A 56,331-nucleotide genomic window follows, 5' to 3' on the forward strand; every position below is an offset into this window, starting at 1 on the left:
CGAGGACCAGGTGCAGCCCAAGGCACCTTCCGGCGCTCCGGCAGTGCTCCCGCCGGAGGAAGCCGCAGCGAAGATCGCCGCAGCTGTTGCCGCCCGGCAGGAAATGCTGGTCATTGCCCGCACCGACGCGTACGCCGCCGAAGGCTTCCCCGGCGTCCTGCAGCGCGCCCGTGCCTATGCCGCAGCCGGCGCAGACCTGATCTTCCCCGAGGGACAGCTTTCCCTTCCGGAACTGGCCGCCCTGCACCGGGCCACCGGCAAGCGGCTGGTCCTGAACCGCTCCGAAGCCCGGGAACCTGCCCCCGGTGCCCTCGAAGACCTGTCCGCAGCCGGCGTCGGACTCATCATTTACCCGGTGACGGGACTCCTCGCCGCGGGAAGCGCCCTGCACGCGGCCTACGAGTCGCTGGCAGAACAGGCCTGGCCGGTTTCCACGGAACAGCTCGGCTGGACCTCCCTGAACACGCTGCTTGCCTCCGGTGCCGCCGCCGGAGCCCGGAAGAACTAGACCACCAAAGGAATACGATGCCCTCCTACCTCTCCGAACGCGCCGTCCTGGGCGTGATTGTGCCTTCCACCAACACCGTCGTGGAAGCCGAATACAACCTCATGCGCCCGCCGGGAGTCAGCTTCGCAGCGAGCCGCATCTTCATCAGCCAGCCTGAACTGAGCGACGACGCGTCCTTCGTTGAATTCCTCGAGGACCTTCGCACCCAGACCGGGTACGCCGTCCGCGACGTCCTGACCGCCGAGCCGGACCGCATCGTGATGGGCATGTCCGCGGAAACCTTCTGGGGCGGTGCCGAAGGCGCAGCAGCCTTCGAAGCCGGCATCCGTGAGCAGGCCGGCGGCCTGGAACTCTCCACCGGCGCGGCTGCCTGCGATGCGGCCCTGAAGAAGTTCGGCGCCCGCCGGATCAGCTTCATCACGCCCTACCAGCCCATCGGCGATGAGCAGGTCCGCGCCTACTTCACCGATATGGGCTACGAAGTCCAGAAGGTGCACGGCTTCGCCTGCACTTCCGCCACCAACATCTCCGAAGTCACCCGCGAGCAGATCCGGGAGGCGTTCCTCGCCGTGGACGGCCCGGAGGTGGACGCCCTGGTGCAGGCAGGAACCAACCTGTGCGCCGTGGAAGTAGCCGCAGAACTTGAGCAGGAACTGGGCAAACCGGTAATCGCCATCAACGCAGCCACGATCTGGCACGCCCTGCGTGCCCAGGGAATCGAAGACAAACTGACCGGATTCGGGCGCCTGCTCGAAGAGTTCTAGAAGGAGTTCCACATGGCTTTTCGCCACATTGGCCTGCTGACCCTGCGGCCGGACGCAGATCCGGCCGCAGCCGAAGCAATCCTGGCCGGGCTGGCAGCGCTGCAGGACCTGGTGCCCGGCGTCGAATCCGTCCAGGCCGCACGCGATGCCGGTCTCAAGGACGGCAACGCGGACATCCACTTTGAAGTCGCGTTCGCAGATGAAGCCGCCTGGCGGGCATACCAGTCCCACCCCGCCCACGTGGCACTGGTGCAGGAGCACATTGCCCCGGCCATCACGGCCAAGGCCTTCGTCCAGGTCCGCGGATGACTCCGGCGGCGGTGCCGCGCAGTGGAACGGATTTTGCGTCCGACTTCAGCGCCGCCGGGCTGGACGGCAGCCTGGGACCCGGAGAGCACCCGGCCCTGCTGCTGGTGGATCCGGCCACCGCCTACACGGATAAGGCTTCCCCGCTCTACGCCGGCGTGGAAACCGCCGTCGAGGGCATGCACCGCCTGAAGGCCGCGGCCCGGAAGCACCGGATTCCCGTCTACGTCACCCGGGTTCGGTATTCCGGGCCCGGCGACGGCGGCCTGTTCGCCCGCAAGGTTCCCGCCACCCGCGTCTGGCATGAATCGAGCCCCTGGGGACAGTTCATCCCCGGGCTGGCCCCGGAAACGGGGGAAACCCTGATCACCAAGCAGTACCCCAGTGCGTTCTTCGGCACCCCGCTGGCCTCCCTGCTGTCCGCAGCACGGATTGACACGGTCCTGATCGCCGGCCTCACCACCAGCGGGTGCATCCGGGCGACTGCCCTGGATGCCCTCCAGCACGGGTTCATTCCCATCGTGGCCGAAGACGCAGTGGGAGACCGGCACCCGGATATCCATCGCGCGAACCTGGTGGATATCCAGGCCAAGATCGCCGACGTCCAGACGGTGGCCGGCATCGAAGACTACCTGGCAGCCCGGCCGGCCCCCGGCCCGCACTAGACCCCACAGAACAGGACACCTCCATGAACACCCCAAGCCCCGACTGGAACCTGGAAATGGCAAAGATCCGGCAGCTGCGCGCCGAACGCCCGCGGGTTGGACCCGGGCAGCAGCCGGCCGTCGTCGTCGTCGACTTCCAGAAGGCATTTGTGGAACACGAGGGCTGCGGCCCCTCGGCCGCCGCTGCGCTTGAGGCAACGGCTGAACTGCTAACTGCAGCCCGAGCCGCCGGCGTGCCCGTCATCTACATCAAGATGATCCTCGATGACCTCGAGGACCGGATGCTCGCCCAGCGGGTACGCTCCTCGCTCACCGAACGCTGCCTGCGCGGAAACCCCTGGACCGAAATCTCCGCAGTTGTTGCGCCGGAGCCGGGGGACCACATCGTGGAAAAAACAGTGGCCACCGCGTTCTACAAAACCCGGCTGGATGACCTGCTGGCGCAGCTGGGCACTGACGAACTGATTGTCGCCGGAACCTCCACCAGCGGCTGCGTTCGGGCCACCGTCATGGACGCCGCCTACCGTTCCTACCGGGTGTCGGTCGTCGAAGAGTGCGTGGATGATTTCCGCACCCTCTCCGGTGAAGTCAGCCTCTGGGACATGCAGGACCGCTTCGGCGACGTGGTGGGACTGGCAGAGACCCTGGACCGGCTGGGGTCCCTCGCCGCCGAACGCACCGGAGCGGGAGAACACCAGGCATGAACGAACCCGCGGTTCGCCACGATGAACGCCTGGTCTACGCGCCGCTGCCCGGCCGCCCCCGGGTGACCTGGCCCGGCGGAAAGACGGTAGCCGTTTGGCATGCCCCCAACGTGGAGCACTATGACTACGTGCCGCCGGGCGGGGGAGGAGTGCAGGGGCGGGTGTCCACCCCGGACCTGCAGCACTACACACACCGGGACTACGGCAACCGGGTGGGATTCTGGCGGCTGCTGCGTGCGGTGGACGAATTCCAGATTCCGTCCACCGTGTCCCTGAGCCTGCAGGTCCTCGAGGAGCTTCCCGAAGTGCGCGACGCCATGCTGGAGCGGAACTGGGAAGTGATGAGCCACGGCATCAACAACCTGCGCCCGCTCTACGGGATGGCCCCGGCACAGGAGAACGAGTTCTATGAACTGAACCAGGCACTGGCCCTGGCGTACACGGGCAGGACCATCAAGGGGATGCTCGGGCCCAAGGTCTCCGGCACGGAGAACACCTGCGAGCTGATGGCCGCACACGGGATGACCTACCACGCCGACTGGATCCACGATGAACAGCCCCGGCCGCTCCGAACTGCAAACGGGGACCGCCTGGTCTCCATCCCGTACTCCTTTATGCTCAACGACGTTCCGCTGCTGCACGCCAAGCACTTTTCCGGCGGCTATTTCGCCCGCCTGGCCAAAGCACAGGTCCGCCGCCTGCTCCGCGACGCTGCCGTTGACGGCCAGGGGCGGGTTGCCTGCGTAGCAACCCATCCCTTTGTTGCCGGCCAGCCGCACCTCTACCGGCATGTCCGGGACATCTTCGGGTTCCTGCGCAGCCAGGACGACGTCTGGCTGGCCACAGCCGGCGAAATCACCGACTACTACCTCGAACACCATTACGACGCCCAGCTCGCATACGCCCAGGAACTGGCTGCTGCGGCCGGGCAGCCCACTCTGGCTAGGAGCTGAAACAGTGTCCATCATCGATCATCCGGCCGACGCCGTGCCGTACGCCCCGGACATTCCCCGCACCTACGAGCCCTTCCGCCCGGCCTGGAGCAGCCGGGCGTCACTGACCGTCTCCCTGCTGCTGCACGCCCCGCGCTACGCCGATCCGGTGCCGGCCGGAAGCCACAAGCCGCTCGCAATGCAGGGCGGCGTCGGGCGGGAGACCGGCGAGCCACGTCCGGGCCAGGTGGCCCGCCTGTCCCAGTGGGACTTTGGGCTCACCACCGGAATCTTCCGGCTGCTGGATATCGCTGACCGGTACGGCGTTCCGGCAGCCGTGGCGCTGGACTCCCATGCCGCAGCGCTGCCCGGCCTGGGGCGGGCGCTGGGTGAACGGGCCGGGGAAATCGCGGCCCGGGGAGCTGCCGCCAACATTGTGCTGGACCCCGCCATGGACGCAGCTGCCGAACACGCCTACATCACAGCGTCAGTCGACGCCGTCCAGGCAGCCACCGGACGGCGCATAACCGGCTGGTTCTCACCCGAGCGCACCTCCACCCCGCGCACCACAGCGCTGCTGGCGGCCGAGGGGATTCCCTGGTTCGCGGACTGGACCCTGGATGAGGTGCCCGTTGCCCTATCCGGGGATGCCGCGGGACTGACAGCCCTGCCCTTCAGCCTCGAAACGGAGGACATGTTCGCCCTCTACAGCCGGGGGCTGCCCTTCGAGGACTACGAGCAGCTGCTCGATGACACCGTAAACCAGCTTCTCGAGGACGCCCGCAGCAGCGGACAACGGTTCCTGGGGCTGAGCTGGTTCGGCTGGGTCCTGGGACAGGCCTGCTTCGCCGACGTCGCCGAGTCGTTCCTGGGCCGGCTCGCCGCCCGCCCTGACGTAGTGTTCGCGCTGCCCTCCGACGTGCTCGTCCAGCCAGCCGCCGCAGCCGGCGCCGTCCGGCCGTGACAAGGGCGCCGGCGGCCGAAGTACGCCCCGAGCTCCCGGGCAGGCTCGGCTGGGCACTGGGCTCCGGCACCATCCTGCAGGGCTTCAATTCCTCAATCATCGCCGTGGCGATGGTCTCCATTGGGGTCTTCTACGGCAATGAGTCAGCTCTTCCCTGGCTGGTCTCGGGCATGTACATCGCCTGTGCGGTCGCTTCCCCCACCGCCGGACGGCTGGTTGACCTGTTCGGAGCCAGGCGGCTGTACCTGGCCGGGCTGGGAATCGTGCTGGCCGGCTCGGTGCTTGGTCCGTTCGCGCCCGGCATCGGGGAGCTCATTGCCGTCCGGGTGCTGATGGGAATAGGCGCGTCCATCCACTTCCCGGCCGCCATGGCGATTATCCGGCGCAGTGCCGAAGACAGGGACGCCTCGAACCGCCGCGCCATCGGCACGATCGCCCTGTGCGGGCAGACCATGGCCGCAGTTGGTCCCTCGATTGGAGGTTTCCTGGTAGTCGCCGGCGGCTGGCAGGCCATCTTCTGGGCCAACATTCCGCTGGTTGCCGCTTCTGCACTGATGGTTTTCCGGACCGTGGACCCGGATCCCCGGCCTGCGCCGCGCAGCGCGCGGACGGTGTTGAAACTCCTGGACGTTCCGGGCCTGCTCCTGTTCGTCCTCGCCCTGGTAGCCCTGATGGCGGGACTGCTGGAACTGGACGGTGCACTGTTCACGGCCGCCGCCCTGCTGGCAGCGTCCGCCGCACTCGGGGCGCTGTTTGCCTGGCGTGAGCTGAACACGAAACAGCCGTTCGTGGACGTGCGGCTGCTTGTGAGGGAGCGGGCGGTGCTGCGAACCTGCGGGCGCGCCGTCCTCACCTTCACGGCGTTCTACTGTGTCTTCTACGGCCTGCCGCTCTGGTTCGAAGGAACCCGCGGACTCAGCCCCGCCGAATCCGGGGCGCTTATGATCCCGGTTTTCGGCGTCGGCGTGCTCTCCACCATGGCAGCCACCGCGGCCGGCAAAAAGCTCCGGCCCCGATGGCTGCTGCTGATCGGCGGGGCAGGGTTCCTGCTGGCCGGCACGGTGCTGGCACTGACCTGGACTGCCGGTGCGCCGCTGTGGCTGCTGGCCGCAGTTGGTGCCCTGCTGGGCATCCCGAACGGCTTCAACAACGTGGGAAACCAGTCACTGCTCCACGCCGTGGCTCCGGCGGGGGAAATCGGCGTGGCCAGCGGGCTCTACCGCACAGCCCAGTACGTAGGGGCAGCACTGTCCGTCGTGGTGGTGGAAGCCGTGCTGGCAGTGCCCGGCGGCGGTGCCCCGGCACTGGGGGCTTCGATTGCCGCCGCGGGCCTGGTGCTGGCCGCAGCGAACGCCGTCGGGGCTGTGCGGCGGACCTGAGGTCCGTATCCCGTCCGCGCCGCACCTGCGCTACCGGGCAGGTGCAGCTCACGGGTAGGTTGAATGGAACCCGCACTAATGCCAAGGAGCCAAGCCAATGACCACTTTCCCCATGGGGCCTGCACTGCTGTTCTGCCCGGCGGACCGGCCGGAGCGATTCGAGAAGGCTGCCCAGCGGGCGGATGCCGTCATCCTTGACCTCGAAGACGCCGTCGCCTTTGAAGACAAGGAACAGGCCCGCGAGAACCTGGCGGCGTCGGCACTGGACCCGGACAGGACAATCGTGCGGGTAAACCCCGTCCACAGCACTTCCTTCCGCGCCGACATGGAGGCGCTCGCAGCCACCAATTACCGGTATGTGATGGCAGCCAAGGCCGAGGAGCCGGGCGAGATCGGGCACGCCCTGCGGCATGTCAGCGTCATTGCCCTCGTAGAAACCGCGCTTGGGGTGCTGCGCGCCGCGGACCTAGCCCGCGAAAAGAACGTCACCGCCCTGATGTGGGGAGCCGAGGACCTGCTGGCATCCCTCGGCGGTGAGTCCAGCCGCCGCTCCGACGGCAGTTACCGTCCCGTTGCAGTCCAGGCCCGTTCCACGGTACTGCTGGCAGCGGGTGCCTACGGCAAGGGTGCCATCGACTCCATTTACGGGAACATCGAAGATAGTGCCGGGCTAGAGGAAGAAGCGCGCGACGGCGCCGCGTCTGGATTCGCGGCCAAGGCCTGCATCCATCCGGGGCAGGTGGCAGCGGTTCGGGCCGCCTACGCCCCCTCCGAGGAGGACAAAGCCTATGCCCGTGAACTGCTTGCAGCAGCCCAGGGCCAGGGCGGCGTCTTCAGCTTCCGCGGCGCAATGATCGACGGCCCGCTGCTCCGCCAGGCTGAGCAGACCCTGCGCCGGGCGGGGATTCCGGGCTGACACGGAGCTAATTGCCCGCCCTGCGGGCCAGAGTTTGTGCGGGCAGGGGACGGCGCGGGGCGCAGCCGCTGATACTGGGGCTATGCGCATAGTCATAGCTGGAGCCCACGGGCAGATTGCACGCGAAACCGGCAGGCTGCTGGTGGCCGCGGACCATGACGTCGCCGGCCTGATCCGCAACCCGGACCAGGCCGCCGACCTTGAGGCAGACCGCGTGGCGCCGGTGGTCCTGGACCTGGAAAACAGCACGCTGGAAGACCTCACCCAGGTACTCACCGGAGCGGACCTCGCCGTGTTTGCGGCAGGAGCCGGACCGGGCAGCAGCATTGAGCGGAAGGACAGCGTGGACCGCGCCGGTGCCGTCCTGCTCGCGGAGGCTGCGGAGGCCGCCGGAGTCGGACGCCTGATCCAGGTGTCCTCTGCGGGTACCGATTCAGTAATCGGCGGAGCACGGCCCGAAGGCCTCCAGGACGGGATGTATGCCTACTTGGTGGCCAAACGCGCAGCGGAGGAAGACCTGATGGCGCGGACAGACCTGGACTGGACCATCCTCCGGCCGGGCACGCTGACCAACGGCGATCCCGTGGGGCTGGTGGAGCTGGCACCGGAAGTAGCGCCCAGCACCGTTCCGCGCCGGGACGTTGCAGCGGTACTGGCGGAGCTGGCAAAAACCGGCCGCGGCAGCGGGCAGGTCCTGGGGCTGGTCACGGGAACGGATCCGATACCGGACGCCGTGGCAGCCCTGCCGGTTGCGTTGTGACCGCCCCGGACGCTGCGTGAGGAAAGCGGCTGGGCTGTTGCCGCGGCTGACGCCGTGAGCAGGCATGGTGCGGGATACTGGTAGGCATGCAGCTACCTGAGCCCACCGAACCTGTAACAGCGGCAGCCAGTTCACGGCCGGATGCGTCCGGCAGCGGACGGATTCCCCGCCGGGTGGTCCTGCTGGGCTCCACCGGGTCCATTGGTACCCAGGCCATCGACGTCGCCGACGCTGCTCCGGACCGCTTCCGCATCGTTGCCCTGGCCGCCGGCGGCAACAACCTGGACCTGCTGGCGCGGCAGGCCGTCCACACCCGCGCCGCCGCCGTCGGCTGCGCCGCAGTGGACCTGGCCACACTGGAGGATGCCCTGCGCCGGGCCTGCGACGAGGCGTCCGTCACCGGTTATGACCCTGAACTGTTTGTAGGCCTTGGCGCGGCGACCGCCGTCGCAGCCTGGCCCGAGGCCGAAGTCGTGCTCAACGGGATGACCGGATCCATCGGCCTGGAGCCAACCCTGGCAGCCCTGGCGGCAGGGCACATGCTGGCCCTGGCGAACAAGGAATCGCTGATCGTCGGCGGCGCCCTGGTAAAGCGGGCGGCACGCCCCGGCCAGCTGGTGCCGGTCGATTCGGAGCACTCGGCGCTTGCCCAGGCCCTTCGAGCGGGTACATCCGATGAAGTGGACCGGCTGGTGGTCACCGCCTCCGGGGGGCCGTTCCGCGGCCGCCGGCGAGCGGACCTGGCAAACGTCACCCCCGAGCAGGCGCTGGCGCATCCCACCTGGAAGATGGGCCGCATGGTCACCACCAACTCCGCCACCATGGTGAACAAGGCACTGGAAGTCATTGAAGCCCACCTGCTCTTCGACGTTCCGCTGGAGAAGATCGACGTCGTGGTGCATCCGCAGTCGGTGGTGCACTCAATGGTCCAGTTCACGGACGGTTCCACCATTGCGCAGGCCTCGCCGCCGGACATGAAGCTGCCCATCGCCCTGGGCATGGGCTGGCCGGAGCGGGTCCCCGGCGCGGCCGCCCCCTGCGACTGGACCAAGGCCACCGAATGGACCTTCGAACCGCTGGACGAGGAGGCCTTCCCTGCCGTGCGCCTGGCCAAGGAGGCAGCGGCTTCCGGCGGAACAGGCATGGCCGTCTACAACGCGGCCAATGAGGAAGCCGTGGATGCCTTCCACGACGGTCTCATCGGATTCACAGACATAGTTGATACGATCGCCGCGGTCCTGGCCCAGCACGCCGAGTCCGGCGAACTGACACTGCAGTCAGTGCTGGCGGCTGAAAAGTGGGCCCGTTCCGCAGCCCGGGCCCGAATCGGCAGGGGCTAAGCAAGTGCATTCGAAGGAAGTCCGTTGAGCGTTCTACTTTTTATCCTGGGCGTGCTGTTCGTGGCCGCCGGCATCGCGGTTTCGATCGCGCTGCATGAGGTTGGCCACCTGCTGCCGGCCAAGGCGTTCAAGGTCCGGGTCACGCAGTACATGATCGGCTTTGGCCCCACTGTGTTCTCCCGCCGGCGCGGCGAAACCGAGTACGGCGTCAAGGCCCTTCCGCTGGGCGGCTACGTGTCGATGATCGGGATGTTCCCGCCCAACAAGGAAACGCACGACGGCGACGTGCGCCGCTCCAGCACCGGCATGTTCCAGCAGCTCGCGGTGGACGCACGCCAGGCCGAGACCGACCGGCTGGAACCCGGGGACGAGAACCGGGTGTTCTACAAACTTCCGGTGTGGAAGCGGATCATCATCATGCTCGGCGGGCCGTTCATGAACCTGCTAATCGGCATCGTGCTGTTCGCCGTGCTGCTGATGGGCTTCGGCAGTGCCCAGGCCACCACCACCCTCGCCTCCGTGAACGAATGCGTGATCAGCGGCAGCCAGGCAGCAGCCGGACAGACCGAGTGCGCGGATACCGACCCGGCAGCACCGGCCCACGAAGCGGGACTCCTGCCCGGAGACACCATCACCCGGTTCGACGGCCAGCCGGTCCGGGAATGGACCGAGCTCTCCGAGTTGATCCGCGAAGCCGCCGGGCGCAGCGTGACCGTGACGTACGAACGTGACGGCGCCGAGGGCGAAGCCAGCATCACGCCGCTGCTCACCGAACGTCCCGTCACTGCGCAGGACGGTACGCCGGTCCTCGACGATGACGGCAGCCCGCTGACCGAGGAAGTCGGCTTCATCGGTGTCGGTTCGCAGACTGCCCTCGTGCGCCAGCCGGCCACCGAGGTGCTGCCCATGGTGGGGGAGAATCTGCAGGGGATTGCCGGCGTCGTTATCAACCTTCCGCAGCGCATCGCGGATGTGGCACAGGCGGCCTTCTCCTCCGAGGAGCGTGACCCCAACGGACCCATGTCCGTAGTGGGCGTTGGCCGCATTGCCGGCGAAATCTCCTCCATGGAGGAATCCCCGGTGCAGAACCGGGTGGCCGTGCTGATCGGCCTCGTGGGCAGCGTGAACCTGGCGCTGTTCGTGTTCAACCTCATTCCGCTGCTGCCGCTGGACGGCGGACACGTGGCCGGTGCCCTGTGGGAGTCGCTGCGCCGGGGTATTGCCAAGCTGTTCCGCCGCCCCGATCCGGGGCCGTTCGACATGGCCAAGCTGCTGCCCGTCACCTACGCCGTTGCCGTGCTGCTGATGGGTATGGGTGCCCTTCTGATCTACGCGGACATCGTCAAGCCGGTCAGCCTGTTCTAGTTTCAAAAGAATCTGAAACCCATTTTGCTTGTAAATACATTTGCAATCGAATACGGTTTCAAGCATGTTCGTACTGACGATCGACCAGAAGGACAGCCGCAACACCTCTGACCGGGTGCCCGGACTGATTGAGCTGCTTGGCTCCGAGGAACTCGAGCTTCCGTTCGAGCGGACCGTGGGCGATGAGGTGCAGGGCGTTGCCTCTTCCCCGTCCGTTGCGGTCAACGCGGCCCTGCTGGCCATCCGCCAGGGCGGCTGGTCCGTTGGAATAGGGGTGGGCACTGTCGGCCTGCCCCTGCCGGCATCCTCCAGGGAAGCCGGGGGAGAGGCCTTCATTGCTGCCCGCGCCGCCGTCGAGCGTGCCAAGAAAACCGGTGACCGCCCGCCCCTCGCCGTCGCAGCTGCCCCGGAAGCAGGCGCCGGGGCCGCGGAAGCCGCCGCGCACGCCGAGGCCGTGCTGGTCCTTATTGCCGGCCTGGTCTGCAGCCGCAGCGAAGCGGAGTGGCGGATCCTCGAACACGTCGACCCGCATAAATGGGGAGCCCAAAGCGCCGCAGCACGTATGCTCGGGGTCAGTTCCCAGGCAGTGAGCAACGCCGTCCAGCGGGCCATGTGGCAGGAAGAATGGGCCGCACGTCCCGCAGCAGCGGTGCTTCTTGAACGGGCGGACCGGGCAGCCGGTTCCCCGCCGAGATAGCAGAAACTGCCCGTTACAGCGCCGAGACGTGCAGTTTCTGCCATCTCGAAGAAGACAAGGAGTTCCATGGACCTGCTCTGGATCGTGCTTGGCCTCGCGGCGGCCGCCGTCGGGGGCTGGCCGGTCACCAGCGGAGTGCTGAAACTGGCACGTGCGGTGGAGGCTTCCCGTCCCGCAGGGGACCCAGCCCGTGACCCGGCGGCGGACCAGGTCCACGACCTGGCCGCGGTGCCCGCGCTTCCCCCGCTGCCCAAGCGCCGGCCGCAGCCGGCAGGGCCCGTGATCCTGCGCGGTGGACTGGTTATCGGTTTCCTTGAACGACTGGCCGTGGCAGCCGCCGTCCTGGCTGATGAACCTGTTGCCATCGCGTACGTCGTCGCCATCAAGGGCCTCGGGCGGTACGCGGAACTGAAAGAGACCCCGGCCGCCGCCGAGCGCTTCATCATCGGCACCCTGGCCTCCATGCTGTGGGCAGTGGGCATTGCGGTTGCCGTACGGGTGGCGCTGCTGCACGGCTGACATCCCTTAGGGTGGGAATCATGAGTATTTTCGCAGTTGAGTACGTGTACGACGCCGAATCGGCAGCGGTGCGCGATGAGCACCGTCCCGCCCACCGCGAGTGGCTTGCTGCCCTGGTCGAAGAGGGCAAGGTCCTGGCCAGCGGCCCGTTCACTGACGGCGCCGGCGCGCTGCTTATTTTCACCGCCGCGGACGAAGACGAGCTGAACGGCCTGCTCAAGCAGGATCCGCTCGCCGTCGGCGGCGGCATCTCCGGGCTGAAGACCACCGAGTGGAAGCCGGTTACGGGTGCCTTCGCGCACCTTGCCGGCTAAGCCCTGAGTGATATTCCACCTGCCTGCGGCACGCGGTGCGGCGGGCAGGTGGATAATAGGACAGGCGCGCTTATCCCCGCCGCCAGAGACTAATAGCTGCCCGCAGGGCACATGGAGGATGTTTTGACCTCGGTCAACCTAGGAATGCCAGCAGCACCGCCGCCCGTCCTTGCCCCGAGGCGCAAAACCCGCCAGATCAAGGTGGGTTCAGTAGGCGTCGGGTCGGACTTCCCGATCAGTGTGCAGTCGATGACCACCACCCCCACCACGGACATCAACGCCACCCTCCAGCAGATCGCCGAGCTTACGGCGTCGGGCTGTGACATTGTGCGGGTGGCCTGCCCCAGCGCCGATGACGCAGCGGCACTGCCCATCATCGCCAAGAAGTCGCAGATCCCGGTGATTGCGGATATCCACTTCCAGCCGAAGTATGTCTACGCCGCGATCGAAGCAGGCTGCGCCGCTGTCCGCGTGAACCCGGGCAACATCCGCAAGTTTGACGACCAGGTCAAGCAGATCGCCAAGGAAGCCAAGGACGCCGGCGTGTCCATCCGGATCGGCGTCAATGCCGGCTCGCTGGACCCCCGCCTGCTGGCAAAGTACGGCAAGGCAACTCCCGAGGCCCTGGTGGAATCCGCTGTCTGGGAAGCCAGCCTCTTCGAGGAACACGACTTCCACGACTTCAAGATCTCCGTGAAGCACAATGACCCCGTTGTCATGGTCCGTGCGTACGAACTGCTCGCCGAGCGCGGCGACTGGCCCCTGCACCTGGGCGTCACGGAAGCCGGTCCTGCGTTCCAGGGCACCATCAAGTCCGCCACCGCTTTCGGTGCGCTGCTCTCCAAGGGCATCGGTGACACCATCCGCGTCTCCCTCTCCGCTCCGCCGGTCGAGGAGATCAAGGTGGGCAACCAGATCCTGCAGTCGCTGAACCTGCGGCCGCGGAAGCTGGAAATTGTTTCCTGCCCCTCCTGCGGCCGCGCCCAGGTGGACGTCTACACCCTGGCGGAGCAGGTCACCGCCGGACTCGAAGGCATGGAAGTGCCCCTTCGCGTAGCGGTCATGGGCTGCGTCGTAAACGGCCCGGGAGAAGCGCGCGAAGCCGATCTGGGTGTAGCCTCCGGTAACGGAAAGGGACAGATCTTCGTCAAGGGCGAAGTCATCAAGACTGTTCCGGAAGACCAGATTGTAGAGACCCTGATCGAAGAAGCGATGAGGATCGCCGAAGACATGGGGGAGGCCGATGGCGAGGATGCTGGCACGGGTGGCCCCATGGTTACCGTCGGCTAGGACGGAGAAGATGCGCAGCGGAAACATGACGGGAACGCTGCGCATCCTCGGTGCGGCCGATACCGCGGCACTCACTGAACTTGCAGCCGCAGACCCGGTGGCGAACACGTTCCTGCTTTCACACCTGGAAACCACCGGAACCGCTGCTCCGACGGCGGCCGGCGGCCAGGTGCTGGGGGTGTTCGACGGCGGAAAGCTCACCGCTGCCTGCTGGGTGGGGGTCAACGTTGTGCCCACCGGCGTCACGGCCGAAAACGGGCCTGAGATCGGTGCCTACCTGGCCAGTACCGGGCGCCGCTTCTCCTCGCTGTTCGGGCCGGCAGAGGCCGTACTGTCCCTCTGGTCCCAGCTGCAGCACACCTCCCCGCGGCCCTTCGACGTACGCAGCGACCAGCCGCTGCTTGAAATCGCGGGCCCCTCGCAGGTATCGCCGGCTCCGGGACTACGCCGTGCACGCCCTGCTGACCTTGACCGGCTGCTGCCTGCCTGCACGGCCATGTTCGAGGAGGAAGTCGGATACTCGCCCGTCGCCGGTGGAAGCAGGCATTATCGGCAGCGGGTTCTGTCGCTCATCCAGAACGGGCACTCTCTCGTGGAGTTCGATGCCTCCGGCCAGGTGATCTTCAAGGCAGAGCTTGGAACTGTCTCCAGCCGGGCTGTCCAGGTCCAAGGGGTCTGGATGAACCCGGCCTACCGCGGACGCGGCCTGAGTGCCGCCTACATGTCCGCCGTAGTCCAGTTCGCCCAGGAACTGGCTCCGCTGACCAGCCTCTATGTGAACCACTACAACGCCCCTGCCAGGGCAACCTACGAATCCGTGGGTTTCCGCCAGGTAGGCACCTTCGCGACCATCCTCTTCTAGGCACTGGCAGCCCGGGCAGCCAGGCACCCGGGCTGCCAGTGCCTTACTTTCCCCGCCGGCGCACCCTAGGCTGGGACGACCATGACCCGGACCCGACGCGCCGCCTGCCTGCTGGCCGCAGCCCTGCTGCTCACGGCCTGCTCCGGTGTGTCCGGGGAGGGCCCTGCCGCACCCTCGATTACTGTGCCGGCGGACGCGGGGGAACGGCTCCGGCCGGACCAGCCCCACGTTCCGGGCCGGAAGCCGGAAGCACCGGCGGTCCCGGACCGGAAACCGCCGGGACGGCGCCGGCTGAGAGCACGCCGCCAGGCCCAAGCCCGGAGACCGGATCAGCGGATGACGGCAGCCTCCCCGCCTTCAGTTCGGCCCGGCTCGAAGCCGCCGTCACGGCGGCCAACCGTTCCCTGGCACTGGGAGGCGAAGTCCTCAGCGAGGAAACACTCCGGTCTATGCTCCCCGGCACTGAATCCGCGCCAGGGGCCGAGGTGACCTTCGAGCCGGCCGCCTGCTCGGAAATCGCAGCCACCGCTGCGGTATCCGCCGTGCAGGACGCGTCGCTCGCCGGACTGGCATACGGCCGGGAGGCTGAAGCAGCCAGCGTCCTCAACGTTGCTGCCTACGCAGACGAGTCCGTCCTCGACACTCTGGATTACATTGACGAGGCAGTCCTGTCCGGCTGTGCGGAAGTCCGCATGACCAGGGACGGAACAACCGTCACGGTAACCAATACGCGCCTGGACATCACAACCGCTGCCGATCAGACGCTGGCACTGGACACCGTGGTCAGCGCGCCTGCGGGAGCCACACGGCTTGTGGTGGTCAGCGCCAGGTCCGGAAGCGTACGCCTTGTCGCGTCGCTGCCTGCTCCCCGGGACCCGCAGCGGGACGCAGCCGAAGCAGGCCTGCTCATCGACGCAGTCCTGGCGGAACTGGGGCTGGCATCCCCCTAGCCCGTACCGCTTCCGCCACGCGGCGGCCGTGTCCGGTGCATCCGGCGCCAGGGGCTAGATTAGTAGGGAGAAACTTCTTACTTAGGTGCAGCCAACGCTGCAGAAACGGATTCGACGCGTGGTCCTTCGACTTTCCACCCTTTTCCTGCGCACCCTGCGTGAAGACCCGGCAGACGCCGACGTCGCCAGCCACCGGCTGCTGGTCCGTGCCGGCTACATCCGCCGCGCCGCACCCGGCATCTACTCGTGGCTGCCCCTGGGCCTGCGCGTGCTGGGCAAGGTGGAGACCATCATCCGTGAGGAAATGGCCGCCATCGGTGCCCAGGAAGTCCATTTCCCGGCACTGCTGCCCCGTGAACCCTACGAAGCATCCAACCGCTGGACCGAGTACGGGGACAACCTCTTCCGCCTCCAGGACCGCAAGGGCGCAGACTACCTGCTGGCACCGACCCATGAGGAAATGTTCACCCTCCTGGTGAAGGACCTCTACAGCTCCTACAAGGACCTTCCGGTCTCGCTGTTCCAGATCCAGAACAAGTACCGCGACGAAGCGCGGCCGCGTGCCGGCCTGCTCCGCGGCCGCGAGTTCATCATGAAGGACTCCTACTCCTTCGATATTGACGACGAAGGCCTGGAAGCCAGCTACCAGGCCCACCGCGGCGCCTACCTGCGCATCTTCGAGCGCCTGGGCCTCGACGTCGTTGTTGTCTCCGCCGTTTCCGGCGCTATGGGCGGCTCCAAGAGCGAGGAGTTCCTGCACCCGACCCCGGTCGGTGAGGACACCTACGTCCGTTCGGCCGGCGGCTACGCGGCGAACGTCGAAGCCGTCACCACCGTGGCACCGGAACCGGTCGACTACAGCGGCGCCCCCGCAGCGCAGGTTGTGGACACCCCGGATACCCCCACCATCGACACCCTGGTAGCGGACGTCAACGCCCGCTTCCCGAAGGACGACGGCGAGTGGACGGCCGCAGACACGCTCAAGAACGTTGTCCTGGCCGTGACCCTGCCCACCGGTGAGCGGCAGATCGTCGTCGTTGGCGTTCCGGGCGACCGCGCCGTGGACCTCAAGCGCATCGAAGCCAACATCGGCTCGCACCTTGAAATGTCCGGGGAGCTCGGTGTTGAGGCCGCTACGGACGAGGACCTCAAGAAGCACCCGGGCCTGGTCAAGGGCTACATCGGCCCGGGACTGACCCTGGACGAAGCCGTGCTGGGAACGGAGTCGGCAACCGGCCTGCTCTACCTCGTGGATCCCCGCGTTGTTGCAGGCACGGCCTGGATCACCGGAGCCAACACACCCGGCAAGCACGTTATTGGCCTGGTCGCTGAACGCGACTTCGGCTGGGACGGCGTGATCGAAGCCGTTGAGGTCCGCGAAGGCGACGAGGCGCCGGACGGATCCGGCCCCCTGGAAGCGGCCCGCGGCATCGAGATGGGCCACATCTTCCAGCTTGGCCGCAAGTACGCCGAAGCGCTGGGACTGAAGGTCCTGGACAGGAACGGCAAGCTGGCCACCGTGACCATGGGATCCTATGGCGTGGGTGTCACCCGGGCCGTCGCAGCCCTGGCCGAGTCCAACCGGGACGAGAAGGGCATCATCTGGCCGCGCGCCGTTGCGCCCGCGGACGTGCACGTGGTGGCCACCGGCCGCGGAGACGAGATCTTCGAAGCCGCGGCAAAGCTCTCCGAGGATCTCGAAGCAGCCGGACTGGAAGTTATCTACGATGACCGCCCCAAGGTTTCCCCGGGTGTGAAGTTCGGTGATGCTGAACTGATCGGTGTTCCCACGATCCTGGTGGTTGGCCGCGGCCTGGCGGACGGCGTCGTCGAAATCAAGGACCGCGCCACCGGTGAAGCTGAAAACGTTCCGGTCGCCGAGGCCGTGGAGTACGTGCTCCGCGCTGCCCGCGGCTGAGCCGTAGGTGGTCTCGGGGCTTGAGGACATAACGCTCGCCACCATCGCCCTGGTGGTGGTGGCGGGCCTCGCCGCAGGCTGGATTGACGCCGTCGTGGGCGGCGGCGGGCTGCTCCAGCTGCCGGCGCTTCTCCTCGTGCCCGGAATCTCTCCCGTGCAGGCCCTGGCGACCAACAAAATGGGTTCCGTCTTCGGGACCACCACCAGCGCCATCACCTATTACCGGCGTGCCCACCCGGACCTGAAAACGGCGCTGCCCATGGCCGGGGTGGCGTTGGCGGGAAGCTTTGGGGGAGCGGTGCTGGCGGCTTCGCTTCCGTCCTCGGTCTTCAAACCGATCATCGTGGTGGCGCTGATCGTCGTCGCCGTCTTCACTGCCACGAAGCCCACCGTGGGGGAACTGACCAACCTCCGGCACTCCGGGAACCGGCACTACGTCACGGCCGGGGCAATCGGTGCCGTGATTGGCTTTTATGACGGGCTGATCGGTCCGGGAACCGGTTCCTTCCTCATCATCGCCATGGTGACCCTGCTCGGCTACAACTTCCTGGCAGCCAGCGCCAAGGCGAAGATCGTGAACATGGCAACCAATATCGGCGCGCTGGCGTTTTTCCTGCCGCACGGCTCCCTGTTGTGGGGCCTTGGCCTGATTCTTGGGCTGGCCAACATGACCGGCGGCTACATCGGTGCACGCATGGCGGTGAAGAAGGGCAGCAAATTCATCCGCATCGTGTTCCTGGTGGTGGTGGGTGCGCTGATCATCAAACTCGGCACCGATGTCTGGATGGAAAACTTCCAGGGCCAGCAGCCGGGGACCTAGGCGGCCGGCAGTTCACTCACCGGCGGCAGCCCGGGATGGGTCTTGCCGGCCAGCGCCGAGGCGACCCACACCGAGCGCTGCGCATCGGCGGCCATTCCGTCACGAAGATAGTCCAGCGCGTTGGCCACTTCGCGCAGGATGCTCCACTCAGCCGCGGCGCCGGGATCCAGTCCGCCGGCTTCGCAGAGACCGTGCAGCCGCTGCACCAGGGAACGCTCCGGGGCCACTGCTGCCAGGTCCCCAAGCCGGTTCCACAGCATAGGTGCCACGGCGTACTCGGCCTCCCCGCAGACGGCCTGCGGATCGATGGCTGCCCACCCGCCGTCAGGCCGGGCAAGGACGTTGCCGAAGTGCAGGTCAGCGTGCGCCAGCACGTCCCGGCTGCTGCGCCGGCCCACCGCCCCGCGGGTCTGGCAGACGGCCAGTGCTTCCTCCAGCAGCCAGCGTTCGAATGGCTGCCCCAGCGCCTCCCACTCGGCCGGAAGCTCATCGGAAAGCTGCTCGGCCCTTTCAGCGGCGGAAGGTATGGCGGCCCATTCCGGTTCCTCCGATTCGGGGATGCCGAGCTCGCGGACCAGCCTGCCCCAGACGTGGATAGCCTGCGCAATGGGCACCTGCAGCAGGGTTTTTTCCGGGTCCAGCCGTTCGAGCAGCAGCGCGCCACCTGCTGTGTCCCGATCCAGGAGGCGGACGGCGCCGCGTCCGGCCCAGAGCTGGAGCGCCGGCGCTTCGGATTCCGCCTCCGGGTGGGGGAACGGCAGTTTCAGGACGGCTGGGGTTCTGTCTGCGGTAAGGACCGGCACCACCAGTGCGCCATGGCCGTGCCAGCTGTGCGCTGCTGCTGAGTCATCCGGGATGAGTCCGAAGGATGCCAGGGCATCGTCCACCAGGCCCGGCAGGCTTTCGACCCAGTTCCGGCCTTCGCGTGAGCGCAGGTAACGCCTGCGCAGGGCTTCGGGTACTACGACGGCGGATGCCATAAAGATGCCTCCTGCGGGCTGGGGGTCCGTGGCGGGCGCTGCCGGCGTGCGGCAACCTGCTGCGGCCACCAACCCAGCCTAGGGTGCCGGTGCCTGCCGTGCCAGTGCGCAGCACCCCTGCCGCGGCTGTGCCAACCTCCAGCGAAGGAAACCTGCGCCGCTGTGCCCCGGCATGGACTTTCACCCCTCGGCGGGCGGAACCGGCCTAGCCTGCAGCCCAGGGGAGGTGCGCCGGCACGGCGTCGAGCCCGGGGGCGGGCGGGATCTCACTGGTGGAGTACAGCAGCAGGGAAGTTGCCACCAGGCGGTCAATTGCCCAGGAGCGCACGGCCCCGTCGCTGCTTCCGGCCAGGTCAGCGTAGAGGTGCGGCATTGTCTCTTCCAGTTCCCGGAGGGAAGAGACTGGATCGGCCAGGAACCCCGGGTCCAGGGACCACGCGGGCAGGGGAGTGACTTCGGGCAGGCACAGGTCCGGCAGCAGCCGGACTGCTTCCCGTCCGGCTTCCAGATGGGCTTTTCGACGCTCAGTTGGTGGTTGTCCCAGAACCGTGAAGCCGCTGCCGGCCTGGGCCTGGGCCACTTCGTAGCCGTAGGCTGCACCGTATTCGGCATTTACCGCGGCCTGCAGCGATTCGGCGGCACCCGGCCGGTCCCGAAGGACGGCGCGGTCACCGCTGGAGCACTTGGGCAGGTCGGAGTCCTCAAGCACGGGTGTCCAGCCGGAGTCCTGCAGCTGCCCCAGGGGTTCGCCAAGGGCACGCGCAGCACGATCGGCCAGCAGTAGCTGCCCCGTACCGGTGGATGCAAGCAGGCGCGCTGTCCCGTAGTCTGCCCGGCCGGCTGCGGCCAGGTTCTTCCGGGCAGATTCCAGCAGCGCCCGGGGATAGGACTGCGTCTGGGGAGCGGCTGATTTCTGCGCTGCCGCGGTCCCGCCCGGGCTGGTCAGCAGCAGCGCCTGCTGATTCAGGATGTTGGCCGCGGACTGCAGTTCGGCAGCCGAGCCGGGGTCAAGGGAGGCCGCCAGCGAGTCAGCTTGGGCGGCAAGGACGCGGGACGTGGCGAACGCCTCATTCAGCGCCTGTTCGGAAAAGGACCGGGGGCGTTCCGGTTCGGCCCCGGAACCTGCTGTCAGGCCCAGCGAGGCGATCACGCAGGCCAGGAGCCCCAAAGCGAGGGTACGCCGCAGGAAGCCGGCAACAGCAGCAGCCCTGGAGGGGCGTGTGCCGGGCCGCTGCGGGACGTTCGGGGGCTTCTCCACAACACTCGATCATGCCACGAACGGGCCCCCACCTGCGGCGGTGACCCGGGTGCCCGGGAAAAGTCGGTAGTCTAGGAGCTACAACAACATCTAGTGGGAGGCAGTAATGGCGGGTCGCCCCAGCCCTAAAAAAGACACGTCGTCTAACTACCGCAAGGACGCACAGCGCGCCGAGGTTGCTGCGGAGACGCAGCGGCTCAAGGACTATCTGGCTCCCACAGTTGCCGGTGAGAACCTCTTCCTGGAGGACATCGAGATCAAGATTGCCGGCGCCCACCGGACCGTCCACGTCATCGTGGACCTTCCGGAGACCGAAAGCGGCGGCGTGAGCCTGGACCGGATCGCGGATGTATCCCGCGTCCTCTCCGATGCCATGGATGCGGATCCGCAGGACGACGGCCGTCCCTACAGCCTTGAAGTGTCTTCCCCGGGTGTCTCCCGCCCGCTGACCGAACGGCGGCATTGGCGCCGCAACAAGGGCCGGATGGTGTGCGTCACCCCGGTGCGCGGCGACGCCGTAACCGGCCGCCTCCTGGAGGTTGATGATTCGGGCATCACGCTGGTCCCCGAACTCGCGGTCAAAAAGGGAATGAAGCCCAAACAGGGTGAAAAGCTGCATCTGGCGTTTGACCAGATAGCCAAGGGACGGGTCGAGGTCGAATTCGCCCACCTTGAGGACGAACCGGCTGGCGAGGACGCCGACGGAATTAACAGCACAGCCGAGGAGGCCTAAATGGATATTGATATGAGTGCGCTGAGGCTGCTGGAAGCGGAACGCGAGATTCCGCTGGACAAGCTGATCCCCACGATTGAGCAGGCACTGCTGGTTGCCTACCACAAGACGACGGGCTCGCAGGAAAAGGCCCGGGCCGAACTGGACCGCAAGAGCGGCCACGTGACCATCTGGGCAACAGAGCTCGACGACGACGGCGAGGCCGTGGGCGAGTTCGACGACACCCCGGCAGGATTTGGCCGCATCGCTGCCAGCACCGCACGGCAGATCATCCTGCAGCGCCTGCGCGACGTGGAGGATGACAACATCCTGGGCGAGTTCAAGGGCCGCGAAGGCGAACTCGTCTCCGGCCAGATCCAGCAGGGCAACAACCCGCACATGATCCAGGTCAACCTTGGCTCAGTAGAAGCCCTGCTGCCTCCCACCGAACAGGTGCCCGGGGAGAAATACCTGCACGGCTCACGTCTGCGTGCCTTCGTCGTCGACGTCCGCCGTGGTTTCAAGGGCCCGTCCATCACCCTTTCCCGTTCCCACCCGGGCCTGGTGCGGAAGCTCTTTGAACTGGAAGTACCGGAGATCGCAGACGGATCGGTGGAAATCGTTGCCCTGGCACGCGAAGCCGGCCACCGGACCAAGATCGCCGTAAAGGCGAATGTTCCGGGCATCAACGCCAAGGGCGCCTGCATCGGTGAGATGGGCTCGCGCGTGCGTGCCGTCATGACCGAACTGCATGACGAGAAGATCGACATTGTGGACTTCAGCGAAGACCCCGCAACGTTTATCGCCAACGCGTTGTCGCCTTCTCGGGTAAACTCGGTCACCATCACCGATGCGGATACCCGCTCGGCCCGCGTGGTGGTGCCGGACTACCAGCTCTCCCTGGCTATCGGCAAGGAAGGGCAGAATGCCCGCCTCGCCGCGAAGCTCACGGGCTGGCGGATCGACATCGTTTCCGACGCAAAGTCCGCCTAGCATCCCTGCCCGGCGGGCAGGGATGAAGGCAAGAGAATAGAAACGCGGTAGAATGTACATGGCCGGGTCACCGTCCGCCTTCCAGCAACCGCAGGAGCCCGTGGAATCGGTGCGGCCTGCGGCAGGATCGGCGCATGTTCCACAGCGGACATGCATTGGCTGCAGGAAGAAGGATGACCAGGCCGTGCTGATGCGGCTGGCGCTGGAATCAGGAGACGGCAGCAACGCCGTCCTCGTAGATGAGAGCCGCCGTATGTCTGGCCGGGGCGCCTGGTTGCACCCCGACACAGCATGCCTCGCAACAGCTGTGAAACGCCGTGCTTTCGGCCGTGCCTTCCGGGCGCAGGCTGATCCCTCGGCAGTGGAGCAGTGGTTCGAAGCTCAAGAGGCGGGTCCCACCCGGAACCCCCTCGAAACCGTCCAACCTGAAAGCGGGTCAGAAATCTGATGGAAACCCGATGAGTACCCAGCGATGAGTACTTTGTTGTGCTCTGTGATGGGCCCTGCTGCACCCGCAGCGGAAGCCCGCAGCAAATAGACGGTTCGTGCCTGGCTCGGTGCGGACCGAGACAGGAGAAATGTGGCCAAGGTCCGCGTACACGAGCTCGCCAAAGAGCTCGGCATTACCTCGAAGGACGCAGTCGCAAAACTGCAGGAACTGGGCGAATTCGTCCGGTCGGCGTCTTCAACCATTGAAGCGCCCGTAGTCAAGAAGCTGCGCGGGGCATTCCCCGACGCAGCATCCAAGCCGGCGGCAAAGCCGGAAACCTCTGCTCCGCGTCCGGCTGCTCCGGCACCGGCAGCCCCCGCAGCGAAGCCTGCCGCAGAAGCTCCGGCTCCCGCTGCAGAGAAGCCCGCTGCTCCGGCACCGGCGGCCCCCGCCGCACCTGCGGCACCGGCTCCGGCACCGAAGGCTGAGAGCAAGCCCGCAGCCCCGGCACCAGCCCCGGCTCCCAAAACCGAGGACAAGCCTGCCGCTCCGGCAGCACCGGCTGATTCCTCTTCAGCACCCCGTCCGGGTGCGCCGCGGCCCGGAGCTTCCGGCCCGCGCCCCGGCAACAACCCGTTTGCAACGTCCCAGGGCATGCCGCGTCCCCGTGGCCGCGGTGAGGGAAACGGCCAGGGCGGTCCCCGTCCGGGCAACAACCCGTTTGCAACGTCCCAGGGCATGCCCCGTCCGGGCCAGCGCCGCGACGAGTCCGAGCGCACCGGAACTCCCGGCGCAGCAGGACCGCGTCCGGCGGCCGGCGCAGGCGGTCCCCGTCCCGGCGCACCCCGTCCGGGTGCACCGCGTCCGGGCGCGCCCCGTCCGGGTGCTCCGCGTCCCGGCGGCGCCGGCGGAAACCGTCCTACTCCGGGCATGATGCCCAACCGCACTGAGCGGCCCGCAGCCCCGGCACGTCCGGGTGCAGGCGGACCCCGCCGTGGACCCGGCGGAGCGCCGGGTACCGGCGGCGGTCCCGTTGGCGGCGGCTTCGGCAAGGGCGGCCGCGGACGCGGCGGCACTGCCGGTGCTTTCGGCAAGGGCGGCGCAGGACGCGGCAAGCAGCGCAAGTCGAAGCGGGCAAAGCGGCAGGAACTGGAGCAGATGTCAGCTCCGTCGCTGGGCGGCGTTTCGGTACCCCGCGGCGACGGCAACACTGTTGTCCGGCTCCGCCGCGGCGCGTCCATCACGGACTTCGCTGACAAGATTGAGGCAAACCCGGCAGCACTGGTCACCGTGCTGTTCCACCTCGGTGAAATGGCAACGGCCACCCAGTCGCTGGACGAAGAGACGTTCGGTGTTCTCGGTGAAGAGCTGGGCTACAAGATCCAGGTTGTCTCCCCTGAAGACGAAGAGCGCGAGCTGCTTTCCAGCTTCGACATCGACTTCGAGGCCGAGCTGGAAGCCGAAGGCGACGACGAACTCGAGGCACGTCCTCCGGTAGTCACCGTCATGGGCCACGTTGACCACGGTAAGACCCGCCTGCTTGACGCCATCCGCAACACCAAGGTTGTTGAAGGCGAAGCCGGCGGCATTACCCAGCACATCGGTGCCTACCAGATTGCCTTCGAACACGAAGACACTGAGCGCGCCATCACCTTCATCGATACCCCGGGCCACGAAGCGTTCACCGCCATGCGTGCCCGTGGCGCGAAGGTCACCGATATTGCTGTCCTGGTTGTGGCAGCGGACGACGGCGTTATGCCGCAGACCGTTGAAGCCCTCAACCACGCACAGGCTGCAAATGTGCCGATCGTGGTTGCCGTGAACAAGATCGACAAGGAAGGCGCCAACCCGGAGAAGGTCCGCGGCCAGCTGACCGAGTACGGCCTGGTTCCGGAAGAATACGGTGGCGACACCATGTTCGTTGAGGTCTCGGCACGCCAGAACCTGAACATCGATGCCCTGCTCGAGGCAGTGCTGCTCACCGCGGACGCTGCCCTGGACATGCGTGCCAACCCGGACAAGGACGCTCGAGGCATTGCCATCGAAGCGAACCTGGACAAGGGCCGCGGCGCCGTCGCGACCGTCCTGGTCCAGTCCGGTACGCTGCGCGTCGGTGACACGATCGTGGCGGGCACCGCCCACGGCCGCGTTCGTGCCATGTTCGACGAGAACGGCGACGCCGTGACCGAAGCCGGACCTTCACGTCCGGTGCAGGTCCTGGGCCTGTCCAACGTCCCGCGCGCAGGTGACACCTTCTTCGTGACCGATGACGAGCGCACTGCCCGCCAGATCGCCGAGAAGCGTGAAGCTGCCGACCGCAACGCCGCACTGGCCAAGCGCCGCAAGCGCATTAGCCTTGAGGACTTCGACCAGGCTGTCGCTGACGGCAAGGTCGACACCCTCAACCTCATCCTCAAGGGTGACGTGTCCGGTGCCGTGGAAGCCCTGGAAGACTCCCTGCTCAAGATCGACGTTGGGGACGGCGTGCAGCTGCGCGTTATCCACCGCGGCGTCGGTGCCATCACGCAGAACGACGTCAACCTGGCGACCGTGGACAACGCGATCATCATCGGCTTCAACGTCAAGCCTGCCGAGCGCGTGGCCGACCTGGCCGAGCGCGAAGGCGTGGACATGCGCTTCTACTCCGTCATCTACGCAGCAATCGATGACATTGAGCTGGCCCTCAAGGGCATGCTCAAGCCGGAGTACGAGGAAGTGCAGCTCGGTACCGCCGAGGTCCGCGAGGTCTTCCGCTCCTCCAAGTTCGGCAACATTGCCGGCTCGATCGTCCGCTCCGGTGTCATCCGGCGCAACGCCAAGGCACGGGTCACCCGTGACGGCAAGGTCATTGGCGAGAACCTCACCGTTGATTCGCTCAAGCGTTTCAAGGACGACGCCACCGAAGTCCGCACGGACTTCGAGTGTGGTATCGGCCTGGGGTCGTTCAACGACGTCAAGGAAGGCGACATCATCGAGACCTTCGAGATGCGCGAGAAGCCGCGGGTCTAGTACCCCGGCCAGGGGCCGCCGTCCGCGGCGGCCCCTGCCTGCGGGCCTTTGCGGCCCGCTCCGCCCCGGCCAGCGCGGCAGCCTGCGCTGGCCTGAGGCATTTCAGCGCACGCAGGCGGCCTTCACCGGCCGCCCGCGGAGCGAACCATATCTTTAGCTAAGGAGAGGTAATGGCAGATCCAGCACGCGCTGCGAAACTCGCTGACCGCATCAAGGTGGTAGTTGCCCAGGCGCTCGAGCGGCGGATCAAGGATCCCCGGCTGGGATTCGTGACCATCACCGATGCCCGCGTCACCAACGACCTGCAGCACGCCACCGTCTACTACACCGTTTTCGGGGACGAGGCCCAGCAGGCCGACACGAAGGCTGCCCTTGATTCCGCCCGCGGAATCCTGCGTTCGGAGGTGGGCAAGAACATCACCGTCCGGCTCACCCCGACCCTGGAATTCGTCGCTGACGAGATCCCGGTCAACGCCAGCCACCTGGAGGAACTGATCCGGGAAGCCAAGAAGCGCGACGAGGAACTCGCAGCGCTGAAGCAGGGGGCCGCTTACGCCGGCGACGCCGATCCCTACCGCCGGGATGACGACGACGACGAAGAGGACCTGCAGGACGCACCGGCTGAGGACTCGGACGCTCGGAGCTAATCCTGCATCAACCGCATACGCAAAGAGGAGCGGCACCCCGGCCGGGGTGCCGCTCTTCTTTTGCCTGCATGCCGCTAGCTGGAGACGGGACCGGGGAGCCTGGACACTCCGGACACGAGTTCATCCCGTCCGCCGCAGAGGGCGATCCGGATCCAGCCCTCGCCGATGGATCCGAAGGCGGTTCCCGGTGCAACGGCCACGCCTTCCTCCGTCAGGAACTGACCGGACCAGTTCCTGATATTGCCCCCGGAGGCGTGCGAAAGGTCCGCCCAGAGATAGAAGGCGCCCTGCGCCGCGAGATAGGGAATTCCCTTGGCATCCAGGACGGCCGACGCCGCATCCCGGTTGCCGCGGTAATGGGCGGCTGCCTCCTGTACGTAGTCCTGCGGACCGGTCAGCGCCGCAAGGGCCGCGTACTGGGAGGGTGAAGCAACGCAGGAGACTATCGACTCCATGACAGTGCTCATCTGTGCTTCCAGGCCTGCGGGCGTCACGAGGGCGCCAACGCGCAGCCCCGTTAGTCCGTAGGTCTTGGAGAGAGTGTAGGAGGCAATGACCCGCTCTCCTCTCCCGCCGCCGTCGAAGGCCAGCGGCGAAACATGCGGAACGTCGTAGGTGAACGCCTCGTAGCATTCGTCAGAGAGAATCCAGAGGTTCCGGCTGCGGGCGAGGTCCACCAGTTCCCGGGTCAGCTCCGCACTGAAGACGGCGCCAAGCGGGTTCGACGGCGAATTCAGCAACAGCACCCGGGTGCGGGAAGTGATCCTCGCCTCAATATCTTCGATCCGCGGCTGGAATCCGTTTCCCGGATGCAGGGGATATTCCACCGGCTCCGCATGCAGCAGCCTCGCCGTCATTGCGAAGGTCGGGTACCCGGGATTGGGGATGAGGATTTCATCCCCGGCATCCAGTAGCATGCTCATGGCCAGGTGCAGTCCCTGCTGGGCGCCGGACGTCACGAACACTCGGGACGGGTCAACCACGCTGCCTGTCTGGGCCGACACCCGTTCCGCGAACGCTGCGCGAAGCGGGGAGATGCCCGCATTCGGGGTGTAGCCGGTCTCGTCACGGGCCAGGGTGTCCTGTGCGGCCTGCAGCACATGCACCGGCGTGGGGAACCCCGGCTCTCCGATACTGAGCACTATTGCATTGGGTGTGGCCCAGGCTGCCTGCGTTATTTCGCGGATCTGGTTCGGGTCGACGGAACGCACATGGGCGGCGAGCTGGGACATAACCGCATGCTACAGCCGGGGAGGTCCGCGGTCCCGGAGGCCGGGCCGCAGCACGGTGCGGGGGCTGGGTGCGGGAGAACGGGTCCCGTCACCGCGCATATACTGAAAGGCGTGAATTCCGGGCAGGTCCGTTCAGGACTGATTATTGTGGACAAACCGCAGGGATGGACCAGCCACGATGTGGTGGGCCGCCTGCGAAGGCTCGCCGGGACCAGGAAAGTCGGCCATGCCGGAACCCTTGATCCCATGGCAACGGGTGTGCTGGTGGTGGGCATCAACAAGGCCACCCGGCTGCTGACCTACATTGTGGGTACGTCCAAGACGTACGAAGCCACCATCCGGCTGGGCCAGTCCACGGTCACCGACGACGCCGAGGGCGAGATTACGGCCGAGACCATCGCTGCCGCGGTAACGGACGAAGAGATCCGCAGCGCCGTTGAGGCCCTCACGGGGGACATCCAGCAGGTCCCCAGCAGCGTCAGCGCCATCAAGGTGGGCGGTGAACGCTCCTATGCACGCGTGCGTGCCGGCGGAGAGGTGAACCTGCCTGCCCGGCCGGTGACCGTCTCCCGCTTCGAGGTCCATGACATCCGCCGCGAGCACGGCGGCAAGCTGCGGGATGTCGACGTCACCGTGCAGTGCTCCTCCGGAACCTACATCCGTGCCCTGGCCCGCGACCTTGGCGCGGCCCTGGGGGTCGGGGGCCACCTCACCGCCCTGCGCCGCACCTCCGTGGGACCCTACACCGAAGACCAGGCCTCCACCCTGGAACAGCTGGCGGAAGACCTCCGCCTCCTGGACCTCAACGACGCCGCGCGGGCACTTTTCCCGGTACGTGAGCTGAGCGAGGGGGAAGCCGCGGACCTTTCCCACGGCCGCCGTATCCCGGCCTCCGGGATGCCGGCAGGGGAGGGCGAGCCCGTTGCAGCCTTCGCCCCGGACGGCGAGCTGATCGGCCTGCTCGCGGACAAGGAAGACACTGCAAAGGCGCTGCTCGTCTTTGCCCCTGGAAACGAAAGGTCCTAAGTGGTCATCGACCCCCTGTTCATCGTCGGGACGATCGTCTGCCTGGTGTCCACAGTGCTGTGCGTCGGTGCGGCAGTGCTGCGCCACGGACCGAACGACCTCACGATCCTCTCCGCAGCCGCCGTCGAGCTGTTCCTGATCATCTACGCCGTAGCCGCGGTCATCCGGCAGACCGGAGGCGAAACCCTCAACGGTCCCGCCTGGGAGTTCTGGGGCTACCTCTTTACCGCCGCGGTCATTCCGATTGGCGCCGTCTGGTGGTCGCTCATGGACAGGTCCAGGTGGAGCAACCTGGTGCTGGGAGCGGTTGGTATCACCGTGTTCGTTATGTTGTTCCGCATGGAACAGATTTGGGATGGAGTGCCGCTGGCATGAAAAAACTGATCAAGCCGCGCCCTGAGGCAGCGGCCGCCGGATCAACGGCCCGCAACGCGGGTCCGGGACGTCTCCTGGTCGCCGTCTACGGTGTGTTCGCGCTTGCCGCTACCGCCCGCGCCGCCTTCCAGATCGCCACCAAGTTCGACGAGGCACCGGTTGCCTACCTGCTGTCCGCCTTCGCCGCCGTCGTCTACATCGTGGCGACCATTTCCCTGGCCCGGTCCGGAGAGACCTCCTACAAGGTCTCGGTGGCGGCTGTAGGTATCGAGATGTTCGGAGTCCTGTTCGTTGGATTCTTCGGCCTGCTGGACCCGGCCGCGCTTCCCGATGACACCGTGTGGTCCGGCTTCGGCATGGGGTACGGGTTTGTGCCGTTGGTCCTGCCGATCATTGGCCTGTGGTGGCTGTACAAGCACCGGGGCACCAAACACGCCTAGCCGCACCGGGGTTTTTGTCCGCTGCCGGGCGTGAGACGATGTGGAAAACCGTGCCGTAACAGGTGCGGCCCCAAACCCAGCAGAGGGCAGGACCATGAGCATTCCAACACCGGGGCCGGAAGAGAATACCCGGAGCGCCGCAGGCACGCCGCGCCCGCCCGCCAGGCCGTCTTCACCGGTTCCGCCCGCCGCTTCCGGCTCGGCCGGGGAAGCCCGGACGGAGAACGGTTCCGCAGCAGAGTCCGGCCGCAGGGGCGGCAGGCTGAGTGTCCGCGAGGGGAAGGCTGAACCGCGGAAAAACGCCTCCGGCACGTCCTGGAAGAGCACCGATGACTGGGGTGTCTTCCGGGCAGTAGTGGTGGCCGTGGGAGTGGTCATCGCTGCGATCGGTGCCTATTACCTGATCACCGGGACCGCTGGCGTGGCCCAGACCGGCGGGGGAGCGGTCAACGCTTCGCTGGAGAGCCAGTTCCGTTTCTTCTCAGCCATGATGGTGGGCGTGGGCGCGGCCTTCGTAGCGATTGCGATCAAGTTCCAGTGGGCCAACATGCTCTGGCTGGTCTGTCTCATGGTCTTCCTGGGCGGGCTCGGCAGGGTGCTGTCCTGGGCGTTTTCAGGCACACCGCACTTCACGCTGATCATCCTCATGATTGTGGAGCTCGCCTTTCCTCCGGCGCTTCTGGTCTGGCACCGGTTCATCGTCAAGACCAGCGAACTTCGGCGCGAAATCCACCATGGACCGGGCAGCGGGAGTACCGGCGCCGGAGCGGGTGCGTAACGGGCACTCCTTTTCCGCCATAATGGATGAAGCCTTCCCCGTGCAGCAGGTACTGACCGCCGGAAGGATTCATGGATGACTGTCCGCTGGTAAGGAGCTCGGGTGTATTACTGGAATGACCTTGCGGAGGTGCCGTCCGACCTTGGTCCGACAGTAGTTACAATCGGCAACTTCGACGGCGTCCACCTCGGCCACCAGCATGTGCTGTCGAAGCTGGTCAAGACCGCACGTGACCGCGGAGCATCCGCCGTCGCTCTCTCCTTCGACCCGCACCCCGCAGCCGTTCACCGCCCGGAAAGTGCGCCGGTGCTCATCATGGGCCCGGCGGACCGCACCGAGGCGCTGGCCGAAACGGGGCTGGACGGCCTGCTGATGCTGCACTACGACCTGGACCTCGCCTCCCTCAGTGCAGAAGAATTCGTCCGCACGTTCCTCGCCGACGGCCTGCACGCCGTGGCCGTGGTGCTGGGCCATGACGCCCGCTTCGGACGCGGAAACACCGGCGACCTGGACACCATGCGCGAGCTCGGGGCAGAAATGGGGTTCGACGTCGTCGCCGTTGATGACCTTGATGCCCTTCCCGAAGGCCCCGGAGACACGCCCGGACGACGCTGCTCCTCTACCTGGATCCGCGAAGCCCTGGCGGCCGGCGACGTCCGCACCGCAGCCCGTCTGCTCGGCCGCACCCACCGCATGCGCGGCACCGTAGTGCACGGCGCTGCCCGTGGACGGGAACTCGGCTTCCCCACAGCGAACCTCGCACCGGAGTCCACCGGACTCATCCCGGCGGACGGTATCTACGCAGGCTGGCTGGTGGATTCCGCCGGCACACGCTGGCCCGCCGCCATCTCCGTCGGCTCGAACCCGACTTTCGACGGCGTTAGCCGCCAGGTCGAAGCGCACGTAATCGACCGCCCGCAGGAAGCGGTGGAGGACTTCGACCTCTACGGCCAGGTCGTCGGCGTCGAATTCGTGGACCGGCTTCGGGGGATGGTTGCCTACACCGGTCCGGAAGCACTTATTGAGCAGATGCGCCTTGACGTCGCGAGGACCCGGGAGGTCCTTTCGACAGAAGGCACTGCGGACAGGTAAACTGGATCAAAATTCGGCTGCGGTCCGTGGCGGCTGAATTTCTTTGTGTCGGCCGCGTATCCGCGAAGCCGGCACAGGGTTCCCGGCAGCGAAGTGCTGATTCGGGCCTCACGGCACAACTGTAGGAGTTACATTGGCACTCGATCCCGCCGTCAAGCAGGCGATCATCAAGGAATTCGCACTCACCGAAGGTGACACCGGATCCCCCGAGGTTCAGGTTGCTGTTCTGTCCCGTCGTATTTCCGACCTGACTGAGCACCTGAAGACCCACAAGCACGACCACCACACCCGCCGCGGCCTGATGGCCCTGGTTGGTCGCCGTCGCCGCATGCTGGGTTACCTGCGCGAGACCGACATCACGCGTTACCGTGCGCTCATCGAGCGTCTCGGCCTGCGCCGCTAGTTCTGCTTTGAGGGCGGTTCCTGCGCACCTGCGCGGGGCCGCCCTTTAGCGCAGGGTACACAGGCGGCAGACATGGACACCGGCAAGGCCCGGAAGCGCACCTGCCCGCAGAGGTACCGCAGCAGTAAAGAAAAACACATACAGGAGTCAGCCAGCATCGCAGCATTCGCGGTCCTCGGTAGTGGTCTCCGGGAGAAAAGCCCGTGGACCTCGATCGAAGACCGGGTGTTGGGTCCCTTCTCCGCCAGCCGGCGGCAAGGACCCATGGGACGATGCTGGGTGCCTCCGAATAAACAGAAACGGAGGTGACTCTCTATGGAGGGTCCCGAAATCCAGTATTCAGAAGCAGTAATTGACAACGGCCGCTTCGGCAAGCGCGTCATCCGCTTTGAAACCGGCCGTCTGGCCGCCCAGGCCGCAGGCTCCGCGATGGTCTACATCGACGAAGACACCGCACTGCTCTCGGCCACGTCCGCCGGCAAGTCCCCGCGTGAAGGCTTCGACTTCTTCCCCCTGACCGTGGACGTCGAGGAGCGCATGTACGCTGCCGGCCGCATCCCGGGCTCGTTCTTCCGCCGCGAAGGACGTCCGTCCACCGAAGCCATCCTGGCCTGCCGCCTGATGGACCGCCCGCTGCGCCCGGCATTCGTCAAGGGCCTGCGCAACGAGGTCCAGGTTGTCGTCACCGTTATGGCGATCAACCCGGACGTTCTCTACGACGTGGTTGCGATCAACGCATCCTCCATGTCCACCCAGCTCTCCGGCCTGCCGTTCTCCGGCCCGATCGGCGGCGTCCGCGTTGCCCTCGTTGAAGGCCAGTGGGTTGCTTTCCCGAAGCACTCCGAGCTGGAGCGCGCAGTGTTCTCCATGGTGGTTGCCGGCCGCATCGCCGGTGACGACGTCGCCATCATGATGGTCGAGGCCGAAGCCACGGACAACGCCTGGAACCTCATCAAGGAAGAGGGCGCAACCGCCCCCACTGAAGAGGTTGTTGCTGAAGGCCTCGAAGCAGCCAAGCCGTTCATCAAGGCCCTCTGTGACGCGCAGTCGGACCTGGCTGCACGTGCCGCCAAGCCGACCGTTGAGTTCCCGATCTTCCTGGACTACCAGGACGACGTCTACGAAGCCGTTGAAGCTGCTGCAGCCGCCAAGCTGGCAGAGGTCTTCACGATCGCTGACAAGCAGGAGCGCGACGCCGCTTCGGACGCCCTCAAGGACGAAGTCAAGGCTTCCCTGGCAGAGCGCTTCGAAGGCCGCGAGAACGAAGTTTCCGCAGCTTTCCGCTCGGTAACCAAGCAGGTAGTGCGCCAGCGCATCCTCAAGGACCAGATCCGCATCGACGGCCGCGGCCTGACGGACATCCGCCAGCTCACCGCCGAGGTTGAGGTTCTGCCCCGCGTGCACGGTTCGGCAATCTTCGAGCGCGGCGAAACCCAGATCCTGGGCGTCACCACGCTGAACATGCTGAAGATGGAACAGCAGATCGACTCGCTGTCGCCGGTAACGCGCAAGCGCTACATGCACAACTACAACTTCCCGCCGTACTCCACCGGTGAGACCGGCCGCGTCGGTTCGCCCAAGCGCCGCGAAATCGGCCACGGCGCCCTGGCAGAGCGTGCGCTCATGCCGGTGCTGCCCTCGCGTGAAGAGTTCCCGTACGCCATCCGCCAGGTCTCCGAGGCTCTGTCCTCCAACGGCTCCACCTCGATGGGTTCGGTCTGCGCCTCGACGCTGTCCATGCTCAACGCCGGTGTGCCGCTGAAGGCTCCGGTTGCCGGCATCGCCATGGGCCTGGTCTCCGACCAGGTCGACGGCGAGACCCGCTACGCAGCACTGACGGACATCCTCGGCGCCGAAGATGCCTTCGGCGACATGGACTTCAAGGTGGCCGGCACGTCCGAGTTCGTCACCGCCATCCAGCTGGATACCAAGCTCGACGGCATCCCCGCCTCGGTCCTGGCCGCAGCCCTGAAGCAGGCCCGCGAAGCCCGCCTGCACATCCTCGGTGTCATGGACGCCGCGATCGATACCCCGGATGAGCTCTCCGAGTTCGCTCCGCGGATCATCTCGGTGAAGATCCCCGTGGACAAGATCGGCGAGGTCATTGGCCCGAAGGGCAAGATGATCAACCAGATCCAGGAAGACACCGGCGCTGACATCTCCATCGAAGATGACGGCACGGTCCTGATCGGCGCCACGGACGGCACGTCCGCCGAGGCTGCACGGGCTGCGATCAACGCGATTGCCAACCCGATGGTTCCCGAACTGGGCGAGCGTTACCTGGGCACCGTAGTGAAGACCACCACCTTTGGTGCCTTCATCTCCCTGACCCCGGGCAAGGACGGCCTGCTGCACATCTCCGAGCTGCGCAAGCTCTCGGGCGGCAAGCGCGTGGACAACGTTGATGACGTTGTCTCCGTCGGCCAGAAGATCCAGGTTGAAATCACCAAGATTGACGACCGCGGCAAGCTGTCGCTCTCGCCGGTTGTTGCTGATGACGACGCCGAGGGCGAAGCGGCTGCCGAGACAGCAGAGTAGATGCCTGAAAACACTGTAGACAGCCGTTCCGGCGCGGGATTTTCCCGCACCGGGACGGTTGTCCCATTTCCCCTGACATCCCGTGCGGGCGATCCGGCGCTCGAAATCGGGGACCCGGCCGGCGCCGTCGTTCGCCGTTCCGTCCTTCCCGGCGGTGTACGCGTGCTTACCGAGTCGATGCCCGGCCAGCGCAGCGCCACGATCGGTTTCTGGGTTGGCGTAGGCAGCCGTGACGAGGCCGAAGGCCGGCACGGTTCCACGCACTTCCTGGAGCACCTGCTGTTCAAGGGCACTGCCCGGCGCAGCGCCATGGATATCGCCTCTGCCTTCGACGAGGTAGGAGGGGAATCCAATGCCGCGACGGCGAAGGAAACCACCTGCTACTACGCCCGCGTGCTGGACACCGACCTGCCAATGGCCATTGACGTCATTGCGGACATGGTGACCTCGGCGGTGCTGGACGCGGAAGAGCTCGAGCAGGAACGCGACGTCATCCTCGAGGAAATCGCGATGGATGCCGACGATCCCGCTGACCTGTGCCACGAGAAGTTCGCCGAGGCCGTGTTGGGCGACCATCCGCTGGGCCGCCCCATTGGCGGCACTCCGGAAGCCATCAAGGCCGTACCCCGTGAGGCAGTCCTGGAGCACTACCGGCGGCATTACCGGCCCGAGACCCTGGTGGTCACCGCTGCCGGCGGGCTGGAGCACGAGATTGTTGTGTCCCTGGTGCTGGACGCGCTCAAGCGCGCCGGCTGGGAACTGGACGAAGCTGCCGAACCTGCGCCGCGCCGGGATACCACTCCGGCAGTGATCACCGGCAGCGGCGGCGTGCACGTCATCAACCGTCCGGTGGAACAGGCCAACATTGTGCTGGGCTGCCCGTCGCTGACCGCCACGGACAGCCGCAGGTTCGCCATGAGCGTGCTGAACACCATCCTGGGCGGCGGCATGTCATCCCGGCTGTTCCAGGAGATCCGCGAGAAGCGGGGACTGGTCTACTCGACCTACTCCTTCTCCGCGTCCTACACCGACGCCGGGTACTTCGGCATGTATGCGGGCTGCTCTCCGGCGAAGACCCGGCAGGTCATCGACCTGCTGCAGTCCGAACTGGAGCGCCTGGCAGCGGACGGCGTCGAACCCGGGGAACTGGCCCGTGCACTGGGTCAGATTTCCGGGGGACTGGTGCTGGGCATGGAGGACACCGGTTCCCGGATGTCCCGACTGGGCAGCGCCGAGCTGGTTCGCGGCGAATACGTGGACATTGAAGAGTCCCTGGCCAGGATCCGTGCCGTCACGGCCGAACAGGTCCAGGAGCTCGCCGCCGAACTGGCAGCAGCCCCGCGGACCATCACCGTGGTGGGTCCCTTCAATTCCCCGGCGGACCTCGGCTTCTAGCCTCTTCCCCTCATCGAGATGACAGAAACTGCCCGTATGAACGCTCATACGGGCAGTTTCTGCTATCTCGATTGTTTTGTTGGGTGGAGGGACTGAGGGTCTAACCGCCGGCAAAGGGCGGAAGGATGTCCACGGTGTCCCCGGGACCCAGCAGCCGGGACCGGTCCCGCGCAGCGACCTCGTTGACCAGGAACGTGCTCCGTCCAATCACGGTCTGCAGGACAGGCGTTCCCTCCGGGGCATCGGGATGCAGCGCGGCCAGCTTTTCCAGCAGCTCGCCCAGCTGGAGGGGCCCGGCGTCGATTGTTTCTTCTTCAATGCCTGCCGCTGCCTTCGCAGCGCCAAAATAGCGGATCAGCACTTAGCCACCTATCGCACTCATGGTTCTTTCGGGCTGCACATAGTCAGGTGCGCCCAGTCCGGCATGGTCCATGCCGTGGGCCTTGGGTTTGCCCCACATAGCCTCCTGCCAGCGGCGGGCGACGGCGGCGTCGTCCGGTGTGCTGCGCAGCAGGTCCAGGAGGTTGGTCTCTTCGTGTGAGAACAGGCAGCTGCGTACCTTGCCCTCCGCCGTGATGCGGGTGCGCCGGCAGTCGGCGCAGAACGGTTCGGTGACGGAGGCAATAATGCCGACGACGCCGGCCACCTCCTGCGGGGAGGCGCGGTGCCGCACCTGCCAGCGTTCGGCCGGAGCGCCGTCGCGGTTCCTGGGATCCGGGGTGAGGACGAATTCCTTCTCCAGCCGGGCACGGATCTCGGCGGCGGTGATCATCCCGTCCCGGGTCCACCCGTGGTCGGCGTCCAGGGGCATCTGCTCGATGAACCGCAGCTCGAATCCGTGCTCGACGGCCCAGGCAAGGAGCCCGGGCGCCTCGGCGTCGTTGATGCCGCGCATCAGCACGGCGTTGATCTTGATCAGCCCGAGTCCCACCCGTGCTGCTTCTTCGACGCCGGCGAGGACCCGGTCCAGGAACGGGCGGCGGGTGAGCTGGGCGAAGGTACCCGGATGCAGCGAGTCCAGGGAAACGTTGATCCGGGTGAGGCCGGCAGCCTTCAGCGCGGCGGCCTTTTTGTCCAAACCCAGCCCGTTAGTGGTCAGGGAGATTGGAAGGTCAGGATGGTTGGCCCGGATCCCGGCAATGATGTCCACCAGGTCTGCCCGAACCAGGGGCTCTCCGCCGGTCAGCCGCAGTTCCCGGACGCCCAGAGAATCGACGCCTATTCCCACCAGGCGGATGATTTCCGCAGCGGTAAGGACTTTGTCCTTGGGCAGCCAGTCCAGGCCGGACGCCGGCATGCAGTAGGTGCAGCGCAGGTTGCACTTATCCGTCAGGGACAGGCGCATGTCAGTGGCGCGGCGTCCGTAGCGGTCAACGAGCCCGTCCAGCTGCTCCGGAACGCCTGCGCCCGCCGGGACACCGGTTTCCTCCACGGCAGACTGCGGCCGTGTGAAAGAGGGCATGCCCAGCTCAGTTCCCATCCCCCGAGTGTAGGCCGTTTCACACCGGGTCTCTAGGAAGGCCGGGCGGGCGGGGGCGGCAACCCCGAACGGCCCTGCCATAATCGAGGAAATGCCCGGAGTCCGCCGGCGCGCCGAGCCGCCCTGCGGCGAAGGAGATGACAGCTATGCCAGGAACCCGTTGGTTCTCCGCCGCAGCGGGTGCGGTTGCTGCCGGAATCGCTGCAGCGGCCGGCGAACTGGCGGCAGCTGCGCTCAGTCCCTCCCTGTCACCGGTGACGGCCGTAGGGTCCGTGGTTGTCGACGCCGTTCCGGCTCCGGTCAAGGACTGGGCCATCGCCGTGTTCGGCACCTCGGATAAGGCGGCGCTGCTGGCCGGTATGCTCTTGATCATTCTGGTCACGGGTGCCGCCTGCGGGCTGCTGGAGACCAGGCGGCCACCCTGGGGGTCCGTGGTTCTTGCCGGGTTCGGGGTCCTGGGAGCCGCCGCCGTCCTTACCCGCGCTCAGTTCAGTCCGCTGGCCCTGCTTCCCCCGCTTGCCGCGGGCCTGGCTGGTGTCTTGGTGCTGCGCGGGCTGACGGCCCGGGTCCGCCGCTACGGCCAGGCACCGCAGCCTGAGGCAGGAGCCAGCCGCCGGGACGTTCTGGTGGCAGTCGGCGGGGGAGCAGCCGTGGCAGCGGTGGGCGGTGGACTGGCCGGCGCAGCGCGCAGTTCGCAGGTGGCTGTGGACGACCTTCGTGCGAACCTGCAGCTTCCCGCGCCCGTGCAGCCGGCAGCGGCTATTCCAGCAGGTGCCGATTTGGGCATCCCCGGCGCTGAACCACTCATCACGCCGAACCCTGACTTCTACCGGATTGACACAGCGCTGAGGGTTCCCCTGGTCAACCCGGATACCTGGCGGCTGCGGGTCACCGGCATGGTGGACCGCGAAGTGGAACTCACCTACGCGGATCTGCTGGCCAAACCGCTGCAGGAAAGCTGGGTGACCCTGGCCTGCGTCTCGAACGAGGTTGGCGGGTCGCTGATTGGCAACGCCAGGTGGCTGGGCTGGCCTGTCCGCAGCCTGCTGGCCGCTGCGGGCGTGCAGCCGGGGGCGGACATGGTGCTGTCGACGAGCGAGGACGGCTGGACTGCCACCACCCCGCTGGAAGCGCTCACGGACGCCCGCGACTCGCTGCTGGCCGTGGCCATGAACGGTGAGCCGCTGCTGCCCGAGCATGGGTTCCCGGTGCGCCTGGTGGTGCCCGGCCTCTACGGGTACGTATCCGCCACCAAGTGGGTCACGGAGCTGAAGGTTTCCCGCTTCGCAGACGAAACCTCGTACTGGACGGACCGCGGCTGGTCCGAACGCGGACCCGTAAAGCTCTCCTCCCGCATCGATACGCCTGCCAGGGGAGCGAACCTCACTGCCGGGAAAACCACCGTGGCCGGCGTGGCCTGGGCACAGCACACGGGCATCAGCGCGGTGCAGCTGCGGGTGGACGACGGCGACTGGCAGGACACCAGGCTGGCCGCCGGCATCTCGGCAGACACCTGGCGGCAGTTCGCCGCGGACGTTGACCTGCCCGACGGCGACCACACCCTCACAGTGCGTGCCGTCGATGCCAGGGGCAACGTCCAGGACGAGGCTGAACGCCCGGTGGTTCCCGACGGCGCCACCGGCCTGCACACCATCCGCGTCAGCGTGGGCTGAGCCATTCCTGTCCGCTAGGGTCGGAGGATGGCGATCCACACCCTCGAGGGCACTTTCAACTTCCGTGACACCGGCGGCCTGCCGCTGGCTGGCGGCGGAACAACCGCGAACGGGGTCCTGTACCGGTCGGACGCCATCAGCTCCCTGACACCGAAAGGCCTGGCAGACCTGGCCGGTTCCGGAATCCGGGTGATCATCGACTACCGGACGGCGGCGGAACAGCAGATGGGCCCGGACCGCCTTCCGGCTGCCATGGACGTGGAGAAGGTGAACCTCCCACTGCTCGAAGGCGCTTTCACCGGGATGGCCGAGGAAGCCATGCAGCGGGCGGCAGCGTCAGGTGACCCGGCGGCGGCGGCACACGCGGTGGAGGCGGCATTGGCCGTACTGCCCACCCTGGGCCAGCTCTATACCGGGATGCTGGAGCACGGCGCAGCGGAGTTCGCACGCACGGCCGGGGCAGTTGCCGCAGCCGATGGTGCGGTGCTGATCCACTGCACCGCAGGCAAAGACCGCACGGGTGTGTCTGCCGCACTGCTCCTGGATGCGGCAGGAGCAGAAAGGAGCGCCGTCGTGGCCGACTATGAGCGCAGCGGGGAAAACCTGGCCGGTGAGTGGTCCCAGCGGATGCTGGGCATGGTTGGGAGCATGGGGGTTCCCCTGACGGAGGGGATCATCACGCTCATTACGCGTGCGCCCGCCGAAGCCATCCAGACCGCACTGGCCTGGGTGGAAGAGAACTACGGCTCCGCTGCCGGCTACCTTCGCGCCGGCGGTCTCACGGACCCCGAACTCGTCCGGCTGCGTGCCCGCCTGCGGCAGCCGCGCACACAGGCATAGACTTTTGCGCAAACAACGCCGGGATCCGAGTGGGGGAACGTGAGTACAGGCAGCCGGGTGCGTCCCGCAGCAGAACACCGGGAAGCGGTCCGGGCGCTGCTTTCCACAAACCTGCAGCAGCGGGTGCAGCTGCGCCCGCTCGCTGAGGCAGCCGGCCGCATCCTTGCCCAGGAGATGGCTGCCCCGCGCAGCCTGCCCCCCTTCGCCAACTCACAGATGGACGGTTACGCGGTCAATACCGCCGAGCTGGCAGCTGTCCCGGAGGGGAACACGGTCGAGCTAAAGGTCGCAGCCCCCATCCCCGCCGGGGCTGCGGCACCAGAGCTGCAACCCGGCACTGCCGCCCCGATCATGACCGGCGCCATGCTCCCGGCCGGAGCCGACGCCGTCGTACCGATTGAACGTGCGGAGCCGGACACCTTCTTCGCTCCGCAGGACCTCGCCGGAGCCCGGGTGGCCCTGCCCGGCGGCATCCCGCAAGGTCAGTTTGTCCGTGCAGCCGGCAGTGATATTTCCGCCGGAACCCGCGCACTGGCGAAGGGCACCCGTTTGGGGCCGGCGCAGCTGGGCCTGCTGGCTGCCCTGGGCGTGGCAGCCGTCCCGGTGCTGGCGCCGGTGCGGGTTGCCCTGCTGAGCACCGGGGACGAAGTGGTTGAGCCCGGCCAGGACCTCGCCCCCGGACAGATCCACGACGCGAACACCACGCTCCTGGCGGCCAGCCTCCGTGAGGCGGGAGCGGAAGTGGTCCGCTCCCGGATCCTCGCGGACTCCCCGGAGGATTTCCTCGCCGCACTTCGCAGGGAACTCCGGCAGGAGCGGACAGACCTGGTGGTGACCTCCGGGGGAATCAGCAAGGGCGCCTACGAGGTGGTGCGGCTGGCACTGGCGGCGGAAGGCGTCAGCTTCCTGTCGGTTGCCATGCAGCCCGGCGGCCCGCAGGGCATTGGCACGGTGGACGGCGTGCCCTTCCTGGGGTTTCCCGGCAACCCGGTTAGCGCGCTTGTCTCCTTCGAGGTCTTCCTCCGGCCTGCCCTGTCGGCGCTGACCGGGCTTCCGCTGCCGCGGCCTGCGGTCACGGCAGTGCTGGACGCCGGGACGGACAGCCCCGAGGGGAAGCTGCAGGTCCGGCGCGGACTTTTCCGGGACGGCCGGGTGTCGCTGGTCGGCGGGCCCGGCTCCCACCTGATCCATGCCCTGGCCGAATCCAACGCGCTTGTCCTCATCCCGGAAGGGACCGGGCACCTGGAAGCCGGCGCAGAAGTGACAGTATGGCTCTTGGAGTAATCACACTCACAGCCAGAAGCACCACCGAAAGGACCCGAACATGTCCGGGGAAGAACACTCCGGGGACGCACCGGCCCTCACCCATGTCCGCGCCGACGGCACAGCCCACATGGTTGACGTTTCCGCCAAGGCAGAGACCTCCCGCGAAGCTACCGCCCAGGCAGTCCTGAAGACCACCCAAGACGTGGTCCGGCTGCTCAGCGACGGCAGCCTGCCCAAGGGCGACGCCTTTGCCGTGTCCCGCGTCGCCGGGATCATGGCCGCCAAGCAGACCTCGAACCTGATTCCGCTGTGCCACCCGCTGCCCATCACCAAGGTGACGGTGGACTTTGAGCCGCAGGAAAGCTCAATCCTCATGAAGGCAACGGTGAAGACCAAGGCCCTCACCGGCGTCGAAATGGAAGCACTGACCGCCGTTTCCGTAACCGCGCTGACGCTGTATGACATGGTCAAGGCCGTGGACAAGCACGCCGTGGTCTCGGACATCATGGTGCTGGCAAAGTCCGGCGGCAAGAGCGGAGACTGGAGCCTGTGAGCGGCCGCACCGACCCTGCGCCGCGCCGGAAGGCCGCCATCCTGGTCGCCTCTACCCGCGCGGCGGCCGGGATCTACCAGGATGAGGCCGGGCCGCTGCTGCAGGACTGGCTGTACAGCCGCGGCTATGACGTTGTGCTTGCCGAAGTGGTCCCTGACGGCGAGGAGGTTGGCGCTGCGCTGCGCCGTATGCTCGCCCTGCAGCCCTCGGTCCTGATTACCAGCGGCGGTACCGGGATCAGCCCCACCGACGCCACACCGGAACAGACCCTGCCGCTGCTGGACCGCCAGGTTCCCGGCATCATGGAAGCGCTGCGTTCCCACGGGCTCACGAAGACCCCCATGGCGGCGCTGACCCGCGGCTACGCAGGCACAGCCGGACGGACCTTCGTGCTGAACCTCCCGGGATCACCGTCAGGTGTCACGGACTCGCTGGAGGTCCTGGAACCGATCCTTGGACACATCTGCGGCCAGCTGGAGGGCATCAATGAGCACTAGCGAAGTAGTTGCGGCAACGGTCGGCGACCACGCCCTGGACACTGAGACCGCCTACGCGGAGGTCTGGACACCGCAGGCGGGCGCCGTGGTCACGTTCAGCGGAATCGTGCGGAACCACGACGGCGGCAGGGACGTGCGGTCCCTGGGCTACAGTGCGCACCCCACTGCCGCAGCGGTAATCACCGACGTCGCGGCGCGGATCGCCGCGACATATGACGGAGTGCGAATCTGGGCGGCACACCGCACCGGGCCGCTGGAAATCGGCGACGCCGCACTGGTGGCAGCGGTGGCCTCCGCCCACCGCGGGACGGCCTTCGCCGCGTGCTCTGAACTGGTTGACGCCGTCAAGGCCGAGGTGCCCATCTGGAAGGAACAGGAATTCACTGACGGAAGCGTTGAGTGGGTGGGCGTCAGTGACGCCCCGGCATGACCGGTAATCTGGAACCATGAGCAATAAACTGCCCGTCGCGGTGCTGGGCGCCACCGGACGCATGGGATCCGAAGCAGTCAAGGCCGTTGAAGCGGCACCGGACATGGAACTGGTGGCTGCACTTGGCCGGCAGGACCCGCTGCAGACCCTGGTATCCGCCGGCGCGCAGTACGTGGTGGACCTGACCGTTCCGGACAGCACCGAAGCCAACGTCCGCTTCGCCGTCGAGCACGGCATGCACGCGGTGGTGGGCACCACCGGCTGGGACGCCGGACGCCTGGACCGCCTGGGTGAACTGCTGGCAGCGCACCCGGAGACGGGCGTGCTGATCGCCCCCAACTTCGCCCTGGGGTCCGTGCTGGCTTCCGCGTTCGCAGCCAAGGCGGCACCGTACTTTGAATCGGTGGAGATCGTTGAGCTGCACCACCCGAACAAGGTGGATGCGCCGTCGGGCACTGCCGTCCGCACTGCCGAGCTCATGGCCGCGGCCCGTGCCGATGCAGGAACCCCGGCATCCCCCGACGCCACCGTCAAGGAGCTTCCGGGCGCCCGCGGCGCCGGCGTCGAGGGCATCCGGGTGCACTCAGTGCGCCTCCGCGGGCTGGTTGCGCACCAGGAAGTCCTGCTGGGCGGGGAGGGCGAACAGCTCACTATCCGCCACGATTCCTACGACCGGGCATCCTTTATGCCCGGCGTCCTCCTGGGACTGCGCGAAGTTGCAGCGCACCCGGGCCTTACCGTCGGACTTGACGGCTACCTCAACCTGAATGCCTAAGGAAACCTGCGTTGTCCACCTTCTTCTCCGGACTGTTCCATAACAAGGCCAAGATCGGCGTCCTGCTGATCACGGTGCTCCTGGTTTTCTACATCCTGGTGGTCGCCCAGCGCGGCTGGCTGCTGATGATGTCGGACGGCCTGACGGCCAAGGCCATGGGTGCGGCGTACTTCGTCCTCCCCGCCGTCGGGGTGTGGGCGCTGGTCCGTGAGCTGCTCTTCGGCGTCCAGACGGAGAAGATGGCCCGGATCCTCGCAGACGAGGGCGGACTGCCAGTTGATGACCTGCCCCGCACGCCGGCCGGACGGATCGTCCGCGAGGCGGCCGACGCCGAGTTCCCCAGGTACCAGGCAGAAGTGGAGGCTGACCCGGCCCAGTGGCGGGCCTGGTTCCGGCTTTCCTGTGCCTACGACGCCGCCGGGGACCGCAAGCGTGCGCGTTCGGCTATGCGCCAGGCAGGCAAGCTCTTCAGCGCCTCAGTTCCGGCCAGCTAGAGAGTTCAGCCACGCTGGTAATCCAGCATCCGGCTCCACCGGTTAGCGCCGGTCTCCGGTCAGCTTGCCGTCCCGCGCCAGCCGGGAGGCTCCCGACGCCACCGTCTCCAGCGGACCGCGGGAGCCGAGCTTGAAGAAGGCGATCCCGATCAGCACGGCGGCAACTGCCTGCAGCCAGAACACCCAGGACGGATCCAGCGGCGGTTCCTGCGCGTCGACCAGGGCCATTACCCAGATATGCATGCTGTAGAGCGTGAGGGTCATGGCACCGGCGGCGGAGAGCGGCAGCAACAGGTTCGGGCGGGCACGGGTCAGCAGCAGGCAGATACCGACGACGGCGGCCGATGTGCCGCACGTGTGCAGCAGGTCAAGCGTGGTTCCCGAATGCGGTGCGCTGACCGCCAGCCACCACCATGACCCCGACTGCTCGACGCCGGTGAGGTTGACCTCCAGCATTCGGCCGATCGGCCAGCGGCTCCCGGACTCGGTTGCCAGCAGCTCGGCGAAGCCGCCCGCATCGATGAGCAGGTACGCACTGATGAACTTGGCGGCCAGTGCCGTGAAGATCCCGCCAATCACCAGCCCCGCCTGCACGCCGAGGGCCTGCAGGTTCAGGCGCCCAATGACCATCCCCACCAGCAGGTAGCTCAGCCACTGCACCGTGGGGTAGAAACCGGTGAAGAACACATCGGCGGCCAGCGTGGCGGGTTCGGCGAAGTGTTCCCAGGTGATGTTCCCGCCGACTTCCGGAGGGTTGAGGTTCTCCAGCAGCCACGGCCGGACCAGATACGCCAGGACGGGGGAGAAGCAGATCCACGCGCCCGCCCAGGCGGCGAGCTTGCCCAGAGACATGGAGGTGAAGGGCAGCACCATCAGGAACAGCACGGCGTAATGGAACAGGATGATGGCAATAGAGGTGTCCAGCCCGCCCAGCAGCAGGCCCACCAGCGCGATCACTACTGCCCGGGCGGCAATGCCCCGCCGGCTGGCGCCGGGGGAGCGGCCGGTCCCTGGGTTCATCCCGCCGGTCAGCAGGGCCAGGCCAATCCCCGCCACGACGGCGAACAGGGCCGAGGCGCGTCCGGAGAAAGCCAGTGCCACGAACGTGGGTTCACCCGTCGCCGGGTCGTACAGCGGGAAGATATGGGTGGACATCATGCCCAGCAGCGCCACCCCGCGGGCCGCATCGATGCCCGTCAGACGCGTTCTGCTCATTGCAGAATCGTCTCACAGGCCCCGGACGGCCAGGTCTGCACGGGTGTCCGTTTGTCCCAATCGCAGCTCCAACAGGTAACGTTTTACTCATGGCAGACTCTGATATTCGTTCCCGTCCGTTTGGGACCCTGGTGACCGCCATGGTCACCCCTTTCACCGCAGACGGTGAAGTTGACTTCGACGCCACTGCGTTTCTTGCCAACAAGCTGGTCGAGGACGGCTGCGACGGCCTGGTTGTTTCCGGGACCACCGGCGAAACCTCCACGCTGGAGGACAGCGAAAAGGAAGACCTTTTCCGCGTTGTGGCACAGACTGTCGGCGGCCGGGCGAAGGTCATTGCCGGTACCGGAACCAACCACACCTCCCACTCCGTCGAGATGGCCCGCCGTGCCGAGCGCGCCGGGGCCGACGGCCAGCTGGTAGTGACGCCGTATTACAACAAGCCGACGCAGGCGGGCGTGATCGCCCACTTCGACGCCGTGTCGGCGGCGAGCGACCTGCCCATCATGATTTATGACATCCCGGGCCGGGCCGGGATTCCCATCGCCACGGAGACGATGTTCCGCCTCGCGGAGAACCCCAAGGTCCTGGCACTGAAGGACGCCAAGGCCGATTTCGCGGCCGTAACCCGGGTCCTGGCCAACACCACGCTGGACGTCTACGCGGGCGACGACGGACTGACGCTGCCGTGGATGGTGGCCGGAGCGGTCGGCGTCGTAAGCGTCAGCGCCCACGTTGCCACCGGTGCGTTCCGCGCCCTCGTGGACGCGGCCGCCGCAGGAGATTTCGACAAGGCCCGCAGGATCCACTTTGAACTGGATCCGGTAGTGCGAGCCGTAATGACACACATACCAGGTGCCATTTCCGCCAAGCAGATCCTGAAGATGCAGGGAGTGATTCCCGACGCCGCAGTACGCCTGCCGCTGGTGGCTCCCGATGCCATTGAAATGGAAGCTGTCCTGGCGGACCTGGCCGAAGCAGGATGGGACTTTTCCCAGGACAAGGCGTAATAAAACATGATTGAAACTGCGGGCAACGCTCTGCAAACCCCTCCCCGCCTCAAAGACGGAACCCTACGAATCGTTCCGCTGGGAGGACTCGGAGAAATCGGCCGCAACATGGCCGTCTTCGAGATCGACGGCAAACTGCTCATCGTTGACTGCGGGGTGCTCTTCCCGGAAGAGACCCAGCCCGGCGTCGACCTGATCCTGCCGGACTTCTCCTACATCGAGGACCGGCTGGACGACGTCGTCGGCGTTGTGCTCACCCACGGGCACGAGGACCACATCGGCGCGGTTCCCTACCTGCTGCGCCTGAAGAAGGACATCCCGCTGATCGGTTCGCAGCTGACGCTGGCACTGATCGAGGCGAAGCTGCAGGAACACCGCATCAAACCCTTCACCCTCACGGTGAAGGAAGGGCAGGTTGAGCAGTTCGGCCCGTTCGAATGTGAGTTCGTGGCCGTCAACCACTCCATCCCGGATGCCCTGGCAGTCTTCATCCGCACCCGTGCAGGCAACGTCCTGCACACCGGCGACTTCAAGATGGACCAGCTGCCGCTGGACGGACGCATCACGGACCTGCGCGCCTTCGCCCGCCTCGGCGAAGAAGGCGTGGACCTGTACATGGCCGACTCCACCAACGCCGACGTTCCGGGGTTCACCTCCCCGGAAGGCGCGATTGGGCCGGTGCTCGAAGAGCTCTTCGGCAAGGTCAAGAAGCGCATCATCGTCGCGTCCTTCTCTTCCCACATCCACCGGGTGCAGCAGGTGCTCGACGCCGCTGCCGCCCACGGCCGCAAGGTCTGCTTCGTGGGCCGCTCCATGGTCCGCAACATGGCCATCGCGGAGAAACTGGGATACCTGCACGTACCCGAGGGCATCCTGGTGGACCTGAAGAACGTGGACAACATGCCGGACCACAAGCTGGTCCTGATGTCCACCGGTTCGCAGGGCGAGCCCATGGCAGCCCTCTCCCGCATGGCCAACGGCGACCACCGGATCAGCATCGGCAAGGGCGACACCGTCATCCTGGCTTCCTCGCTGATCCCGGGCAACGAGAACGCCGTCTTCCGGGTGATCAACGGCCTGATGAAGCTCGGTGCGGACGTAGTGCACAAGGGCACCGCCAAGATCCACGTCTCCGGCCACGCCTCGGCAGGGGAGCTGCTCTACACGTACAACATCCTCAAGCCGAAGAACGCCATGCCCGTACACGGCGAAACCCGGCACCTGATCGCCAACGGCAAGCTCGCCGTCCAGACCGGCGTCCCGGAAGAGAACATCATCCTGGCCGACGACGGCACCGTGGTGGACCTGGTGGACGGCAAGGCACGGGTAGTAGGCGCCATCGACTGCGGCTTCGTCTACGTGGACGGATCCAGCGTCGGCGAGATCACCGACACCGACCTCAAGGACCGCAGGATCCTGGGCGAGGAAGGCTTCATCTCCGTCATCACCGTGGTGAACCGGAGCACCGGCACCATCGTTTCGGGTCCGGAGATCCATGCCCGCGGCTTCGCCGAAGACGACGCTGTGTTTGACGAGATCAAGCCCAAGATCAGCAAGGCACTGGAAGAGGCCGTGACCTCCAACCGGGACCACACCGCCTACCAGCTTCAGCAGGTTGTCCGCCGCGTCGTGGGAACCTGGGTCAACCGCAGGCTCCGCCGCCGCCCGATGATCGTTCCGGTGGTCCTCGAAGCCTAGGCCCCGGCCTAATTCCTTCCCCGGATGAATGCCCGTCCGGGGAAGGAAGAGCGCCGTTTTGGCGCGTATATTCGCCGGTTTTTCCCCGGTGTCCGGTAGCGTGGCACGTATGGCGACTCGTACTTCCCCTGCCGCGCGCGGCAGTTCCTCCAGCCGGACTCCAGCCCGCGGCGGCGGGAAGTCCGCGCAGCGCGGGAAGTCTTCCAGCCGCCCCTCAGCCAAAGCCCAGCCCGAAGAGGTACTTCCGCTCCCGCTGCGGGCCGTGCAGGGCGCCTGGATGGGTGTTGCACGCATCGTGGGCGCCGGAGTCCGCAAGCTGGGCACCGACGTCGTGCCGGACCGTGAGATCCGCAGGGACGGAACCGGTTTCTTCCTGATCCTCTCCGCGCTGCTTATTGCCACCGTTGAGTGGTGGGCGCTTCGCGGCCCCGTGGCCGATGTTATCCACGCCGGAGCTGCCGGCACCTTCGGCTGGATGGCAGTGGTGCTGCCGTTTATGCTCCTGACCGCCTCGGTGCGGCTCTTCCGGTATCCGGAACGGCACCGGGCCAACGGCCGCATCAGCATCGGCCTGACCATCATGGCCTGCGCCGGAGCGGGCCTCACGCACCTGATCGGCGGAGCCCCGGCCCTTTCCGACGGGTTCGACCGCCTCTGGGTATCCGGGGGAATCGTGGGATTCCTGGTCGCCGGGCCGCTGTCCGCCGCCGTCACCAAATGGCCGGTCATCATCCTGCTTTCGCTGCTGGTCTTCATCTCCGTGCTGATTGTCACGGCCACTCCGTTCCGGCACATTCCGCTGCGGCTGCGCGCCCTGTACGAGCACCTCATGGGACAGGACCTCGCCGACGAGGATCCCGAGGCCCACGACCAGAGCTACCTCTACGCCACCGACCGTCCGGCCAAGCCCAAGAAGGAACGCCGTTTTGGCCGCGCCAAGAAAGAAGCCGAGCAGGAGCACAGCGACGGTTTCGCCGGAGACGAGGCCTTCGAAGCGGCCCTGCTGCGCGATGAGGAAGAGCGGGCCGAGGCCGCCGCTGCTGCCGAACCGCAGGTCCCCCCGGGAGTCCGCCGGCCCACCAAGTCCGAGCTCGCCACCCAGAAACTGCGCCGCGACCAGGGCCTGGAAGACGCCGAGCCGCCCACGGAAGCTATTTCCCTGGTTCCCGAGGCGGCGGCCTCGCTCGTGGCTGCTCCGCCGGTTCCGCCGGTGCCCTCACGCCCCGTGGCCCACGTGCCGCCGTCGGCGCCCATCCCGCAGCGCACCGAGCAGCTGCAGCTGTCCGGCGATGTCACCTACACGCTGCCGCCGTCGGAGTTTTTGCCCTCCGGCCCGCCCGCCAAGGAACGCTCGGAGGCCAACGACGCCGTCGTGGCGGCGCTGACCCGCACCCTGGAACAGTTCAACGTTGATGCCAAGGTCACCGGGTTCTCCCGCGGCCCGACCGTCACCCGGTACGAAATCGAACTTGGCGAAGGCACCAAGGTGGAGCGTGTCACGGCGCTGTCCAAGAACATCTCCTACGCCGTCGCCAGCTCGGACGTGCGCATTCTCTCTCCGATTCCGGGCAAGTCCGCAATCGGCATCGAGATTCCCAACGCGGACAAGGAAGTCGTCGCCCTGGGCGACGTGCTGCGTTCCAACGCCGCACGCAAGACGGAGCACCCCATGGTCATGGGCGTTGGAAAGGACGTCGAGGGCGGCTTCGTCGTCGCGAACCTGGCCAAGATGCCCCACCTTCTTGTGGCCGGCGCAACCGGTGCCGGAAAGTCCTCCTTCGTGAACTCGATGATCACCTCGATCCTGATGCGCTCCACGCCGGACGAGGTACGGATGGTCATGGTGGACCCCAAACGGGTGGAACTTACCGCATACGAAGGCGTACCGCACCTGATCACCCCCATCATCACGAACCCGAAGAAGGCCGCCGAAGCGCTGCAGTGGGTTGTCCGCGAAATGGACACCCGCTATGACGACCTGGCGAACTTCGGCTACAAGCACATCGACGACTTCAACAAGGCCGTCCGCAACGGCAAGGTAGTTCCTCCAGCCGGCTCCAAACGGGTCCTGAAGCCCTATCCGTACCTCCTGGTCATCGTGGACGAACTCGCGGACCTGATGATGGTCGCGCCGAGAGACGTCGAAGACTCGATCGTGCGCATCACCCAGCTGGCCCGTGCGGCCGGCATCCATCTGGTCCTGGCCACGCAGCGCCCGTCCGTCGACGTCGTTACCGGCCTGATCAAGGCCAACGTCCCGTCCCGCATGGCCTTCGCGACGTCCTCGGTCACCGACTCCCGTGTGGTCCTGGACCAGCCCGGTGCGGAGAAGCTCCTGGGCCAGGGCGACGCCCTGTTCCTTCCCATGGGCTCGAACAAGCCGATCCGTGTCCAGGGAGCGTGGGTAACCGAATCCGAAATCCACCGCGTGGTGGAGCACGTCAAGAACCAGCTGCAGGCCACCTACCGTGAGGACGTCACGGTCACTGCGCCGAAGAAGCAGATCGACGACGACATCGGAGACGACCTCGATGTGCTGCTGCAGGCCACCGAGCTGGTAGTGACCACGCAGTTCGGCTCCACCTCCATGCTCCAGCGCAAGCTCCGGGTTGGGTTCGCCAAGGCCGGGCGCCTCATGGACCTGCTCGAATCACGCGGCGTGGTGGGCCCCTCCGAGGGTTCCAAGGCCCGTGATGTGCTGGTCAAGCCGGACGACCTGGCGGCAACGCTGGCTGCGATCCAGGGCGGGGAAGCACTCGCCGGGCCGGAGGCGGCAGAGGTAGCGGCGCTGGCGGACAACGCCAACGTGAACCAGGGTTTCGAGTCCGGCGGCCCGGTGGACCTGGTGGCCCAGGACCTGGAGTCACGGCCGCAGGCACAGGATTATTACGACGGCGCTGAAGGGTCCGGCGAAGACGGTGAAGGTTCCGAGGACGCCTGGAACCTCACCGGCCGCTGAATCCGGTTAGGCTGGTTTCGTGAGCAATTCTGGAACCGAGCGGGTACCCACCCTCAATATCGCCAACGTCCTGACGGTCATCCGCATCGTCATGGTGCCCCTGTTTATCTGGTTCCTCGTGGCCGACGACGGCAGGGACGGACTCTTCCGCTGGCTGGCGGTGGCCACCTTCGCCGTGGCCATCTACACCGACAAGCTTGACGGAGACCTTGCCCGCAGCCGCGGATTGATCACCGACTTTGGAAAGATCGCCGACCCCATAGCGGACAAGCTGCTGATCGGTTCCGCGCTGGTCATGCTCTCCATCCTGGGCGAGCTGTGGTGGTGGGTCACCATCGTGATCCTCGTCCGCGAAATCGGCATCACGGTGATGCGCTTCGTAGTTATCCGCTACGGCGTCATGGCTGCCTCCCGCGGAGGGAAGCTCAAGACCGTCATCCAGACCTTCGCCATCTTCCTGTTCCTGCTGCCGCTGACGTCCTGGCTGGGGGACTGGGCCTGGTGGATCAGTGCCACCGTGATGGCCGCCGCCGTCGTCGTCACCGTTGTGACCGGCCTTGACTACGTGGTGCAGGCAGTCAAGCTGCGGGCAGGTGCCCGCGGGAACCCGGGCAGGAACACGTGAGCACCGTCCCGGAACTGGTGATTGCCGCAGCTGCAGCCGCGCGAACACGGATCGCGGCCGCGGAGTCGCTGACCGCAGGAATGGTGGCGGCAGAGCTGGGCACCGTTCCCGGTGCGTCAGCAGTCCTGCAGGGGGGAGTGGTTGCCTATCAGAACTCCGTTAAGGAGCAGGTCCTTGGTGTAGACGGGGCTCTCCTCCAATCAGCAGGCTCAGTGGACGCCCGCGTGGCCGAGCAAATGGCCGCAGGAGTCCGGCGGCTGCTGAAGGCGGATATCGGGATTTCGACCACGGGCGTGGCGGGCCCCGAACCCCACGACGGAAAGCCGGTTGGTACCGTGTTCATCGGCGTCGCGGCAGGGGCAGGCAGTACCTCCCGTGCATTCCATGTTGAGTTCCATTTTGCCGGAGACCGTGCTTCGATCCGCAGCCAGGCATGCGCAGCCGCCCTGGACCTGCTGGCCGCCGAGCTGGGCGCAGCGTAGCTGCCTCCGGCACAGGCTGCCGGGAGGACACAAAAGATGCCCGGGAACAAATCTGCAGGGGCATCAGTTACTAGTATCAGGAACCACCAAGGTTTCCGGTTTAGGATCGTAGACATTCCGCGGTTCGAACCGCGGACGGATCGATATAGGGAGCAGGACATACACATGGTGAAGCAACCCGTGTCCGTGAACGGCGTCATTCGCTGGCGGGATGTAGGGTTGGCGGAAGATGCACACCGGGAGCCTAAGGAGCGCAAAATGGTAGTTCTACGCCACGAGATTGGTGATGTACTCCGTGATGTACGCCAGCGCCAGGGCCGTACCCTGCGTGAGGTGTCGCACAGTGCCCGGGTTTCGCTCGGTTACCTGAGCGAAGTTGAGCGGGGCCAGAAGGAAGCTTCTTCTGAACTCCTGTCGTCAATCTGCAGTGCTCTCGATGTACCTCTGTCCCTGATGCTTCGTGAGGTCAGTGACCGTGTGGCCAGTGCCGAAGGCGTTTCCATTCCCGATACTGTTCCAACGGAGTTCTCGCGCGAGTTTGCCCGCGAGTTTCCGGAGGACCTGGCTCGGGACCTGGCCCGCACGCCGTAACAACCCCCGGGCAGCAGTGTGAGCTGCCCGCCCCAAGACATACTCAAAAGACCCCGCCTGCCGGCGGGGTCTTTTGTTGTTTCACAGTGCCGCTGGGGTTCCAGCGCCGCATCTGGCGCTAACTGGATGTCCCCGGGATTTCGGAGGCATTGAGTTTGTGGAGCAGGACGCTCAGGGCGTGGACTTCATCTTCGTCCCAGGACGCAAGGAGGGAGCGGAAGTGCTTTTCCCGCGCCCGCTGGGTACGTGCCAGCTGTTCGCTGCCGGTGTCCGTAAGGCTGATCGTCTGTGCCCGGCCGTCCTCCGGATCCGCCTGCTTCTGGACAAGCCCGAGGGATTCGAGCATGACGATCTGCCGGCTCACGGACGGTTTTCCCACTCCGATCGCGGCAGCCACGTCCGTTAAGCGCAGCGGCCCGCGCCGCTGCAGGAGGACAAGCAGGCCGTACGCTGCCGGCTCCAGGTCCGGGTGGACTGCCCTTGCCACGCGCTGGGAGGCAGCGCGCGCCCGGCGCCACAGGACACTGAGTTCCTGCTCAAGGTTCTCGATGGCCTGGTTCGGGGTGGAAACAGTTGCCGGGGGCTTGTCGGTCATAAACCCTATTCTAGGCGGAGCGCGCCCCGCAGCCCGGGCAGGGCGGCCTGCACGGACAGGGCCGGGGAGCGGGGCACCATGCAGGCGTGAGACGATTAATTGATGCGTATCAGTGATTTCTGGCGGCTAATGGATGATGAATTCGGGTCTGCGTACTCCCGTGTGCTCGCGGCGGACCTGGTCCTTACCGGCCTCAGCGGCCGGACCGCACAGCAGGCGCTGGACAGCGGAACGGACCCGAAGCGGGTCTGGCTGGAGGTCTGCGAGATGCAGGAAGTGCCCCAGGACCGCCGGCTTGGACGGGACATCAAACCCAAGCAGGCGTAGACACGCGGGGAGGATCTATTCGAATATCTGTTCGGATCCCGATATGCTCCTACACAGGGGCAGCAACTGGTCCGCCCCGCTCCGGCTGTCCACACCGGCATCTGGCCGCCGCGGCAGTGTCAGTGCCGTCGCATACGGTTCTCAGTGAGCAACCGACAGTCGGCCCACGGGCCGGGAATATCAGCAACAGCCACAACAACAGAGGTGAAGAATGGCCGCTCCAGACCGCGCCAAAGCACTCGAAGCAGCACTGGCCCAGATCGACAAGCAGTTCGGTAAGGGCTCGATCATGCGGCTGGGCGACGAGACGCGCGCCCCGATCGAAACAATCTCCACCAGCTCCATCGCACTGGACATCGCGCTGGGCATAGGCGGACTTCCCCGCGGCCGCGTCGTGGAGATCTACGGACCCGAGTCTTCCGGTAAGACCACCGTGGCACTGCACGCCGTTGCGAATGCGCAGAAGAACGGCGGCATCGCCGCGTTCATCGACGCTGAGCACGCCCTGGACCCTGAGTACGCCAAGAAACTCGGCGTGGATACTGACGCCCTGCTGGTTTCCCAGCCGGATACCGGCGAGCAGGCGCTTGAAATCATGGACATGCTGGTTGGCTCCGGCTCGCTGGACATCGTGGTCATCGACTCCGTGGCCGCCCTTGTTCCCCGCGCCGAAATCGAAGGCGAAATGGGCGACAGCCACGTTGGCCTCCAGGCACGGCTTATGAGCCAGGCGCTGCGAAAGATCACCGGCCGCCTGAGCCAGACCAAAACCACCGCCATCTTCATCAACCAGCTGCGTGAGAAGATCGGCGTCTTCTTCGGCAGCCCGGAGACCACCACCGGCGGCAAGGCGCTGAAATTCTATGCGTCCGTCCGCATCGACGTGCGCCGCATCGAGACGCTGAAGGAAGGTACCAACCCGGTTGGTAACCGTACCCGCGCCAAGATCGTCAAGAACAAGATGGCCCCGCCCTTCAAGCAGGCCGAGTTCGACATCATTTACGGCCAGGGCATCTCTCGTGAGGGCGGCTTGATCGACATGGGCGTGGAGCACGGGATCGTCAAGAAGTCCGGTGCCTGGTTCACGTACGACGGTGACCAGCTGGGCCAGGGCAAGGAAAACTCCCGCCGCTTCCTGCGGGACAACCCGGAACTGGCGGACGAGATCGAGCGGCGCCTGCGGGTCAAGCTCGGTGTGGACGCACAGCCCGAAGAGCAGACAGCTGACGGCAAGGCCAACGCGGCAGCAGCCGGCGCCTAGCCGAGACCCGTGCAGCAGCGCCGCCGCAAGCCGGGAGTGGAAGGCCAGGACGGCCCCACTCCCGGCTCAGCAGCAGATTCAACGCCGGAAGCAGACCCACACTCGGTTGCCCGAGCGATCATCCTGCGCCAGCTGACGAGCTCTGCCAAGAGCCGGCAGCAGCTTGCGGACAAGCTGGCAGAGCGGGATGTCCCGGAAGACGTGGCCCAGGCCGTGCTGGACCGGTTCGAAGAAGTCCAGCTGATTGACGACGCAGAGTTCGCGCGCATGTGGGTCCGGAGCAGGTCCCAGACCAGGTCGCTGGCCCGCTCAGCCATCCGCCGCGAACTGGCGGGCAAGGGGATCGATCCGGAGCTGGCCGAAGAAGCCCTGGAACAGATCAGCACTGATGATGAAGTTGAGGCAGCCAAGGATCTGGTGGAGCGCAAACTGCGCCGTGCCACTGTGCCTGCCGACCCGAAGGAGCGGGACAAGCTGGTTCGCAGGCTGGTGTCCATGCTCGCCCGGAAGGGCTACTCGCCTTCGCTGGGTTTCTCGGTTGTCAACGAGGCCCTGAGCGCACGGCAGGACAGCGAGCTGTAACAGCCGCGCAGGCCCGTTGTGATCGTGCCGTATGCTGTCATCACTATGTTTACTGTGAGGCTGCTGGGGCGGAAGTTGCACAGCCCTGCCTTGACCGCAGCGACGGCCGGTGTCCTTGCTGCGACGCTGCTGGTCGGTGTGCCTTCGGCGTCCGCAGCGGAGTACCCGTCATGGGACGAAATCTCAGCGGCGAAGTCCGACACCGCCTCTACCGAGGAACAGGTCCGGAAACTCGAAGAACTCCTGGACCGCCTCTATGACGAAGCAGGGAATCTCGGCAATGCTGCCGTGTCCGCATCGAGCCGCTACGACGAGCTTCGGGCGGAGCTGGAAGCCAGCGATGCACGCCTTGCGGAGCTGGCAGCACAGCGCAGCGCCGCATCGGCACGTGCGGGCGAGCTGAAAAGCCAGGTTGGGGCACTGGCTGCCCAGACCTACAAGACGGGCGGGATGGACAGTACGGTACTGTTCCTGCTCGACGCCGAAGAAGGTGCAGCGCACCTTGACCGCCTGACCACACTTTCCCTGGTGACTGAACGTACTTCACGTCTCTATGGCGAAGCTGAAGCAGCCCGGAAAGCAGCAGAGTCCCTCGAAGAAGCCGAGAAGTCGGAGCGGCAGGCGCGGGGCAAGCTGGCAGCCCTGGCAGGGGAGCAGTATGAGGACGCGCAAGCCGCCACGGAAGCTGCAGACAAAGCCGTACGTGAGCAGGAAGAGCGCAGTGCCGTGCTCGCTGCCCAGCTAGCTGAGCTGCGCAGCACCACCGCGGAAGCAGAACTTAGCCGGCTCCAGGCTGCGCGGCTGGATGAATCTGTCCGGCAGCAGGCTGAGCAAGCCCGGCGTGCTGCCGAAAAGGCGCCCGCCAAGGACGCCGCCACGGTGATTAATCCCACAAATCCTGAAGCGCCGGGAACGCCTGGAAACGCACCCGCACCCCCGCCCGCACCCGCTCCGGCTCCAGCGCCCATTCCTGCGCCGGCTCCCAATCCGCCGGCTCCGGCACCGCAGCCGCCGCCCCCTCCGCCGCCTGCCGCACCGGTGAATGACCCGGCAGGAGCGCAGGCCTTTGCCGCTTCCATGATGGGGGCCTATGGATGGAACAACGGGGAATTCAGGTGTCTCGTTGATCTGTGGAACCGGGAATCAAACTGGCTGACCAGCGCCATGAATCCCTACAGCGGCGCCTATGGCATTCCGCAGTCACTCCCGGGGGACAAGATGGCGGCGGCAGGAAGTGACTGGCGCACCAATTATCAAACCCAGATCCGCTGGGGCCTGAACTACATAGCGCAGAGGTACCAGACGCCCTGCGGGGCCTGGGCGCACTCGGAGCTAAAGGGCTGGTATTAAACCGGCTCCGTTACCGTATTGCAACACGGTCGTTACCTGGCCGCGATCTTGCTCAGGATTGATGTGTACAGTCGCGGTCCTATGAGCAACATTCAGGGACGCCGTGAACAGAGGCAGCACCGCGCCATGCAGCGCCGCCGCAACCGGATGAAGGCGGGGGCCGTTGCCGCCCTCGGCGGAGTCATGGTTCTGGGGACCGCGGGCGCCGCAGCCGGTGAGGAAGACCTCCGGGCCACCGCAGGTATCCAGCTGGCGAGTTTCGCGCTGCCCCTGTTCACCGGTACCCCCGAGGCGGAACCCGGGATTTCCCCCGAACCCGACGCGCAGGCCGGTTTGGAAACAGAGGC

General features: G+C 66.5%; 59 protein-coding genes (2 of these 59 only partly in view). 52 read left to right on the forward strand and 7 right to left on the reverse strand.

Annotation, left to right across the window (positions count from 1 at the left end):
* From ABFX29_RS15190 to ABFX29_RS15285, 20 genes are all read left to right on the forward strand, one after another.
* Positions 1-508, forward strand: partial view of an FAD-dependent monooxygenase gene (locus tag ABFX29_RS15190; RefSeq protein ID WP_152228511.1) — the 3' portion only. 1,586 nt of this gene lie to the left of the window's left edge; the window shows 508 of its 2,094 coding nt (coding positions 1,587-2,094); its start codon lies off the left edge, out of view; its stop codon occupies positions 506-508.
* A gap of 17 nt (positions 509-525) precedes the next feature.
* Entirely contained in the window at positions 526-1,272 is a 747-nt protein-coding gene (locus ABFX29_RS15195) for a maleate cis-trans isomerase family protein (protein ID WP_152228510.1), read from the forward strand.
* A 12-nt stretch (positions 1,273-1,284) separates the two neighbouring features.
* A complete protein-coding gene (locus ABFX29_RS15200) occupies positions 1,285-1,581 on the forward strand; it encodes a Dabb family protein (protein ID WP_152228509.1) in 297 nt (98 codons plus the stop codon).
* Positions 1,578-2,243: an isochorismatase family protein gene (locus ABFX29_RS15205; protein ID WP_152228508.1), complete on the forward strand. Its 666-nt coding sequence runs from the start codon at positions 1,578-1,580 to the stop codon at positions 2,241-2,243. The genes ABFX29_RS15200 and ABFX29_RS15205 overlap by 4 nt, the downstream gene beginning before the upstream one ends.
* 23 nt (positions 2,244-2,266) lie before the next feature.
* Entirely contained in the window at positions 2,267-2,947 is a 681-nt protein-coding gene (locus ABFX29_RS15210) for an isochorismatase family protein (RefSeq protein ID WP_152228507.1), read from the forward strand.
* A complete protein-coding gene (locus tag ABFX29_RS15215; protein WP_152228506.1) occupies positions 2,944-3,900 on the forward strand; it encodes a polysaccharide deacetylase family protein in 957 nt (318 codons plus the stop codon). The genes ABFX29_RS15210 and ABFX29_RS15215 overlap by 4 nt, the downstream gene beginning before the upstream one ends.
* Before the next feature lie 4 nt (positions 3,901-3,904).
* Positions 3,905-4,843 (forward strand): polysaccharide deacetylase family protein, encoded by a 939-nt coding sequence (locus ABFX29_RS15220; RefSeq protein ID WP_152228505.1) that lies wholly within the window; start codon positions 3,905-3,907, stop codon positions 4,841-4,843.
* Positions 4,840-6,222 (forward strand): MFS transporter, encoded by a 1,383-nt coding sequence (locus tag ABFX29_RS15225; protein WP_152228504.1) that lies wholly within the window; start codon positions 4,840-4,842, stop codon positions 6,220-6,222. Before ABFX29_RS15220 ends, ABFX29_RS15225 begins: the two co-directional genes overlap by 4 nt.
* Positions 6,223-6,319: 97 nt before the next feature.
* Positions 6,320-7,138, forward strand: coding sequence for an HpcH/HpaI aldolase/citrate lyase family protein (locus ABFX29_RS15230; protein WP_152228503.1), 819 nt, complete (start codon positions 6,320-6,322; stop codon positions 7,136-7,138).
* Positions 7,139-7,220: 82 nt separating this feature from the next.
* Entirely contained in the window at positions 7,221-7,898 is a 678-nt protein-coding gene (locus ABFX29_RS15235) for an SDR family oxidoreductase (RefSeq protein WP_152228502.1), read from the forward strand.
* Positions 7,899-7,984: 86 nt separating this feature from the next.
* Positions 7,985-9,238: a 1-deoxy-D-xylulose-5-phosphate reductoisomerase gene (dxr, locus tag ABFX29_RS15240; RefSeq protein WP_152228501.1), complete on the forward strand. Its 1,254-nt coding sequence runs from the start codon at positions 7,985-7,987 to the stop codon at positions 9,236-9,238.
* A gap of 24 nt (positions 9,239-9,262) precedes the next feature.
* Entirely contained in the window at positions 9,263-10,603 is a 1,341-nt protein-coding gene (locus ABFX29_RS15245) for a M50 family metallopeptidase (RefSeq protein WP_152228500.1), read from the forward strand.
* A gap of 64 nt (positions 10,604-10,667) precedes the next feature.
* Positions 10,668-11,300, forward strand: a complete 633-nt coding sequence (locus ABFX29_RS15250; protein ID WP_152228499.1) for a MarR family transcriptional regulator — start codon at positions 10,668-10,670, stop codon at positions 11,298-11,300.
* A gap of 66 nt (positions 11,301-11,366) precedes the next feature.
* The gene (locus ABFX29_RS15255; RefSeq protein ID WP_152228498.1) at positions 11,367-11,819 is read left to right on the forward strand and encodes a hypothetical protein; all 453 of its coding nucleotides are present in this window, start codon (positions 11,367-11,369) and stop codon (positions 11,817-11,819) included.
* Between the two features lie 20 nt (positions 11,820-11,839).
* A complete protein-coding gene (locus tag ABFX29_RS15260; RefSeq protein WP_152228497.1) occupies positions 11,840-12,133 on the forward strand; it encodes a YciI family protein in 294 nt (97 codons plus the stop codon).
* Between the two features lie 123 nt (positions 12,134-12,256).
* A complete protein-coding gene (ispG, locus tag ABFX29_RS15265) occupies positions 12,257-13,423 on the forward strand; it encodes a flavodoxin-dependent (E)-4-hydroxy-3-methylbut-2-enyl-diphosphate synthase (protein WP_055240429.1) in 1,167 nt (388 codons plus the stop codon).
* 10 nt (positions 13,424-13,433) lie between these two features.
* Entirely contained in the window at positions 13,434-14,285 is an 852-nt protein-coding gene (locus ABFX29_RS15270) for a GNAT family N-acetyltransferase (RefSeq protein ID WP_246167558.1), read from the forward strand.
* A gap of 38 nt (positions 14,286-14,323) precedes the next feature.
* Positions 14,324-15,235: an RAD23 family protein gene (locus ABFX29_RS15275; RefSeq protein WP_152228496.1), complete on the forward strand. Its 912-nt coding sequence runs from the start codon at positions 14,324-14,326 to the stop codon at positions 15,233-15,235.
* A gap of 118 nt (positions 15,236-15,353) precedes the next feature.
* On the forward strand, positions 15,354-17,153 hold the full coding sequence (locus tag ABFX29_RS15280; RefSeq protein WP_152228495.1) for a proline--tRNA ligase: 1,800 nt from the start codon (positions 15,354-15,356) through the stop codon (positions 17,151-17,153).
* A 7-nt stretch (positions 17,154-17,160) separates the two neighbouring features.
* Positions 17,161-17,973, forward strand: a complete 813-nt coding sequence (locus tag ABFX29_RS15285) for a sulfite exporter TauE/SafE family protein (RefSeq protein WP_152228494.1) — start codon at positions 17,161-17,163, stop codon at positions 17,971-17,973.
* Here the strand turns inward: ABFX29_RS15285 and ABFX29_RS15290 are convergent.
* Together ABFX29_RS15290 and ABFX29_RS15295 are read right to left on the reverse strand one after the other, a co-directional pair.
* Positions 17,970-19,022, reverse strand: a complete 1,053-nt coding sequence (locus ABFX29_RS15290; RefSeq protein ID WP_246167556.1) for an aminoglycoside phosphotransferase family protein — start codon at positions 19,020-19,022, stop codon at positions 17,970-17,972. The two genes, ABFX29_RS15285 and ABFX29_RS15290, sit on opposite strands and share 4 nt — an antisense overlap.
* 136 nt (positions 19,023-19,158) lie before the next feature.
* Positions 19,159-20,211, reverse strand: coding sequence for a DUF4439 domain-containing protein (locus tag ABFX29_RS15295; protein ID WP_152228493.1), 1,053 nt, complete (start codon positions 20,209-20,211; stop codon positions 19,159-19,161).
* Positions 20,212-20,317: 106 nt separating this feature from the next.
* Between ABFX29_RS15295 and ABFX29_RS15300 the strand changes: the two genes are divergently transcribed.
* From ABFX29_RS15300 to rbfA, 5 genes are all read left to right on the forward strand, one after another.
* Positions 20,318-20,944: a ribosome maturation factor RimP gene (locus ABFX29_RS15300; protein WP_152228492.1), complete on the forward strand. Its 627-nt coding sequence runs from the start codon at positions 20,318-20,320 to the stop codon at positions 20,942-20,944.
* On the forward strand, positions 20,945-21,916 hold the full coding sequence (gene nusA / locus ABFX29_RS15305; protein WP_152228491.1) for a transcription termination factor NusA: 972 nt from the start codon (positions 20,945-20,947) through the stop codon (positions 21,914-21,916).
* A gap of 58 nt (positions 21,917-21,974) precedes the next feature.
* Positions 21,975-22,364, forward strand: a complete 390-nt coding sequence (locus ABFX29_RS15310) for a YlxR family protein (protein ID WP_211372395.1) — start codon at positions 21,975-21,977, stop codon at positions 22,362-22,364.
* 132 nt (positions 22,365-22,496) lie between these two features.
* Entirely contained in the window at positions 22,497-25,355 is a 2,859-nt protein-coding gene (gene infB, locus ABFX29_RS15315) for a translation initiation factor IF-2 (protein ID WP_152228489.1), read from the forward strand.
* A 170-nt stretch (positions 25,356-25,525) separates the two neighbouring features.
* Positions 25,526-26,002, forward strand: a complete 477-nt coding sequence (rbfA, locus tag ABFX29_RS15320; RefSeq protein ID WP_152228488.1) for a 30S ribosome-binding factor RbfA — start codon at positions 25,526-25,528, stop codon at positions 26,000-26,002.
* A 74-nt stretch (positions 26,003-26,076) separates the two neighbouring features.
* On the opposite strand, the gene ABFX29_RS15325 is transcribed toward rbfA, so the two are convergent.
* Complete coding sequence (locus tag ABFX29_RS15325; protein WP_152228487.1) at positions 26,077-27,234, reverse strand: pyridoxal phosphate-dependent aminotransferase; 1,158 nt, start codon at positions 27,232-27,234, stop codon at positions 26,077-26,079.
* Positions 27,235-27,345: 111 nt separating this feature from the next.
* Here ABFX29_RS15325 and truB point away from each other — a divergent pair, with 111 nt between their 5' ends.
* The 8 genes from truB to ABFX29_RS15365 all read left to right on the forward strand — a co-directional run bounded on the left by truB (position 27,346) and on the right by ABFX29_RS15365 (position 35,281).
* Complete coding sequence (gene truB, locus ABFX29_RS15330; RefSeq protein WP_246167554.1) at positions 27,346-28,260, forward strand: tRNA pseudouridine(55) synthase TruB; 915 nt, start codon at positions 27,346-27,348, stop codon at positions 28,258-28,260.
* Positions 28,261-28,635 (forward strand): hypothetical protein, encoded by a 375-nt coding sequence (locus ABFX29_RS15335; protein WP_152228485.1) that lies wholly within the window; start codon positions 28,261-28,263, stop codon positions 28,633-28,635.
* The gene (locus ABFX29_RS15340) at positions 28,632-29,075 is read left to right on the forward strand and encodes a hypothetical protein (RefSeq protein ID WP_152228484.1); all 444 of its coding nucleotides are present in this window, start codon (positions 28,632-28,634) and stop codon (positions 29,073-29,075) included. Before ABFX29_RS15335 ends, ABFX29_RS15340 begins: the two co-directional genes overlap by 4 nt.
* Positions 29,076-29,169: 94 nt before the next feature.
* The gene (locus ABFX29_RS15345; RefSeq protein ID WP_152228483.1) at positions 29,170-29,853 is read left to right on the forward strand and encodes a DUF4345 domain-containing protein; all 684 of its coding nucleotides are present in this window, start codon (positions 29,170-29,172) and stop codon (positions 29,851-29,853) included.
* A gap of 102 nt (positions 29,854-29,955) precedes the next feature.
* Positions 29,956-30,945, forward strand: coding sequence for a bifunctional riboflavin kinase/FAD synthetase (locus ABFX29_RS15350; RefSeq protein ID WP_152228482.1), 990 nt, complete (start codon positions 29,956-29,958; stop codon positions 30,943-30,945).
* A gap of 133 nt (positions 30,946-31,078) precedes the next feature.
* Positions 31,079-31,348, forward strand: coding sequence for a 30S ribosomal protein S15 (rpsO, locus tag ABFX29_RS15355; protein WP_055240444.1), 270 nt, complete (start codon positions 31,079-31,081; stop codon positions 31,346-31,348).
* Between the two features lie 315 nt (positions 31,349-31,663).
* The gene (locus ABFX29_RS15360) at positions 31,664-33,886 is read left to right on the forward strand and encodes a polyribonucleotide nucleotidyltransferase (protein WP_152228481.1); all 2,223 of its coding nucleotides are present in this window, start codon (positions 31,664-31,666) and stop codon (positions 33,884-33,886) included.
* Positions 33,887-35,281: a M16 family metallopeptidase gene (locus ABFX29_RS15365; protein ID WP_152228480.1), complete on the forward strand. Its 1,395-nt coding sequence runs from the start codon at positions 33,887-33,889 to the stop codon at positions 35,279-35,281. It begins immediately after the preceding gene.
* A 100-nt stretch (positions 35,282-35,381) separates the two neighbouring features.
* Here ABFX29_RS15365 and ABFX29_RS15370 read toward each other — a convergent pair whose 3' ends face one another.
* Both ABFX29_RS15370 and moaA read right to left on the reverse strand, forming a co-directional pair.
* Complete coding sequence (locus ABFX29_RS15370) at positions 35,382-35,642, reverse strand: MoaD/ThiS family protein (protein WP_152228479.1); 261 nt, start codon at positions 35,640-35,642, stop codon at positions 35,382-35,384.
* Entirely contained in the window at positions 35,643-36,761 is a 1,119-nt protein-coding gene (moaA, locus tag ABFX29_RS15375; RefSeq protein WP_246167552.1) for a GTP 3',8-cyclase MoaA, read from the reverse strand.
* A gap of 146 nt (positions 36,762-36,907) precedes the next feature.
* On the opposite strand from moaA, the gene ABFX29_RS15380 reads away from it, so the two are divergent.
* From ABFX29_RS15380 to ABFX29_RS15415, 8 genes are read left to right on the forward strand one after another with little or no spacing between them, the layout of a single operon-like run.
* Positions 36,908-38,434, forward strand: a complete 1,527-nt coding sequence (locus ABFX29_RS15380) for a molybdopterin-dependent oxidoreductase (RefSeq protein ID WP_246167549.1) — start codon at positions 36,908-36,910, stop codon at positions 38,432-38,434.
* A gap of 27 nt (positions 38,435-38,461) precedes the next feature.
* Positions 38,462-39,274 (forward strand): tyrosine-protein phosphatase, encoded by an 813-nt coding sequence (locus ABFX29_RS15385; protein WP_152228477.1) that lies wholly within the window; start codon positions 38,462-38,464, stop codon positions 39,272-39,274.
* A 39-nt stretch (positions 39,275-39,313) separates the two neighbouring features.
* Entirely contained in the window at positions 39,314-40,558 is a 1,245-nt protein-coding gene (locus ABFX29_RS15390) for a molybdopterin molybdotransferase MoeA (RefSeq protein ID WP_246167547.1), read from the forward strand.
* A 40-nt stretch (positions 40,559-40,598) separates the two neighbouring features.
* On the forward strand, positions 40,599-41,093 hold the full coding sequence (moaC, locus tag ABFX29_RS15395) for a cyclic pyranopterin monophosphate synthase MoaC (protein WP_152228476.1): 495 nt from the start codon (positions 40,599-40,601) through the stop codon (positions 41,091-41,093).
* Entirely contained in the window at positions 41,090-41,590 is a 501-nt protein-coding gene (locus ABFX29_RS15400; RefSeq protein ID WP_246167545.1) for a MogA/MoaB family molybdenum cofactor biosynthesis protein, read from the forward strand. The genes moaC and ABFX29_RS15400 overlap by 4 nt, the downstream gene beginning before the upstream one ends.
* Positions 41,580-42,020 (forward strand): molybdenum cofactor biosynthesis protein MoaE, encoded by a 441-nt coding sequence (locus ABFX29_RS15405; RefSeq protein WP_152228474.1) that lies wholly within the window; start codon positions 41,580-41,582, stop codon positions 42,018-42,020. Before ABFX29_RS15400 ends, ABFX29_RS15405 begins: the two co-directional genes overlap by 11 nt.
* Positions 42,021-42,036: 16 nt before the next feature.
* Positions 42,037-42,795: a 4-hydroxy-tetrahydrodipicolinate reductase gene (dapB, locus tag ABFX29_RS15410; RefSeq protein ID WP_152228473.1), complete on the forward strand. Its 759-nt coding sequence runs from the start codon at positions 42,037-42,039 to the stop codon at positions 42,793-42,795.
* An 11-nt stretch (positions 42,796-42,806) separates the two neighbouring features.
* The gene (locus ABFX29_RS15415) at positions 42,807-43,289 is read left to right on the forward strand and encodes a hypothetical protein (protein WP_152228472.1); all 483 of its coding nucleotides are present in this window, start codon (positions 42,807-42,809) and stop codon (positions 43,287-43,289) included.
* Positions 43,290-43,331: 42 nt separating this feature from the next.
* On the opposite strand, the gene ABFX29_RS15420 is transcribed toward ABFX29_RS15415, so the two are convergent.
* Positions 43,332-44,504 (reverse strand): heparan-alpha-glucosaminide N-acetyltransferase domain-containing protein, encoded by a 1,173-nt coding sequence (locus tag ABFX29_RS15420; RefSeq protein WP_152228471.1) that lies wholly within the window; start codon positions 44,502-44,504, stop codon positions 43,332-43,334.
* A gap of 89 nt (positions 44,505-44,593) precedes the next feature.
* On the opposite strand from ABFX29_RS15420, the gene dapA reads away from it, so the two are divergent.
* The 6 genes from dapA (at position 44,594) to ABFX29_RS15450 (ending at position 51,869) form a co-directional block, all read left to right on the forward strand.
* A complete protein-coding gene (gene dapA, locus ABFX29_RS15425; protein ID WP_152228470.1) occupies positions 44,594-45,514 on the forward strand; it encodes a 4-hydroxy-tetrahydrodipicolinate synthase in 921 nt (306 codons plus the stop codon).
* A 6-nt stretch (positions 45,515-45,520) separates the two neighbouring features.
* Positions 45,521-47,212, forward strand: coding sequence for a ribonuclease J (locus ABFX29_RS15430; protein WP_152228469.1), 1,692 nt, complete (start codon positions 45,521-45,523; stop codon positions 47,210-47,212).
* 109 nt (positions 47,213-47,321) lie between these two features.
* The gene (locus tag ABFX29_RS15435; protein ID WP_152228468.1) at positions 47,322-50,171 is read left to right on the forward strand and encodes an FtsK/SpoIIIE family DNA translocase; all 2,850 of its coding nucleotides are present in this window, start codon (positions 47,322-47,324) and stop codon (positions 50,169-50,171) included.
* 19 nt (positions 50,172-50,190) lie between these two features.
* Positions 50,191-50,796: a CDP-diacylglycerol--glycerol-3-phosphate 3-phosphatidyltransferase gene (pgsA, locus tag ABFX29_RS15440; RefSeq protein ID WP_152228467.1), complete on the forward strand. Its 606-nt coding sequence runs from the start codon at positions 50,191-50,193 to the stop codon at positions 50,794-50,796.
* Complete coding sequence (locus tag ABFX29_RS15445; protein WP_152228466.1) at positions 50,793-51,278, forward strand: CinA family protein; 486 nt, start codon at positions 50,793-50,795, stop codon at positions 51,276-51,278. Before pgsA ends, ABFX29_RS15445 begins: the two co-directional genes overlap by 4 nt.
* A gap of 165 nt (positions 51,279-51,443) precedes the next feature.
* Entirely contained in the window at positions 51,444-51,869 is a 426-nt protein-coding gene (locus tag ABFX29_RS15450; RefSeq protein ID WP_091606131.1) for a helix-turn-helix domain-containing protein, read from the forward strand.
* A gap of 118 nt (positions 51,870-51,987) precedes the next feature.
* Here ABFX29_RS15450 and ABFX29_RS15455 read toward each other — a convergent pair whose 3' ends face one another.
* Entirely contained in the window at positions 51,988-52,464 is a 477-nt protein-coding gene (locus tag ABFX29_RS15455; RefSeq protein ID WP_152228465.1) for a MarR family winged helix-turn-helix transcriptional regulator, read from the reverse strand.
* Positions 52,465-52,566: 102 nt separating this feature from the next.
* On the opposite strand from ABFX29_RS15455, the gene ABFX29_RS15460 reads away from it, so the two are divergent.
* From ABFX29_RS15460 to ABFX29_RS15480, 5 genes are all read left to right on the forward strand, one after another.
* Positions 52,567-52,791 (forward strand): DUF3046 domain-containing protein, encoded by a 225-nt coding sequence (locus ABFX29_RS15460; RefSeq protein WP_152228464.1) that lies wholly within the window; start codon positions 52,567-52,569, stop codon positions 52,789-52,791.
* A gap of 211 nt (positions 52,792-53,002) precedes the next feature.
* On the forward strand, positions 53,003-54,052 hold the full coding sequence (recA, locus tag ABFX29_RS15465; RefSeq protein WP_152228463.1) for a recombinase RecA: 1,050 nt from the start codon (positions 53,003-53,005) through the stop codon (positions 54,050-54,052).
* Between the two features lie 9 nt (positions 54,053-54,061).
* Entirely contained in the window at positions 54,062-54,634 is a 573-nt protein-coding gene (locus tag ABFX29_RS15470) for a regulatory protein RecX (RefSeq protein ID WP_400488390.1), read from the forward strand.
* A gap of 90 nt (positions 54,635-54,724) precedes the next feature.
* Positions 54,725-55,984, forward strand: a complete 1,260-nt coding sequence (locus ABFX29_RS15475) for an aggregation-promoting factor C-terminal-like domain-containing protein (protein ID WP_211372394.1) — start codon at positions 54,725-54,727, stop codon at positions 55,982-55,984.
* 81 nt (positions 55,985-56,065) lie between these two features.
* Positions 56,066-56,331, forward strand: partial view of an aggregation-promoting factor C-terminal-like domain-containing protein gene (locus ABFX29_RS15480; protein WP_152228462.1) — the start only. It continues 514 nt past the right edge of the window; the window shows 266 of its 780 coding nt (coding positions 1-266); the start codon lies at positions 56,066-56,068; its stop codon lies beyond the right edge, outside the window.

Origin of the sequence: Arthrobacter gandavensis (assembly GCF_039528575.1) — a bacterium.
Classification (GTDB): Bacteria; Actinomycetota; Actinomycetes; order Actinomycetales; family Micrococcaceae; genus Arthrobacter_B; species Arthrobacter_B citreus_B.

Bases quoted from the DNA above. Each gene is read 5' to 3' on its own strand.
- ABFX29_RS15195 (WP_152228510.1), top strand. From the start codon at position 526: ATGCCCTCCTACCTCTCCGAACGCGCCGTCCTGGGCGTGATTGTGCCT.
- ABFX29_RS15200 (WP_152228509.1), top strand. From the start codon at position 1,285: ATGGCTTTTCGCCACATTGGCCTGCTGACCCTGCGGCCGGACGCAGAT.
- ABFX29_RS15205 (WP_152228508.1), top strand. From the start codon at position 1,578: ATGACTCCGGCGGCGGTGCCGCGCAGTGGAACGGATTTTGCGTCCGAC.
- ABFX29_RS15210 (WP_152228507.1), top strand. From the start codon at position 2,267: ATGAACACCCCAAGCCCCGACTGGAACCTGGAAATGGCAAAGATCCGG.
- ABFX29_RS15215 (WP_152228506.1), top strand. From the start codon at position 2,944: ATGAACGAACCCGCGGTTCGCCACGATGAACGCCTGGTCTACGCGCCG.
- ABFX29_RS15230 (WP_152228503.1), top strand. From the start codon at position 6,320: ATGACCACTTTCCCCATGGGGCCTGCACTGCTGTTCTGCCCGGCGGAC.
- ABFX29_RS15235 (WP_152228502.1), top strand. From the start codon at position 7,221: ATGCGCATAGTCATAGCTGGAGCCCACGGGCAGATTGCACGCGAAACC.
- dxr (WP_152228501.1), top strand. From the start codon at position 7,985: ATGCAGCTACCTGAGCCCACCGAACCTGTAACAGCGGCAGCCAGTTCA.
- ABFX29_RS15250 (WP_152228499.1), top strand. From the start codon at position 10,668: ATGTTCGTACTGACGATCGACCAGAAGGACAGCCGCAACACCTCTGAC.
- ABFX29_RS15255 (WP_152228498.1), top strand. From the start codon at position 11,367: ATGGACCTGCTCTGGATCGTGCTTGGCCTCGCGGCGGCCGCCGTCGGG.
- ABFX29_RS15260 (WP_152228497.1), top strand. From the start codon at position 11,840: ATGAGTATTTTCGCAGTTGAGTACGTGTACGACGCCGAATCGGCAGCG.
- ABFX29_RS15270 (WP_246167558.1), top strand. From the start codon at position 13,434: ATGCGCAGCGGAAACATGACGGGAACGCTGCGCATCCTCGGTGCGGCC.
- ABFX29_RS15300 (WP_152228492.1), top strand. From the start codon at position 20,318: ATGGCGGGTCGCCCCAGCCCTAAAAAAGACACGTCGTCTAACTACCGC.
- nusA (WP_152228491.1), top strand. From the start codon at position 20,945: ATGGATATTGATATGAGTGCGCTGAGGCTGCTGGAAGCGGAACGCGAG.
- ABFX29_RS15310 (WP_211372395.1), top strand. From the start codon at position 21,975: ATGGCCGGGTCACCGTCCGCCTTCCAGCAACCGCAGGAGCCCGTGGAA.
- rbfA (WP_152228488.1), top strand. From the start codon at position 25,526: ATGGCAGATCCAGCACGCGCTGCGAAACTCGCTGACCGCATCAAGGTG.
- ABFX29_RS15325 (WP_152228487.1), bottom strand. From the start codon at position 27,234: ATGTCCCAGCTCGCCGCCCATGTGCGTTCCGTCGACCCGAACCAGATC.
- ABFX29_RS15340 (WP_152228484.1), top strand. From the start codon at position 28,632: ATGAAAAAACTGATCAAGCCGCGCCCTGAGGCAGCGGCCGCCGGATCA.
- ABFX29_RS15345 (WP_152228483.1), top strand. From the start codon at position 29,170: ATGAGCATTCCAACACCGGGGCCGGAAGAGAATACCCGGAGCGCCGCA.
- ABFX29_RS15360 (WP_152228481.1), top strand. From the start codon at position 31,664: ATGGAGGGTCCCGAAATCCAGTATTCAGAAGCAGTAATTGACAACGGC.
- ABFX29_RS15365 (WP_152228480.1), top strand. From the start codon at position 33,887: ATGCCTGAAAACACTGTAGACAGCCGTTCCGGCGCGGGATTTTCCCGC.
- moaA (WP_246167552.1), bottom strand. From the start codon at position 36,761: ATGGGAACTGAGCTGGGCATGCCCTCTTTCACACGGCCGCAGTCTGCC.
- ABFX29_RS15380 (WP_246167549.1), top strand. From the start codon at position 36,908: ATGCCAGGAACCCGTTGGTTCTCCGCCGCAGCGGGTGCGGTTGCTGCC.
- ABFX29_RS15385 (WP_152228477.1), top strand. From the start codon at position 38,462: ATGGCGATCCACACCCTCGAGGGCACTTTCAACTTCCGTGACACCGGC.
- moaC (WP_152228476.1), top strand. From the start codon at position 40,599: ATGTCCGGGGAAGAACACTCCGGGGACGCACCGGCCCTCACCCATGTC.
- ABFX29_RS15405 (WP_152228474.1), top strand. From the start codon at position 41,580: ATGAGCACTAGCGAAGTAGTTGCGGCAACGGTCGGCGACCACGCCCTG.
- dapB (WP_152228473.1), top strand. From the start codon at position 42,037: ATGAGCAATAAACTGCCCGTCGCGGTGCTGGGCGCCACCGGACGCATG.
- ABFX29_RS15420 (WP_152228471.1), bottom strand. From the start codon at position 44,504: ATGAGCAGAACGCGTCTGACGGGCATCGATGCGGCCCGCGGGGTGGCG.
- dapA (WP_152228470.1), top strand. From the start codon at position 44,594: ATGGCAGACTCTGATATTCGTTCCCGTCCGTTTGGGACCCTGGTGACC.
- ABFX29_RS15430 (WP_152228469.1), top strand. From the start codon at position 45,521: ATGATTGAAACTGCGGGCAACGCTCTGCAAACCCCTCCCCGCCTCAAA.
- ABFX29_RS15435 (WP_152228468.1), top strand. From the start codon at position 47,322: ATGGCGACTCGTACTTCCCCTGCCGCGCGCGGCAGTTCCTCCAGCCGG.
- ABFX29_RS15450 (WP_091606131.1), top strand. From the start codon at position 51,444: ATGGTGAAGCAACCCGTGTCCGTGAACGGCGTCATTCGCTGGCGGGAT.
- ABFX29_RS15455 (WP_152228465.1), bottom strand. From the start codon at position 52,464: ATGACCGACAAGCCCCCGGCAACTGTTTCCACCCCGAACCAGGCCATC.
- ABFX29_RS15460 (WP_152228464.1), top strand. From the start codon at position 52,567: ATGCGTATCAGTGATTTCTGGCGGCTAATGGATGATGAATTCGGGTCT.
- recA (WP_152228463.1), top strand. From the start codon at position 53,003: ATGGCCGCTCCAGACCGCGCCAAAGCACTCGAAGCAGCACTGGCCCAG.